This is a genomic window from Xenorhabdus beddingii (genome assembly GCF_002127545.1).
In the GTDB taxonomy this organism is placed as follows: Bacteria; Pseudomonadota; Gammaproteobacteria; order Enterobacterales; family Enterobacteriaceae; genus Xenorhabdus; species Xenorhabdus beddingii.
This window is the reverse complement of the sequence record NZ_MUBK01000022.1, coordinates 1-57,671: the sequence shown is the minus strand read 5'-3', so window position 1 is coordinate 57,671 and position 57,671 is coordinate 1. Positions and strand designations below refer to the sequence as shown.

The window sequence follows — 57,671 nt, the reverse complement described above, 5'->3', positions numbered from 1 at the left end:
ACGGATAGCAATTAACCGGGCGGTCAGTCCGGCAATCAGCGTAATCAGGATCACGCCATTCGGATGCAGTGGAGTATGCAATAAACCGATATAAAGCCAGGCGGCAGCAAAGGAGACACCGGCATAAATCTCTTTTTGAAAGACTAACGGAATGGTATTGCAAAACATATCGCGCAGTACACCGCCAAAAACACCGGTAATGACAGCGGCAATGGCGGCGATGATTGGGCTGTAGTGCATCTCCAACGCGATTTGCGCACCAATGATGGAGAAGACGATTAAACCAATCGCATCGAGAATAAGAAATAAACGGCGCAGGTGTTTCATCATGGGAGCAACCCAGATAGTCACCACAGCAGCACAAGCAACGGTTACGATATATTCTGGATTTTTTACCCAGCCGAGGGGGTAATGACCCAGAATGATATCACGGACGGTACCACCACCAATGGCCGTCACGGAAGCAATAATAATAACGCCGAACACATCCATTTTTCGACGACCTGCGGCTAATGCGCCTGTCATGGCTTCAGCCGTAATACCAATGATATAAAGGACACTGAGTAGCATAAATTTAATCAAATGGAATAACGTAGAAGTAAAGAGTACTGTTGAAATAATAACGACTCGACTGAAATTTTTTACTCAACGGTGAATAAAATTAGTTTTTATTATCCGAAACCTCGCAAAATAAGGTAGGGAAATGGTCTTTAAGCAACGTCAAATTACATTCGACAGCCGTAGCCATCAGATAACTAATATAAATATCTGGACTCCTGACAGCCAGTGGCTGGTATACGATGTTCGTCCCGGTGGTGCCTCTTTTACAGGCTTAACGATAGAAAAAATTCATGTTGATCACGGACAAACTGAAATTATCTATCAGGCACAGGAGGGTGCCCATGTCGGTGTAGTGACGGTCAGTCCTCAGGAACCGACTCGTTATGCTTTCATTCATGGCCCGGAAAAACCGGATGCACAATGGCAGTATGACTTTCACCATCGCCGTGGCGTGATTGTCTCTGATACCTTGCCCAACGTGGCAGTTAACATTGATGCGCTGGACATTACCCCTCCTTATACTGCGGGTGCTTTGCGTGGTGGGACTCATGTTCACGTTTTCAGTCCTGACGGCAGTCGTTTAAGTTTCACTTATAACGATCATGTGATGAATGAGTTAGACCCTGCTCTTGATTTACGTAATGTTGCGGTGGCCGTTCCGTTAAGAGCCACTATGTCAGCGAAAAAACATCCGAGAGAATATGACGGCAACTATTTTTCCGTTGTTGTCAGCCAGACTACCGTGCATCCACGTCCCGGAAGTGATGATATCGACCGGGCTTATGAAGAGGGTTGGATTGGGCGGCAGGGGTATCTTAAAGATAATGGTCTGTATCAGCGCTGGGCACTGGCTTTTATTGGCGATACTCGTGCTGAGAATGGTGAAAAAATAGCGGAAATCTATCTTGTTGATTTACCTGAAAACGACGGTGATTACGCGATTGCGGGTAATCAACCTCTGGCGGGAACAGAAACAACATTGCCCGCACCACCTGCGGGAGTGAAGCAGCGGCGTTTGACCTTTACCCATGATAAACGCTGGCCGGGCGTAGTGAATATGCCCCGCCATTGGTTGAGGTCATCACCGGATGGCAGCAAAATCTGTTTTCTGATGAAAGATGAAACAGGAATTATCCAGCTCTGGCATATCTCACCCAATGGGGGGGAACCAAGGCAGATAACCCACAGCAATAGCAGCATACAATCTGCATTTAGCTGGGATAGCCGTGGCCGGTTTATTGCCTGTGTTTGTGACAATAGTGTCATGCTTTGCGATAGCCAGAATGGAGAAATGCAGCGTTTGACGGAACGTACCGATGACGCGCCTTGCGCAGATGCGATAGTGATATCACCGGATGATCGCCATATTGCTTTTATGCGTGATATCAATGGCTATCGGCAAATATTTGTGGTTGAAACTGGGATTAATAGAACCTAACCGTCAGTCGCTATTTCTCACAATTTTTGGTTCTGATTCTGGTTCTGATTCTGGTTCTGGCCGTGTGGAGGCAGGGCTTTGCTCCAGTTGTTCAATACGGTGCTTAGGCGATTGCTCCGCTTTATTTTGACCGGAACGGGCATAATCATAGGGAATTAGAAATGTATCCAGAAAAGCAGAAAATGGAAGATCAATGGCAAGCAGGGGTTTCATGAGCCATCCGGTTTCGTCATCCTTTAACATGTCAATATTGGCCTTTGCTCCAGAATAATAACCTTGGTTGGGGCCGCTATGTGTCATAATGCTTGAGCAGCCTGTGATAAGTAACAATCCCAAGGTAGTGCATAATAGTGGAAGCATCTTACGGTTTTTCATCGTTTCCATGATCTCAATGAGTTAATTTGCCAATGTTCAGATATTATTTGCTCTTTAACGCCACTCTTTCCAAAGCATGAAGATAAACCTTGAATACTGTTTACCTCCTAATACTATTTACTATAGTCAGGTAATATCCAGTTTGCTATAGCATTCATCGTTAAATTAAATAATAAAAAGAGCATTCAACCTAATGTTTATTAAATCGTGAAGTGTAAATTTTCCATTGGAAAATAAAAAATTGCCCTGAATAAAATGCGACCCATAAAAATGGGAAAAGCGCGCAATATGTGGTTTAAGACACATATCTTATTGCTAATTCATGCCAACATTTCATGGGGGATGTTGGTATTTATGAAGCATATAGGGGGAAAAAAGACAATCTCCCAACTTGTTAACTTTATTAAAGGAAGCGGGTCATGAGTGATATTGCACTGACAATGAGCTTGTTGGCACTGGCTGCCACATTGGGGTTGTGGATAGGTAACTGGCGAATATATGGTATTGGTCTTGGGATTGGGGGTGTTTTGTTTGGCGGCATTATTGTCGGCCATTTCGCCCAGACCTATTCGCTGTCTCTCAGTAATGACATGCTGCATTTTATTCAGGAATTTGGCTTAATTCTATTTGTTTATACTATTGGCATCCAAGTCGGGCCTGGGTTCTTTTCTTCCCTACGGGTTTCTGGCCTTAAATTAAATGGTTTTGCGGTACTGATTATCATTATTGGCGGCTTGGTCGCGGCGATTATTCATAAATTGTTTGATGTTCCCTTACCGATTATTTTGGGCATATTTTCCGGCGCAGTGACAAATACGCCATCGCTGGGCGCGGGTCAGCAAATTCTGATGGATCTGGGTTCGGAATCTGCACTTGTCAGTCAAATGGGCATGGGATACGCCATGGCTTACCCCATGGGGATTTGCGGTATTTTGTTGGTCATGTGGCTGGTGCGCCTTCTTTTCAGAGTGAGTGTTGAACGGGAAGCCAAGGCATTTGATAGCCAAAACCATCATCATCGGGAAATGCTCCAGACAATGAATATTGCGGTGCGTAATCCGAATTTGCATGGGTTAATGATGCAGGATATTCCCTTGCTAAACGGTGATGAAGTTGTGTGCTCCCGTTTGAAACGAGCTGAATTATTGATGGTGCCCCAGCCAACTACCGTGATCCAGAATGGAGATTTGCTTTATCTGGTGGGGCAACGGGAAGCATTGAACCAAGTCCGGTTGGTGATTGGGGAGGAAGTTGATGTCTCGTTGTCCACTTCAAACAGTATTCTTCAATCGGTCAGAGTGGTGGTGACCAATGATGAGGTACTGAGCCAGCGAATTGGGTCGCTCAACCTAAAACAGAAATACGATGTTGTCGTTACGCGGCTCAATCGTGCCGGAATTGAACTGGTTGCCAGTAATAATGCCGGCTTACAGTTTGGTGATATCCTGAATATTGTTGGGCGTCCTGAATCCGTAGAAGCTGTCACAAAGCTGTTGGGTAACTCACAGCAAAAACTCCAGCAAGTTCAGATGCTCCCCGTCTTTATTGGCATCGGGTTGGGGATTTTGCTGGGTTCCATTCCGCTGTTTATCCCTGGTTTTCCTGCGGCCTTACGCCTTGGGCTGGCGGGTGGCCCTTTGGTGATTGCGCTGATTTTGGGTCGCATTGGCACGATAGGTAAACTTTATTGGTTTATGCCACCCAGTGCGAATCTGGCACTGCGTGAATTGGGGATTGTCATGTTTCTTGCGGTTGTCGGGCTGAAATCGGGTGGCAATTTCATTAATACACTGGTGCATGGAGAAGGGTTGGCGTGGATAGGCTATGGCGCATTGATCACGATAGTTCCCCTGTTGATGGTGAGTTTGCTGGCTCGCTTTGTTGCCAAAATGAATTATCTTAGCCTGTGTGGGATGTTGGCGGGTGCGATGACGGATCCTCCGGCTCTGGCCTTTGCTAACGCCATTCATAGTACCAGCGGGGCAGCGGCACTGTCGTATGCGACGGTTTATCCACTGGCGATGTTTTTGAGGATTATGTCTCCCCAGATTTTGGCCGTTATTTTCTGGGCGCTATGATTCAGATCAATACCAACGGATTAAGTCGGCTTATTTAATTCATTAAATGTGCTTTAGATCACATAATATAGCCCAATCATCCAAATTTGACCTTAATTTGAGATAGTAGAGGCAAGTTAAAGTAAAAAATTCCTGCTTATTCAAGCTATTATATAAGTATTTTTCTGGTTAAATAGACTCAGTTAAGGGAAGGAGTATAAACAGGGATTGTTTTCCTTTCCTATCGTGTGTGTGAAGAATTCTTTTTGGATTCTAATAACTACTGTCCTGTTCGCAGGTAAAAGTCCTCGTTATCATCTTGCTCCCTCCCCCCTAAATGAGGGAGCTTTTTTTTATTGTGATGATGGCTGCTTGCCGCACCACTCAGCGCCCAGCTTCTCTATGTGCTATCTCAATCTCTTCGGACAGAATACGAATGCCTTCTTCGATCTTTTCAATGTCAGGGACATAGTTCATGCGCATACATTGATGGGCATGAGGCCAATGCTGTTCCAGCCCCGGAAAGAAGAAATGACCCGGCACCATCAGCACTTTCCGTTTTTTCAGCCGCTGATAAAGCACTTCCGTCGTAATTGGCAGGTTCTTGAACCAGAGCCAAAGGAATATTGCTCCTTCCGGTTTATGGATCAGGCAGCGATCTTCCGATATATGGCGACGAATGATCTTAATCACGTTGTCTACCCGTTGCTTATAAAACGGCTGAATAACATTTTGCGAGAGTCGGAACAGATCATTACGCCTAATCATTTCCAGTGCGATAGCCGGCCCGACACCTCCCGGAGCCAGACTGATGATGCCATTCATGTTGCTGATTGCACTTATTATTTTTTCATTGGCGATGATAATCCCGCAACGGGAACCCGGCAGGCCAAGTTTAGACAGGCTCATGCACAGAATGATATTCGGGTTCCACAGTGGGGTGGCTTCACTGAAAATAATGCCGGGGAATGGCACTCCGTAGGCATTGTCGATCAGCAAAGGGATCTGATGCTGTTGAGCCAGACCATCCAAACGCAGTAATTCTTCGTCGGTGATCACATTGCCTGTTGGGTTCGTCGGGCGGGAGACACAAATCAGGTTGATATCTTCAGAAATATTGAGGTGGTCAAAATCAACGTGATATTTGAATTGCCCATTGGGTAGCAATTCTATATTCGGTTTATTGGCGACAAATAACCCTTCATCCAAACCCGAATCAGAATAGCCGATATACTCTGGCGCAAGAGGAAACAAAACACGCTTCATTGAGCCGTCTTCAGAGCGACCAGCCAATAAGTTGAACAGATAGAAAAAGGCACTTTGGCTGCCGTTAGTCAGGGCAATATTTTGTGGATGGATCTCCCAGCCGAGCTTTTCCTGTAACTCCAGTGCCAGAGCGGTTATCAGGGTATTTTTCCCTTGTGGCCCGTCATAGTTGCATAGCGTCTCGCTCAATTGACCGCTTGACGCCATTTCAGTCAATATTTGTTGGAAATACTCATCCATTTCAGGAATATGGGCTGGATTACCCCCACCTAGCATAATCGCACCAGGTGTTCTCAGACCTTGGTTCAGATCATTCATCAGACGGGTAATTCCTGAATCTTGCGTAAATTTGTTTCCGAATTGCGAAAATTTCATAACGATGTTTGCGTCTGTTTTTGTATGAGAGGAATACACCATACCCCGCACCCCTACTGGGGCGCAATGGGAATAATGGGGATTCACTGAGTTGCAAAATAAAAACTGATTTCTGAGATAAAAACTTTATTTCCGGCACAGGCAACTGACAAGGTGATCGTTTACCAGACCTGCTGCCTGCATAAAAGCATAGCAGGTCGTGCTACCGATAAATTTAAATCCTCGTTTCTTCAGCGCTTTTGAAAGTGCATCAGACGTTGATGTTGTAACAGGAACTTCTGACGAGTCTTGCCAGTCATTAATCTGTGGAGAGTGATCCACGAAATGCCAGATAAAAGCGCTGAAATCTTCACCTTGTCCGGCCATTTGCAGATAAGCACGGGCATTATGGATAATCGCATTGATTTTGGCCCGATTGCGCACGATGGCCGGTTCTTTCATCAGCCGCTCAACATCGGTATCATCCATTTTGGCTATTTTAACCGGGTCAAACTGATGGAAATATTTTCTATAACCTTCCCGCTTTTTCAGGATAGTGAACCAAGATAAACCCGCCTGTTGTCCTTCCAGACAAATCAGTTCAAAAAGTTTTCGGCTATCTTTCAGTGGAGTGCCCCATTCATTGTCGTGATAAGCCAGATAATCAGGATCGGGGGTCACCCAACCACAGCGAGCCATTTCCTTGTTCATGAATCGAACTTCCCTCAGGTGGTGATTAATAATTACACCAATATTAGCTGTATAAACATACAAGTAAAGAGGCTTGAATAAGATTTTTTGATACTGCGGCAAAATTGAGAGGAGATCAGTGCTGTATATCTTACGGTCAAAGGGTATACTGCCCTCTTTCGTTTAAATTCACATCTATCGCGTGCGGATTCAACATGCAAAAGTTTGATACCAAAACCTTTCAGGGGATCATCCTGACACTACAGGATTATTGGGCGCGTCAAGGCTGCACCATTGTCCAACCACTGGATATGGAAGTCGGCGCAGGAACTTCTCATCCTATGACCTGTCTGCGTGCTTTGGGGCCAGAGCCTATTGCAGCAGCGTATGTGCAACCTTCCCGTCGTCCGACTGACGGCCGTTATGGCGAAAACCCTAACCGGCTCCAGCACTACTATCAATTTCAGGTCATCATTAAGCCATCTCCGGAAAATATACAGGAACTCTATCTGGGTTCTTTGAAAGAGTTGGGGCTTGATCCTACCGTTCACGATATCCGTTTTGTTGAGGATAACTGGGAAAACCCAACCTTGGGTGCCTGGGGTCTGGGCTGGGAAGTCTGGCTGAACGGCATGGAAGTGACACAGTTTACTTACTTCCAGCAGGTGGGGGGGCTTGAGTGTAAACCCGTGACGGGCGAGATTACTTACGGTCTGGAACGTCTGGCGATGTACATTCAGGGCGTAGACAGCGTTTACGATCTGGTATGGAGCGATGGCCCGCTGGGTAAAACCACTTATGGCGACATTTACCATCAAAACGAGGTTGAGCAGTCAACTTACAACTTCGAACACGCTGATGTCGATTTCCTGTTTACCTGCTTTGAACAATACGAAAAAGAAGCACAGGAATTACTGGCGCTGGAAACCCCGCTGCCACTGCCAGCGTATGAGCGCATTCTGAAAGCGGGTCATACCTTCAACTTGCTGGATGCCCGCAAAGCCATTTCCGTGACTGAACGTCAGCGCTATATCCTGCGTATCCGTACCCTGACCAAAGCAGTTGCTGAGGCTTATTATGCCTCCCGCGAGGCACTTGGCTTCCCTATGTGTAACAAGACTTGTAATAAGAACTGAGAGGCCGTCATGACTCAACAGACTTTCCTTGTGGAAATCGGCACAGAAGAGCTGCCACCAAAGGCGCTGCGTTCACTGGCTGAATCTTTTGCGGCCAATTTTGACACAGAACTGAAAAACGCCAATCTGGGTCATGGTGAAGTTAGCTGGTTTGCTGCTCCTCGTCGTTTGGCGTTGAAAGTGGAAAATCTCGCTGCGGCACAGGCTGATCGCGAAGTTGAAAAACGTGGCCCAGCCATTGCTCAGGCATTCGATGCACAAGGCAAACCCACCAAAGCGGCGGAAGGTTGGGCGCGTGGTTGTGGTATCACCGTTGATCAGGCTGAACGCATGGTCACGGACAAAGGGGAATGGCTGCTCTATCGTGCTCAGGTTAAAGGCCGTGAAGCAAAAGAATTGCTGGCGGAGATGGTGAGCGGTTCTCTGGGTAAACTGCCGATCCCTAAATTAATGCGTTGGGGTGATAAAGAAACCCAATTTGTGCGTCCGGTACATACGGTCACTCTACTGCTGGGCAGTGAAGTGATTGAAGGTGAAGTTCTGGGGATCAAATCGGATCGCATTATTCGTGGTCACCGTTTTATGGGTGAAGCGGAATTTACCATTGAGAATGCAGAACAGTATCCTGCCATTTTGCAGGAGCGGGGTCGTGTTATCGCAGATTACGCAACCCGTAAGGCGATGATCAAGCGTGATGCAGAACAGGCTGCAATGCAGCTTGGTGGTATAGCCGATCTGAGCGACAGTTTGCTGGAAGAAGTGACTTCTCTGGTGGAGTGGCCGGTGGTACTGACCGCGAAATTCGAAGAAAAATTCCTCGAAGTTCCCGCTGAGGCACTGGTTTACACCATGAAAGGCGACCAGAAATATTTCCCGGTTTACGACCAGGCTGGCAAATTGATGGCAAACTTTATTTTTGTCACCAATATTGAATCTTCTGATCCTCAGCAAATTATTTCAGGCAACGAAAAAGTGGTTCGCCCACGTCTGGCAGACGCGGAATTCTTCTTCAAGACTGACCGTAAACAACGTCTGGAAGATAACTTGCCTCGTTTGGAAACCGTCCTGTTCCAGAAACAACTGGGTACGCTGCGTGACAAAACGGATCGCATTCAGGCTCTGGCGGGTTGGATTGCAGAAAAAATCGGTGCCGATGTCAATCATGCGACTCGTGCGGGCTTATTGTCTAAATGTGACCTGATGACCAACATGGTGTTCGAATTCACCGATACGCAGGGCGTGATGGGAATGCACTATGCCCGCCATGATGGTGAAGCTGAAGATGTGGCACTGGCGCTGAACGAACAGTACCAGCCTCGTTTCTCTGGTGATGAATTGCCATCCAGCGGTGTTTCTTGTGCTGTCGCGATTGCCGATAAGATGGATACGTTGGCCGGGATTTTCGGCATTGGCCAGCATCCGAAAGGGGATAAAGACCCGTTTGCGCTGCGTCGTGCGGCACTGGGTGCTCTGCGCATTATCGTTGAGAAAAAACTGCCCCTTGACCTCCAGACTCTGGCAGAAGAAGCCGTCCGTCTGTACGGTGACAAGCTGACCAACGAAAAAGTTGTGGATGATGTGGTTGAGTTTATGCTCGGTCGTTTCCGCACTTGGTATCAAGAGCAGGGTTACAGCGTTGATACCATTCAGGCGGTACTGGCGCGTCGTCCGACCCAGCCGGCAGATTTTGACGCCCGCATGAAAGCCGTAACGCATTTCCGCACCTTGGATGAAGCGGTTTCCCTTGCGGCAGCCAACAAACGTGTTTCCAACATTCTGGCAAAATCAGAAGAGAAGCTGAATGACGCAGTTCTGGCTTCCGTATTGAAAGCGGCAGAAGAGATCCAACTGGCGACACATCTTGTGGTGTTGAAAGAAAAACTGGCTCCTTTGTTTGCCGAAGGCAACTATCAGGATGCGCTGGTGGAATTGGCTTCCCTGCGTGAAGTGGTGGATGCGTTCTTCGACAACGTAATGGTGATGGATGAAGACAGCCAGGTCAGAATCAATCGCCTGACGCTGTTAAGCGAACTGCGTGAACTATTCTTGCGCGTCGCGGATATCTCACTGCTGCAGTAATATTTAAATGAACTAAACCCAAAGCCTCGCTAACCCAAGCGGGGCTTTTTAATCTCTGCAATATGTGACAAAGAGGTAGCAATGCGCGTATTTTGGCTGAATTATCAGCAAATAACCACGTATTTTTAAAAAGGTATTGACGGTTTGCAGCGCTGGCAGTAAGATGCGCTTCGTTTTCGGCGAGTAGCGCAGCTTGGTAGCGCAACTGGTTTGGGACCAGTGGGTCGGAGGTTCGAATCCTCTCTCGCCGACCAGCATTCTGAAACCCCGTTCTTATGAACGGGGTTTTTTCTTTTGTTTAAAATAAATTTTTTCCATCTTTTCTGATTCACTCACTGTCGGGCATTAATGCATCGAATGCCCTGTTCCGAAAAGACACAGTCGGCGGAAGTCCGTATGAATTGCACTATAACGGATGGAAATCAGCGTCTTGAAGCCTCCACACGCAAACCTGCTGCCCGCCATCCTGAGAATCCATCCTCAAGGCGCTGGGCTTTGAATCCTTTGGATCGCAGTAATGAAACTGCCTGAATAGAAAGCACGCAATATCGCCCACCACAATAGGCTAGGATATCTTGATTGCGAGGCAGTTCCTTAAGGTAGTGCGCCTGCGGGTCAGGAAGACCTTGCGTCGACGTCGATCACGACCGTTCAGCTATATGCAACAGCTATTGGTTCCGCACTTGCTGGTATTGTGGCGAATCTTGCCGGATTCTCTGACTCAGGCGGTCTAGCGGGTGTCCAGAGTGCCGCTATGTGGCTGTTCTTAGTTTTTGCCATTGCTCCAGTGCTCGCCACGCTTGTTGTGCGTCGTGTCCGTATCACATGAGCACACCATTGTGAACTCGACACAAATCGTCGACATCACAGAAAGGTTCAACTAATTTTTTCAGGCCTGTTTCTTAGTTAGATCGATTTTTGGGGTCGAAAGATCATTATCTTGGAACAGGCCTTTAATTCAATTTTTTATCCAAAATTTAAGTTGATACAAATCTTTTCCGAAAGAAACAGGACATAAGTAATGATGATATTTCTCTATGTATGCTGAGTTAGTGAATCAAATTGTTAGTGAATCAAATTAATCGTAAAACCCCCAATTTAACAAATAACGTAATGAGTTTTACGTTAACTGAATGTATTTTGATCATTTCCCTTGAGTAGATTATCTTTGTATCTTATGTGTTCCCGCCTGACTCCAGCCTCTTGATTGCTCATTATTTAAGTAATTGGTCACAATTCCAAAATTATCATCACCAGAGATTAATTCTTTTCACCAACGGGATTTTTAGTCGATTTGTCTACTTCATGTGCACGATGTCATATTTTTTAACCATTTTTGTTAAAAAATCTCTTCTTTTATGTTCTTCTAATGTTTCTGGTGTTATGTGTGATGATGTTGACGTCAGGCATAACAATTGCTTAATTGATAAACGAAAAACAATAAAACAGGCTGGGACAGTGGCATTTAGGAAGAAAACTCTGGGCTGGCTAAGACATGATAAACATCACAAACGGAGTTCAAGTAATGACCATCTCCAAAAAAAAACCGTCCAGTTTATTAACGCTGGGAATTGGCCTTGTCGCGCTGGCTGTCTCCGCCAGTATTCAGGCAAAAACGCTGGTTTACTGTTCCGAAGGCTCCCCCGAAGGGTTTAACCCGCAGTTGTTCACATCAGGCACCACTTATGATGCCAGCTCAGTCCCCATTTATAACCGTTTAGTGGATTTCAAATTAGGCACGACCCAAATTATTCCAAGTTTGGCCGAAAGTTGGGATGTGAGTGAGGATGGCAAAACCTATACTTTCCATTTGCGTAAGGGTGTGAAGTGGCACAGTAATAAAGAGTTTAAACCAACCCGCGATTTCAACGCAGATGATGTGACGTTTACCTTCATGCGTCAGAAAGATAAAAACCATCCGTACCATAAAGTGTCAGGGGGCAGTTACGAATACTTTACTGGCATGGATCTGGGTAACATCATCAGTAAAGTAGAAAAAGTGGATGATCACACCGTTCGCTTTGTGTTATCCCGCCCTGAAGCGCCTTTCCTGGCTGATATCGGGATGGATTTTGCCTCGGTTCTGTCCAAAGAGTATGCCGATGTCATGATGAAAGCAGGGACACCGGAGAAAGTTGACCTTAATCCGATCGGTACAGGCCCCTTCCAACTCATGCAATACCAAAAAGATTCCCGCATTCTCTATCAGGCATTTAAAGATTATTGGGAAGGCCCGGCGAAAATTGACCGCTTAGTCTTTTCCATTACCCCTGATGCGTCTGTGCGTTATGCCAAATTGCAGAAAAATGAATGTCAGGTGATGCCCTATCCAAACCCCGCTGATATCGCCCGCATGAAACAGGATAAAAACATTGTCCTGAAAGAACAGGCAGGGCTGAATGTCGGCTATCTCTCTTTTAATGTCACCAAGCCTCCGCTGGATAACCTGAAAGTCCGTCAGGCGATGACAATGGCGGTCAATAAAGATGCCATCATTGACGCGGTTTATCAGGGCGCGGGGCAGAAAGCGAAAAACCTGATCCCGCCGACGATTTGGGGCTATAACGATGACATCAAGGATTATGCCTATGATCCTGCCAAGGCGAAGGCATTGCTGAAAGAAGCGGGTTTCGCGAACGGCTTTGAGACGGATTTATGGGCCATGCCGGTACAGCGTCCCTATAACCCGAATGCCCGTCGTATGGCGGAAATGATCCAGGCTGACTGGGCAAAAATTGGGATTAAAGCCAAGATTGTCAGTTATGAGTGGGGTGAATACCTGAAACGGGCCAAAGACGGTGAACACATGACGGTTCTCTTTGGATGGAGCGGTGATAATGGTGATCCGGATAACTTCTTCGGCACGTTGTTTAGCTGTGCAGCCAAAGAAAGGGGGTCCAACTATTCCAAGTGGTGTTACAAGCCCTTTGAGGATGTTATTCAACCCGCGCGTGAAACCGCTGATATCAATAAGCGCACCGAGCTTTACAAACAGGCACAGGTTGTCATGCATGAGCAGGTCCCTGCATTGATCATTGCCCACTCCACGGTGTACGAACCTATCCGTAAAGAAGTGAAGGGTTATGTGGTCGATCCTTTTAGTAAACACCATTTTTACAACGTTGATCTCGAATAATTCTTGCTGTTGAGCCGTTGTGATTAACCATCCCCGCAGATTTTTCTGCGGGGATGGTTTCGCTTCTCTGATGGGCAAGTCGTCCTTGCATGACACCAAACGGCCTCAAGAGCCGTAACTGGTATTTAAAAAGAGAACTCAGGATATGCTGCAATTTATCCTCCGACGTCTGGGATTGGTGATCCCGACGTTTATTGGTATTACGCTGCTGACTTTCGCTTTTGTACATATGATCCCCGGCGATCCGGTGCTGATTATGGCGGGAGAACGCGGTATTACTGCTGAGCGTCATGCCGAATTGATGGCAGCAATGGGGTTGGATAAGCCCCTGTGGGAGCAATATCTTCATTATATTAATGGCATATTGCATGGTGATCTGGGGATCTCGCTGAAAAGCCGCGTTCCGGTGTGGGACGAATTTGTGCCGCGCTTTAAGGCGACTTTTGAACTGGGATTCTGCGCCATGTTATTTGCCATATCCGTGGGGATTCCGGTTGGTGTACTGGCTGCGGTCAAACGCGGTTCCGTCTTTGACCACACCGCGATTGGCTTGTCATTGACCGGTTATTCCATGCCGATTTTCTGGTGGGGGATCATGCTGATCATGCTGGTTTCCGTCCAATGGAATCTCACCCCGGTTTCCGGCCGAATAAGTGATAGCGTGTTTCTTGATGACAGCTATCCCCTGACGGGATTGATGCTGGTTGATACGCTGATTTGGGGAGAACAAGGTGACTTTATTGATGCGGTGATGCACATGGTTTTGCCCGCCATTGTGCTGGGAACGATCCCGTTGGCGGTGATTGTGCGCATGACCCGTTCTTCCATGCTGGAAGTGTTGGGGGAAGATTATATCCGCACTGCCCGCGCCAAGGGGCTGAGTCGCATTCGTGTCATTATCGTCCATGCACTGCGTAACGCTTTGCTGCCTGTGGTTACGGTCATTGGTCTGCAAGTGGGCATCATGCTGGCAGGCGCCATTCTGACAGAAACGATTTTCTCGTGGCCCGGATTGGGGCGTTGGCTGATTGACGCCCTGCAACGTCGTGATTATCCGGTCGTGCAGGGTGGAGTATTGCTGGTGGCGACCATGATCATCCTGGTCAATCTGGTGGTTGATTTGCTGTACGGCATTGTCAATCCGCGTATTCGTCATAAGAAATAGGGAGCACATGATGACTCAAACAACTGAGCCAGCGGTATCGGGTGCGCCGAAATTGATGACGCCGATGCAGGAGTTCTGGCATTACTTTAAACGTAATAAAGGCGCAGTGGTCGGTTTTGTCTATATCGTCCTGATGCTGTTGATTGCGTTATTGGCGGGAATATTGGCACCACACGGCCCGGCAGAGCAGTTTCGTGAGGCTTTGCTGACCCCTCCGGTATGGCAGGAAGGGGGAAGCTGGCAATTTATCCTCGGTACTGATGATGTCGGGCGCGACATTCTCTCCCGCCTGATGTATGGCGCACGGCTCTCATTGCTGGTTGGCTGCCTGGTCGTGATGATGTCATTGCTGATGGGGATAACGCTGGGTGTGCTGGCGGGGTATTTCGGCGGTATGGTAGATACCATTATCATGCGTATCGTCGATATTATGCTGGCTTTGCCAAGCCTGTTGCTGGCATTGGTATTGGTCGCGATCTTTGGGCCATCCATTATCAATGCGTCACTGGCACTGACGTTCGTCGCCTTGCCTCACTATATCCGTCTGACGAGGGCGGCCGTGTTGGTTGAAGTTAACCGTGATTATGTCACGGCTTCCCAAGTGGCGGGGGCGGGGGCCATGCGTCAGATGTTCATCAATATCCTGCCAAACTGCCTTGCACCGTTGATTGTGCAGGCATCATTGGGGTTTTCGAACGCGATTCTCGATATGGCAGCCTTGGGGTTTCTGGGAATGGGGGCGCAACCGCCGACGCCAGAATGGGGAACCATGCTGGCAGATGTTTTGCAGTTTGCCCAGAGTGCGTGGTGGGTCGTGACCTTTCCGGGGCTGGCTATTCTGTTGACGGTATTGGCGTTTAACCTGATGGGCGATGGGTTGCGTGATGCTCTCGATCCTAAGCTCAAGCAGTAGGGGTATTGTGAAATGGCATTGTTGAATGTAGATCAATTATCGGTGCACTTCGGGGATGAAGAGGCACCATTCCGCGCCGTTGACCGTATCAGCTACCGGGTTGAGCAGGGAGAGGTCGTCGGCATTGTTGGGGAATCTGGATCAGGTAAGTCAGTCAGTTCACTGGCGATCATGGGGTTGATTGATTATCCGGGCAGGGTCATGGCTGAAAAGCTGGAATTCGCTGGCCGTGACCTGAACAAGATTTCAGAAAAAGAGCGCCGTCAGTTGGTGGGTGCGGAAGTGGCGATGATTTTCCAAGATCCCATGACCAGCCTTAATCCCTGTTACACCGTCGGTTATCAGATCATGGAAGCCCTGAAAGTTCATCAGGGCGGCAATCGAAAAACCCGGCACCAACGGGCAATCGACTTATTGACGCAAGTCGGTATCCCCGATCCGGCTTCTCGTCTGGATGTTTATCCGCACCAATTGTCAGGTGGAATGAGTCAGCGCGTGATGATTGCGATGGCTATCGCCTGTCGTCCGAAACTCCTGATTGCCGATGAACCGACAACCGCACTGGATGTCACGATTCAGGCGCAAATCATCGAATTGCTGTTGGAATTGCAGCAGCGGGAAAACATGGCATTACTCTTGATCACCCATGATTTGGCGCTGGTGGCAGAAGCCGCCCACCATATTATTGTGATGTATGCCGGGCAGGTAGTGGAGATTGGCAAAGCAACGGAAATTTTCCGTGCGCCGCGCCACCCTTATACACAAGCATTATTGCGGGCATTGCCAGAATTTGCGGCGGATAAATCCCGTCTGGCATCGTTGTCCGGCGTTGTACCTGGGAGGTATGACCGCCCAACGGGGTGTCTGCTCAATCCCCGTTGTCCTTATGCCAATGAGCATTGCCGTAAGGAGGAGCCTCGATTGAAATTAGTGGGAAGCCGTCAGGTTAAATGTCACATGCCGTTAGATGATGAGGGGAGGCCGACAATATGAGTGTCCAACAAAATCCCGTACAGGAAAACGTGACAATTCCTTTACTCAAAGCGACTGAATTGAAGAAATATTATCCGGTGAAGACGGGATTATTCTCGCCTGAGCGCACGGTTAAGGCATTGGATGGTGTTTCATTTGAGTTGGAAAAAGGTAAAACGCTGGCGGTGGTCGGGGAGTCAGGTTGTGGAAAATCTACGCTGGGTCGCCTGTTGACCATGATAGAAAAGCCGACTGAGGGAGAGCTTTATTATCTGGGACAGGATCTCTTGGTGCCCAATAAGGAAGCGGAGAAACTGCGTCGCCAAAAAATCCAAATCGTATTCCAAAACCCTTATGCCTCCTTGAATCCCCGTAAAAAAGTGGGGCAAATTCTGGAAGAACCGTTGTTGATTAACACTTCGCTTACGGCATCTGAGCGCAAGGAAAAAGTCTTGCAGATGATGGATAAAGTGGGATTGAAGCACGAACATTATTCACGTTATCCGCACATGTTTTCTGGCGGTCAGCGCCAACGTATTGCGATTGCCCGTGGATTGATGTTAAACCCTGATGTTGTGATTGCGGATGAACCGGTTTCTGCGCTGGATGTTTCGGTGCGGGCACAGGTTCTGAACCTGATGATGGACTTGCAGCAGGATTTGGGATTGTCTTACGTCTTTATATCCCACGATCTTTCCGTCGTTGAGCATATCGCTGATGAGGTGATGGTAATGTATTTGGGGCGCTGCGTTGAAAAAGGCCGTAAGGAGCTGATTTTCAATAATCCTCGCCATCCTTATACACAGGCATTGTTGTCTGCCACTCCCCGGCTGAACCCTGAATTGCGCCGTGAACGTATTAAGCTGACGGGGGAATTACCCAGCCCGATGAACCCGCCCCCGGGATGCGCTTTTGCCGCCCGTTGCCGTCGAGCATTGAGTTCATGCAGCCAGTTTCAACCTAAGTTAAAGCAATATGGTGAACAACTGATCGCGTGCTTCGCGGTCGAACAGGATGAAAATCCATCTCTTTAGCCCTTCTGATCGTGGTATAACGCATAAAAGTAGTCGTAAAAACGTTATGTAAGCACATTACCAAGTGCAACCGTTATATCGCGGTCATTTTTCCACTTTGAGTTCACCAAAATGAATTCACCAAAATAAGACGACCGCCAGTAAAATCAAGTATACTCAGTCGCATTGTTAAGGTGTATTAGCCAGTCTTTTCACAATTACCGGTTTGGATAAGATGAAGTTGCGTGTCAAACGTTCGTTAACGATTAAACAAATGGCCGCAGTGACAGGAGTCGCTTTGGTAGCTATTGCCATTTTTATCTTCATCCAGTTATCGCATCTATTGCAGCAACGGAAAGATGATTACATCAGCCAACTCAATAATGCCGCCGTACAGATCCAAACCCCGTTGGCGGAAGCGTTGCTGAGTTCAGATCTCAATAAAGCAAAAACACTGTTGATTGGGCTAAAGACCTCCGGCATTCTGGGGCGGGCGGATGTGATATTGCCTGATAACGTTCGGGTGATGAGTCTGGATTTTGCGACTCATCGTCCCATACCTGAGCTGGCAAAACAGGTTTTTGGCATTCCCGTTGAGGTCAATATTCCGCTCTACGTGTATGGTATTTCGCCAAAAACCGCAGAATCACAGGGTCACCTCATCTTGCAGGTTGATTCCAACCGAGTATACCGTTTTGCCCTGAATACACTTGCATTAATGTTGACAACTTACTTATTACTCGCACTTATTCTTACGGTGTCGATAAGCTGGTGCGTAAATCGCATTATCATCCATCCATTACGCGATATTGCGCGGAAACTGAATGAAGAACAGCCTCCGGAGTCTATATCTTGTCCTAAAAACCATCAGGATGATGAGTTGGGGTTACTGGTAAAAGGCTATAATCGTCAGGTTAATAAGCAGAAAACACCATCAAAATGAAACCTGACACACTGAATAAGGGTCTAATCCTTGATGATAATATTTAGATGTTTCTGATGGATAAAACTAAACAGGTAGGGGTAAATGATAATGCAGGGCAACAAAATCGGATATCTTATGGGTGGTGCGATTCTGGCAGCAACGTGCATGGCTCAGGCAGAAACCTTGCAGCCTGATCCGGCTTGGCAACAAGGCAAACTTGAAAATGGATTCAGTTGGCAAATCCTGCAAACACCGCAACGGCCCAATGACAGAATACAGTTGCGGTTATTGGTAAAAACAGGCTCCTTGGTCGAGAAAAACCATCAAAAGGGCTATACTTACCTGATCCCGAAGGTCGTTTTATCCAGCAGTAAAGATTTATCATCGCAAGACCTTGAAAACCTCTGGCATAACGCGATCGACACCCAAAACCCCTTTCCGCCCGCCATTGTTTCATACGATTTCACCCTTTATAGCCTGAGCCTACCGAACAACCGCCCGGATTTACTGCAAAATGCGTTGATATGGCTTTCTGATGTAGCCGGTGGTGCGGTATTTATACCAAAGACACTGGAACAAGCCATGAAAGAGGGGGGATCTCCCGTGACAACGTTTCCGGCGGATATCCAAGATCCGGTATGGCGTATGCGGCTGCAAGGCTCGACGCTTATCGATCACGATCCGGGAATGCCGGTATCCGAGCCTGTGGATGTCAAGAAAATCGAAAACTTCTATCATCAATGGTACACGCCGGATGCGATGACCCTGTACATTGCGGGCAATGTTGACAGGCGATCACTGTCAGAACGGATTAACCAGACATTTTCGTCATTGGAAGGAAAACGCCAGACACCGGTTCCTGTGCCGACATTACTGCCGCTGAAAGCCGCAACGATTGGGGTAGAGAGTGATAAAGTCAAACAAGACCGCCTGTCTTTAAGCTGGAACCTGAACTGGCTGCGGATTAACGATTCACAGACACTGGCTCAGTACTGGCTAAATGACATGGCGCGTGAAGCACTTTACCGTTATCTGCAATTGGGGCTGACAGAAAAGCAGGATGACATGAAGTTAGGTCTGGATTGTCGGGTGCTTTACCAACGTGCGAATTGCTCATTAAATCTGGATGCTGCTACCGACAAGCTGATGGGATCCACACTTTATCTGGCTTCCCAATTATCATCATTGCGGGAAAATGGTTTGCCACAGGCGCAATTTGATGAACTTTATGCTCAGAAAAAAGCTCAACTCCAGCAATTATTTGCCATGTATGCCCGTACAGATACCGATATCCTGATCAATCAACGTCTATTGTCACAACAAAATGAGGTGATAGATATCGCTCCTGAACAATTTCAGCGGTTGAGGCAGGCGTTTTTATCCTCCCTGACCCCCCAACTTTTGAATAAGAAACTGAAAGAGATGCTGTCTCAGGAAATCTCTTTGATTCTGGTGCAACCAAAAGGTGAAGCGACGGTGGATGTGAATCAAATCAAAAATAGCTTTAACCAGATAATGAGACCGGGCCCCTTGCCGGAGAAGCCTTAGGGGTTGCCAACGCCTTAAAGAAATCCGGGTTGTCCTGAATGGTAGCCAGAACCTTTGCTGCCAGTCCGGTCGGGTTCCTATGCTTCTGCTCCCAGCTCTTGATCGTGTCGAGACTCGTACCCAGCACAGTCGCCATTTCTGCCTGTGAAATGTTGAGTTGTGTACGAATAGCTTTCACGTCAGCAACTTCGTAGTGAGTAACATGCTCGGGTGATTTTGTACCATTTTTTATGTCTACAGCTTCTTCGAGAGAAGCGCTCAGTTCATCAAAAAAGCTCATGTTAAACCTCACCCTTCAGTATCTTGGTCAGTTTTTTCAGTTCTACTTTCTCAGCATTCGTTAAACTGTCTTTAGTGTTTTTCGGATAGGCCATAACCAAATATATAATCTCTTCGGTCGCGATCTGTTTTATCATTAGTTTAACGAACTTTCTTGTTTATTATTTAACCTTGTGGTTTTGAATTCATCTATATATAATGAATGCATTGAATTCAAGGTTGAGTATTGAAAGGAGTATTGAAAATGCCAATGATGACTGTCAGAAATATTCCAGATGAAGTGCACCGTGCCTTGCGAGTACGTGCGGCTTTACATGGACGCAGTACCGAAGCGGAGGTTCGGGCCATTCTTGCAGAATCGGTGAAGATGGATGGCCGGATCAAACTGGGTTCAATGCTGGCTGATATTGGCCGTCAGGCCCAGTTAACAGATGAAGATATTGCTATCATCGATCAAGTACGTGACAACACACCGGCTAATCCAGTGAGTTTTGAATGATTATACTGGATACTAATGTCATTTCAGAACCTATGCGTCAGGTTTCTGAGCCTCAAGTCATCAAATGGATAGATGCACAGTTGATTGAAACGCTGTATTTATCGGCAATAACGGTGGCGGAGTTGCGCTTTGGGATCTCTTCTCTCCCTGCCGGAAAGCGACGTGAAAAATTGCAGCAGAGTCTGGAAAAGCAAATTTTGCCTTTGTTCGCTGGGCGTATATTACCGTTTGATCTATTAGCATCACAATCTTATGGTGAGGTGATGGTTAAAGCCCGATCTACCGGTTTGGCAATTAATGTAGCGGATGGATATATCGCAGCAATCGCCATTGCAAATAACATGATGGTTGCTACGCGGGATGTTAGTCCATTTAAGGCTGCTGGCGTGAATGTAATAAATCCTTGGGAAGAGTAGATAAAAATAGAGCGTTATTCAATGCGGTCTTTGATGAATTTGTAGAAGAATTGGGCAAATGAAAAGAATACCGTTTTTTAGGCTATTGATACGATTCACAATGCATTTATTCCAAAGTTTGCTCATAACCCTTAGCGCTGGCTCATTGATAGTACTGGTTTATTTTGGCTTGCTAACCAATTTTGAAGATAAATATAGTTATCTGTTTTTCTCAATCGGCGGATTAGGTATTGCGGGCTTATTGTATTATCTGACTTCGTTGGGACAATTAAAAAATCAGCCAGTCAAATGACTCGCTGATTTTTGCACGGGCAACCTCTGCTTACTTCTTCGCTGCGGCTCTCAACTCAGTGACGTTCTTACCCCCAATTCCCCAGTTATCGGTTTCGACTTCATCAATGATGACAACCGTTGTTGCAGGGTTTTTCCCAAGGACATCCACCAGCAACTGAGTTGCACCTTCAATCAGTTGTTTTTTCTGTTCAGCAGTTGCGCCTTCACGGGTAATTTTGATGTTCACAAATGGCATAAAATGACTCCTTTTTGGGTTTGTTATAAGTAACAAGTAGGTACAGCAAAAAAACAGTCTGGCTTATTGGTATGTGGATGTCTACTGAGCTTTCTTCTCTTCCGCCGTGGCAATCCATGCGGCGCAAAACAACGTCAGTCGGGCAAAGAAATAGAAAAATGCCATTAAGCCAATCACGGAGCCAAAAGCGGCGCCGGAAGGTGAACTGGCAAGGCGTGGCAGCATCATGGTCATAATCGATTTGATGACTTCAAACCCCATCGCGGCCATTAAGGTGCCTTTGAACAGCGCGGTTCTTTCAGGGCGATGACGCGGCAAGATCCACAATATCCACAGGAATAACAAATAATTGGCAGAAATGGAAATCATCAAGCCAATGGATGTCCATGCGGGGCGGAGCCATTCTATGCCTTCCAATCCGAGGGCATGGACGATGGTGGCTTGGGCAGAACCGGCAATGGAGGTCAGCGAAAGGGTCATCACCAAGGCAAACAGGAGTCCGAAGAGGGAAAAAACATCACGGATATACTGAAAGTAGATTTTTTCCTTATCTTCATGATTGCGTTCCCAAACGTCACGGGATTGGGCGAGGATCGCTTCGCGTAAATTTCCCACCCAGTTCACGCCCGAATAGAGGGCGATGGCCAGACCGGTCAATCCGACGGTTGTTCTCTGGTTAACCGCAGTGTCTACGCTGTTTTTCAGTGTATTGGCAAGGGTGGGGTCACTGATGCTATTGGCGATGCCGCTGATCAAACGGGCCAGCAAGTCAGGATTGGAAGCCAGCACAAAACCCGCGATGGCAAAAGAGAGCATCAGGATTGGGATTAAGGATAGAAATGAAAAATAGGTGATCGCGGCACCAAACTGGCTGCCCATCCGATCGTTGAAGCGTTGTGCTGCCCGAATCAAATGGGCGATAAAAGGAATACGGCGGATGGCGTTGCCAATGCGGATCGTCAGGGAAAGCGCTTTTTTACTGCCATGAAGCCCTTTCTCCAGCGGTGTGCGGTGGTTTTCCGGATTGAATTGTTCCCTGTTTTTATGGTCACTTGGCATTGCATCCCCTTAAGTCTGGTCGTGCCTGATATTACTCGTTACCTATGGGAAAAAAGAGTAACAGGCAAAATGGAAAAGGCAACCTGTGAGAGAATTCGAAGAAATACGGTAGCCTGATATTGGCTACCGTACCGAAGATCAATTGTTGATTATGCTAATCAATCGAATTGACGACCTTTAACTTCACTGTGGACAGCGGAAAGCTCAGTATCGTGACCTTCATTTTTTACAAAAGGGACTTTACCGGAGAAAACATCTTTTTGTGCAGAGACGGCCAGACTGGCGATGGAATCGGGTAGGTTAACACCCAAGTTTTTGCTCTTGTCGTATCCCGCGACAGATTGTTGATGAATGTGCGAGGTATTCAGCGCGACAGAACCTTGTGCACTGTCAATCTTGCTGCCGACTAAATGCGTGGTTCCAGAGACATCCAGATTCACCCCTTGAGTTCCCGTCAGCGCGGTTTGTTGACCCACAGCTTCCCGATCGAGGGTATCGTAATGGCCGTTGAGTTTGCCATTGTAACCCTTGAAAGCGGCTGTCAGTTGATCTTTCAAACTGGGTGCCTTACCTTCGGGAGTCGTATTGGCGGCAGGAACAGTCGGTTTAGCAGGATTATCTCCTTTGACGGTTTTGCTATAACCCAAACCCGCATCCAGACCTACATTCAGGCTATGGGTGCTGTCTTTGAGGCTTTCGGCCTTGAAATTGCCACCGACTTTACCCGTGACCTGATCCGCAGTCACATTCGCGCCTTTGAGTGAAGTGTCTCCTGCACTGGTCAGCACGACATTGCCGCCAGAAACCTGAGCGTTATGGTGAGTGGTTTGAGCCAGATGGTTGACGCCGAATTTCACTTCACCCCCCATGTTATATTTTCTGTCGGTGATGTTGTTAGCGGAATCGTCCGTTGTGGCGTTCTCGCCTGCCGCGCCATGACCCCCTTCATTTTTGCGGACGGTGGAAGACATGCCACCTTTCGCTTTAGCGCCGAAGTTCCAGCCATTGGCGTTGGCTGTGTCTTGGGCCGAAGTCAGTTCGATTTTTCCACGCTGTGCCGTTAAATCTACCTGTTTGCCAGAAACGTTGGCACCTTGTAATGCCAGATTATTGCCCGCATTCAGATTGACACCTTGCCCGCCCGTGATATTGCTGGTCTGCGCAGTCGTGTCATTTTTATTGTCGGTGTGATAACCGCCACCGAGGCTGCCACTGAAATTTTTGCCATCAGGGTTGGTGCCTACGGTCAGGGAAATTTCACCATTGTAACCATGGCTTTGTTGCTTATTCCTATGGGTGGCTTGATTGAACTGAATATTGCCACCGGCATTAACGTTGGTGGAACCTTTGCCCGCATCCATTGATGTGCCTTGGTAGCGTGCATCGCGGGTCACCTGAACATGAATGCCGTTTTGGGCGTTGATGCTGCCGGTGACGGCGTGGGTATTGTTGTTGGATGTTTCCTGATGGCTGCCGCTGCCTTTGCCGTTGACGGAAATATCTGCCCCCGTGGTGGTGTAGACCCGCAAACTGGCATCGCCTTTGGTGTCAGAGGTATGCGTGTTTTGGCGGTTGAATGCCGCGTCACTGGTATGGCTACCGGCAGTCAGCGAGACACCGCCTTTATTGGCTTGATATTGTGTACCTTGATCATGGACGTCACCGTTGGTTGTGACTTTGATATCGTCGGCATTAATGCGAGTCACCACCGCTTTGGACTGATGGTTGTGGGTATCATGGCTGTTGCCATTCATCGCCAGTTCAAGACCGGCATTAGGCAGACCCGTTTTCGTGATAGCCGTATCCAGTTTTTTCTCTGCGGCGGCCTTGGCGGTTTTTTCCACCGGGCGGGTTGTTGCACTGTAATCGGCCGTTCCGCTGATCTCTCCACCGACGTCTAATTGATGGGTTGAGCTGGATTCTGTATTTTCCGTTGCAACATTCTTAATGCTGCCGGCGTTGGCCTGATAGGCGCCTTGTACTTGATGATCCGTCCCCTGCTGCTTCAACTCACCCATTGCATTAAGCTCAAGGTTGCCGGTGACCTGAGTTTTCGCCACTTCTGCCGTAGTCTGACCTTGGGATTTCCCGTTGCTGTTGTAGTTTCCTTCAACGCCGCTACCGAGTTTATCCATGCCGCCAGTGACAAACACACTGCTACGAAGTTTTTCTTGAGATGTTGCGGTTGATGTGCTGTTTTTTCCAGCCAGCAACGCAATGTTATCCCCGGTGATTTTCGCGCCGCCCTGTGTCGTGACCAGTTTGGAGCCCGTCATGGTGACATCTTTGCCAGCATTGATGGTGAGGTTACTCCCACTCAGTTCTGACGGGCGTTGTGTGATGATTTCATCTGTCTGTTTATCAATGATGTGTTCAAAACCCACGCCAGCACGATATTGTTTATCTTTCATATCCTTGGCGTAGTACTGCCAGTCAAGGTTAGTTTTTTCCTGTTGGGAGCGATTTTTCTCAGCATAATTCAGAACATTGATGTTGCCCGACGTGTTTAATTGCAGTTCGCCGGCACTTTTTGCCAGGCTGTCAATAATGTTGATATCTTTATTGCTGAGTAATTTCAGATCGGTATCAGAAATCAAATGACTGCCGGAAGATTTCTGCTGTGTGTTGTGCTCTTGATTTGTATTTTTAGTGATGTTAAAGAGGGTTCCCTTTCTCTCATCCACCTCTTTATACGTGTGGCTGACCGCGTTATCGATAGTTAATTGCCCGTCATTGGCCTCAACATAGGCGCCTTTTTGCGCTTTGACTTTACTGCCCGTAATGGTGACCCCATTTCTGCCCGTCAGCAGCAAATGTCCGCCCGCCGTCACGTCGGAAATATGATGAGTTTCTGCTTTGTCGCGATTATCTTTCTTGCTGCCACCCGCAATACCGCCCCAGTAAGTTTTATCCTTATCAAGAATTTGATCATCAACGAGGGATTGAACCGTAATATTGACCTGCTGACCGGCAGAAACAATCAGGTTTTTGCCTGAGTTAATGTGAGTTCCGGTAATGTCGGCATTGCCTTTCGCTTCGATGCCTAAATCCCCGCCAGAACTCAACGCATTGCCGGTACTTCTTTGCGTGGTATTGACCTTGTTCCAGTGACCCGTTTGCAATGAAGCCCGATGGTTCTTTTTATATCCCTTCTCTGAGGTCGTTTCTGTTTCCACCAGTCCTGCCAGTTTCACATCTTGCTGGGCAGAGATCGACAACTTATTACCCGCTTTGATCTTGCTGCCAAGGACTTCTGCATTGCCTTCACTGGCGGTCAGATGAACATTGTCACGCGCGTTGAGGGTATTGCCTTCGTACTGATATTTTTCATTCTTATGGGTGACATCGTACTGCCAGAACACTTCCCATTGATTGTTGGTGCTACGGTCAAGTTGATGAAGCCGTTGCCCATCCAGTTTCAGGTTGGCGCCGGTCAGTTTGATATTATCCCCGTCAATATCCGTTGCCATGACGTGATTGTTTTGTTTGGCAACCAGTGTGATGTTTTTGCCGACCAGTTGGGTACGGGCAACAGATTCACTGATTTGCTCTTTTTCGGTATAAACACCACTGAATCTGTTTTGCTTATCACTGCCTGTTTTTTCTGGTGAAGATGGGTGCAGGTCTCCTTGAGACAGCACATTCTTGCCTTTCAAGGTGATATCCCCGCCTTTTAGCGCCGCCGATTTCAACGCCACATCGCCGTAGGATTCAATATCAATGCCATCATCGGCGGTCATTTTGCCCTGTAAATTGACCCCGCTTCCTTCCGCTGTGTTCAGCAGACGAATGCGGCCGGCCTGCATACTGCCAAAATAATAGCTGTCGAGTGCGCCAGGAGCCGCTTGCTGAGAAGCCAAAATGCGGCCATCGGCGGCAATCTGATTATTACCCGTTGTGATATTGAGCGCTTTTGAGACAACGACTTCACCATGACTGTTAATTTTGGGCGCAATCAAATTCAGGACATCATGATGGGATAAGCCCTTGTTTCTGATCGCCAGCGCATTTTGATTGTCAAATGTGCTGAAGCCTTGCAGGCTGCCATTTTCTACCAGCGGATTACCGACCACCAAAGATGCCTGATTGGTATTGATAAAACCACAGCCGTTACAGGTGATGCCATTCGGGTTTGCCAGTACATAATCGGCGGCAATGCCAAACACTTCCTGTTCACCGAGCAAGAATGAAGGGTTACGGCTAATCACCTCATTTAAGATCACACTGGCCGCCTGCCCATTGAGGCTGCTGTTGGCAGATAATTCTCCTGCCAGTTGTGACACGCCATTCTCCAGCGAGTTATTGAACACCGCCCCCATTTGATTGACGTTGAAATCCTGATATTGGTTATGTGATAACCCTGAGTCGGAAGGGGCAACGATATTGATCACCGTTGCCCCGGTGTCAGCCTGGATCACTTCCGGGCTGTGTGCAGCATCGCCGCCGGGGGTAATCCCATCGGCAAAACTGACTGAACAGGTGACCAGGATAATGGCCATGGAAGCCGCGAGTTTTCCTGTGGGAGATAACTTAAATCTTTTACTTTTCATATTATTACCTTTATCTACTTTCTTTATTGCCATGTACAGTGTTCTAGGGATCATCCGCATCCCCACAATTCACTGCGGTTAAAAAACATCAAATGGTGCAAAAAACTAAAAAGTGTAAGAAAAGCGGGTTAACAGTTGCATAGGCTCATCCGTGTTCCTATTTTGGTGTGAAAGGAATTTACCTTGGCTCAGTTCAACATCCGCAAGCAGGCGCTGATAGCGCAGTGTCAGGCCGGCACTCAATCCGGCACTGCTTTTCCAGCCATCCTGACTGCGATAGCCTTTAATCTGCCCGATATCGACACCGGTACGCAGCGAAAGCGAGCCTTTAGAAATAGGGATTGAGTGGGAAATCGTATTCCTCAGATACCAGCCGTTATCAGCCGATGCCCCTTTTTTGCTGAATCCTCGCACGGCATTGCGATCGGTCATATTAATCCACTCAACACCCGGCAGCCCGTCTGGGCTGTATTGGGCATAAAATTGGCTGTTAAATTGGTAAGGCATATCAAAGAGCGTGAAACGCTGCTGTAAATTGGCGGAAAATTTCCCTTTGGTAAATTGTTTATTCAGATGAGCGGTTGCAGTCTGGGCACCAAACCACGGCATTCCCCGCTCAATGCCCATATTGAGGGAGATCAATCCTGACGGGATGAGTTGTAAATGGTTAATACTCAGTTCGAGAACACTCAATGTCTGGCTACTGACGCCGATTTTGCCGTCTTGGAAATAGTTATTGGCGTCCTTGTAAACCAGTTGGGTGTTTAATGTACTGATTTGCGACTGATTACGATGAAAAACCCAATCAGTACGAATGCCTGTTTGCTGCGAATTCCCGTGCAATTTGGCGGAATACATCCGTAAACGTGGATGGCTGGTGTATTGGGAATAGCTGTTGAATCCGCTGACAGTGACTGCCCCATAAGGGATCGAATAGAGCAGGGTATAGGCGCGATTGTATCGGGTATTGTCTCGGGTATTGGGTTTATCCATCGTACTGACCCCGCTGAGGCTCACAAAGTCAGATAATCCCAGTGGGCTATCCATGCTGGCATTGAGTCGCGCGATCCACTTACCGGTGCTTTTTTGTCCATAATTATCGGTTGTGGTGGTTATTCTCCATGGTGAAGAATGCCGATTGTGCAGCTTGACGATAGAACCACCATTGACGGTGCCGGGCAGAATATCGAGCGTCGTTTTGTTTGATTGCAGGCGATTTGCCTGATCCAGTCCTTGATCAAGCTGATTCAGGTTGAGTGGCTTATGGGTCAAATGCGGGAATAGTGTTTGGCGATTGACCCAGCGGCTACTGCCTTCTATCGCTTCGACAAAACCTTCAACAACATTGACGCCCAGTTCGCCATTCGCATTGGGGGGAATAAATTGCACCCGCGCCGTAATATAGCCTTTGGCGATATAAAGGTTAGTGATTTCCGCTGACAGCCGGTTGATGTCATTGCTGGTGATACAGCCATCGGGTAGGGCACTGAGGGTATTCAGCTCCTTTAGGGAGAGCAGGGTAATGCCCTGAAGATAAACCCCATTGATAGCCAGACAGGGTGGCGCTTCCACCAGCACAGGAGAGACCGTTTGTGGTGAAACGCTATCTGTGCGGTTAATTAACCCCTGATGGCGGCGCTCTTCAATTAATTGATCTATTTCCCTTGAACTGTCCTGTAAGGTTCTTCTTGCTTCATCTGCCGTAAACGTTTCATCGGTAGGGAAATTTATCGGGGAAATAGCATTGGGAACCTCAGGCGCTGCGTTTACCTGAAGAGTGGTTCCTAATAGAATGAAAACTGTCGTCCTTTTAATCATGGGAGTACCCAAATGACAATATACCCAAATGACAATATACCCAAACGACAATAGTTGATGGAAAAGGTATCGTGTTGGGTTTGTTTTAAACTTCCTGGTTTATTAATTCAGCATTAGAGCATAGAAAATATTTTATTTTGCTCTGATTAACGATTGATTTTTGTTCTGAACTATTATTTGCGGTTATAAATTTCTTTTAGTGATTTATAATACCACATATTGGTTATTACCAATATGACTGTTAAGGATATAAATCAAATTTAATTTCGCTTTAATGAATATCTTCATTTTGCTTTGTCTCTTTTATTGAAAAGTTTTACTTATGTCATATTGGTGGGGTCTTAAAAGACGGGAAGATAAAACACGAGATAAGGTCTATTTTTTGGCTAGATGATTTATTATCCATTAATCACGGGCGTAATTATGTATTCATCCCTCTTTATTCAGCATAAAAATAATGACGCTATAAAAATTTGACAGCGGGAAAAAAGCAGAAAAACAAATAGAGAAGAGAAAAAGGAGAATTAAATCAAATTGGCAGGAAATTTTAAGAAATATCTGATTGAATCAGCCAATGAATAATATTCATTGGCTGAGAAGTTATGACTTAATATTTAATGAGCAAGATATTAAGCAACAACAGGCGCACGCCAGTCGTCAGAACCAGAAGTCCCGGCGGTAGTGTGTTCCCATTCGATCTTACGGTAAGAAAGAGAAACACGAACCAACTGAGTGAATTCAGATTTTGCTGGATCTTGGCAGTGTGGCATTTTGCAGTCGATGTCAACGATAGTCGCATCTACCAGTTTAGTAGAGAAGAAATGCTCTTGTTTACCTTCGATGGAAGTACGGTACCATTTCAATTCTACAGTCGTCAGCATTTCGCCAGAAGCTAATGCGTTATAAAGCAGGGGAACGGCTTTATTTAATGCAACGGTAAAGCGGAATGGCTTATGCGCACGCTGACCAGAAGGTTGTCCGGACTGTGGATCAGTTGGAACAGTGACGATGTGGTCAAATTCTTGAACCAGCATTTCGTCTTCGTGGCCTTGAACAAAGATATTACCTACGGATTCAGCAGTGAATGCGCTAGCGGTAATGTTGCCCTGAGTTTTACCATTGATGGAAATATAACATGGAGTTGGCATATAAATATCCTATAAAATTTTACCAATATTAGTGTAAGTGTTCGTTCCTTGCGTGATTATCTCATTTTGAATCAAATAAAATTATCGCTTGCCAAACACTCGGAGCGAATAATAAGACTGAAATTGTTTAATGCAAAGTCATTTGAAAAATGCAATACGTACTCAAATTCAATGACAAATAAAAATTTTATAATCATTGCCGTTGTGAAATTTATGGCTGAGTTTTTATAAAAAATAAGCTGGTTAAACTGGTTTAAAATTGTACTGCAACTTTACTGCATTTTTAACTGATTGATATATTGGTGCTTTTTATTTTTTGCCGAAATGTTTTCTATGATCATGCAGAAAGTGTTAACTGGATCAAAAAAATGAAAATAATTCAAAATATAGCGATATATAATCAATCAATATGAAATAAAAAATGGTATTGACGGTAATTATAAAATACACCCCAGCGGTGGTATTTTATTCAGATGAAAATGAAAAATATTCCTTTTTATACAATTGACAGGTAATAGGTCTACATACTCTTACAGAGAGTAAAACCAAACTTTTCTCTATATTAGGAGAAAAAAATGTTTATAACTTGCTATGTGTTTATATAAATAGATTAATAGCTTGAATAGGGGGCTTTATCAATTTGTGTTTTGGCTTTACATCAAAAAAATAAAATGTCAAACTCGAACTTGACGGTTTTTCATATCGATGTTATTTCCACGACCGGATAGGATATATCTGATTATTTAACTCTATGTTTATATAGAACTTGTTGATATAGAACTATTCGTACTTACAAATATAGTCGTCTTCTTTACCTTATTTTTTCAGGGAGATCGTCTGTATTTGTTATATGGGTAAGCATTGGAATCATTCTCTCACCAATAATGGGTTGTTAGACAGTTCATGGTTGTATTAGCCAAAGGATTCAAATATGAGTAAGAATAGTCCAGGTAGCGTAGCTCCGAAAGAAAGAATCAATATTAAGTATGTTCCTAATACGGGTGACCAGACCGCAGAGGTTGAATTACCACTAAACCTTCTGGTTGTCGGGGATTTGAAAGGAAAGAGTGAAGATACGCCAATTGAAGAGCGGCAAACAGTTTCTATCAATAAGAACAACTTTAATGCCGTCATGAATGAAGCGAACATTAATCTGACTTTTAACGTTCCTAACCGTCTTGATGAAAAAAGCGAAGAAGACCTGCCCGTTAATTTGGAAATAAAATCTCTGAGCGATTTTTCACCAGATAATATCGCGAAGAAAGTACCTGAATTAAATAAACTTCTCGAACTTCGTGAAGCATTGGTTGCATTAAAAGGTCCATTGGGAAATATCCCAGCATTTCGTGCTCGCTTGCAGTCACTGTTGGATGATGAATCCGTTCGTGAGCAACTCCTGAAAGAACTTGAAATCGTCAATAAAAAATAACTGGTTAAAGGAATTTTTAAATGGCTCAGCACCAAGAAAACAGCACAGCTATTGCTTCTGGCGCAACGACCTCCTTGCTTGATGAGATTATGTCCCAAGCGAGAATGACACCGGAAAATGACGGCTACTACATCGCGAAGCAAGGTGTTGCCGCGTTTATCGGCAGCATTTTGGACACCGGCTCTAATGAAGAACCTATCAACAAACTGCTTGTTGATAAAATGATCGTTGAGTTGGATAAAAAACTGAGCGAGCAGATGGATGAAGTTCTGCACGCCAAGCCATTTCAGGAACTGGAATCTTCCTGGCGTTCACTGAAAATTCTCGTGGATCGCACGGATTTCCGCGAGAACATCAAAATCAACATCATTCATGCCACTAAAGATGAGTTGCTGGAAGATTTTGAATTCTCTCCTGAAATTATTCAGTCTGGTTTCTATAAGCACGTTTACTCCACAGGCTACGGTCAGTTCGGTGGTGAACCGATTGCCTCCGTCATCGGTAACTATGCGTTTGGCAACACGACGCCTGACATTAAACTGATGCAGTACGTCAGCGCCGTCGGTGCGATGGCTCATGCGCCATTCCTGTCTTCTGTTTCACCTGAATTCTTCGGTGTTAACAGCTTTACCGACCTGCCTGCCATCAAAGATCTGAAATCGGTGTTCGAAGGTCCTTCACATACTAAATGGCGTGCACTGCGTGAATCCGAAGATTCCCGTTACTTAGGCCTGACCGCACCGCGTTTCTTGCTGCGTCTGCCTTATTCCAATGTTGAAAATCCCATCAAGAACTTCAACTATCAGGAAAATGTCAGCCGTGACCATGAGCACTTCCTGTGGGGCAACACGGCGTACCTGCTGGCAAGTTGTCTGACCGACAGCTTCGCGAAATATCGCTGGTGCCCGAACATCATCGGTCCACAGAGCGGTGGTGCGGTGAGCGACCTGCCGGTTCACCTGTACGAAGCCATGGGTCAGGTTCAGGCGAAGATCCCGACTGAAGTTCTGATCACTGACCGTCGTGAATTTGAACTGGCTGAGGAAGGCTTTATCACCCTGACCATGCGCAAGGGCAGCGATAACGCGGCATTCTTCTCGGCAAACTCCGTTCAGAAGCCAAAAGTTTTCCCGAATACCCGTGAAGGGAAAATTGCGGAAACCAACTACAAGTTGGGTACACAGCTTCCGTACATGTTCATCATCAACCGTCTGGCTCACTACATCAAAGTGTTGCAACGTGAACAGATCGGCTCTTGGAAAGAGCGTCAGGATCTGGAGCGCGAACTGAACATGTGGCTGAAACAGTACATTGCTGATCAGGAAAACCCACCGACTGACGTTCGTAGCCGCCGTCCTCTGCGTGCAGCGGAAATCAAGGTACTGGATGTTGAAGGTGATCCAGGTTGGTATCAGGTTGCGATGCAGGTTCGTCCGCACTTCAAATACATGGGTGCCAGTTTCGAACTGTCGCTGGTTGGCCGTTTGGATAAGGAATAATTATGGCTGCGCTGTACAGTTGGAACAGAGGCAGCTCTGCCAGTCTGTTTGAGCGCATTCAAGGGAAGGGCTACGGCTCTTCCCGTCAATCAAGGATGCGTGCACTGCTTGACTCTATCAAGAAGCATTTGAATAAGGTTCTGAATTCCCGCCCCGGTGCGTGCCAAAGTGCCATTGAATTGGGTGTCATTGATCTCAATGACGCGACCGCAACGTCGGTGGATTTCAAACAAAGCATCGAAGAGGCGATTGAAGAGTGCATCAGAAATTATGAACCCAGAATAGCAGCGGTTTCTGTCAGTGCCATCCATGATGATTCAGATCCATTGCTGCTGAGTTTCCATATCAGCGCTGAAATTTCTCTGGATGATATCAACGATCTGGTGGAATTCAGCATCCAGTTGGATAACAACCGACGCTATTGCCTGGAGCGAACCCAATAAATGTCATTTGAAAAATATTTCAGAGATGAGTTGAATTATTTGCGACAACTGGGAAAAGAAGCCGCAGTTGAGCGTCCTCATCTTGCCTCATTTCTTTCAGAACAAGGTTCTGATCCCGACGTTGAGCGTTTGCTTGAAGGGTTTGCGTTCCTGACAGGCAACCTGCGGGCAAAGATTGATGATCAGTTCCCTGAATTGACCCATGGCCTGCTGAATATGCTGTGGCCGAACTATCTGCGCCCCACCCCCAGCATGACCATCATTGAGTATACCCCCGATGAGAGCGTGGTGACGAAAGCAACGCAGGTTAAGCGTGGCACACAGATTATGAGCCACTCGCTGTCAACTCAGGATGATATTTATTCGGACGAAAAATCGGGTGGCAAGAAAGACGATCATGGCCGATGCACCTTCACGCTTTGCCGCGATGTGTGGCTGTTTCCGTTTTCCATTCGTGACATCGCGGTCAATAACAGTAATGAGAATGGGATCATCAGCCTGAATTTTACGTCAAAAACGGATCTGAACCTGCATGAATTGGAACTGGGCAAACTGCGCTTTTATCTGAGTGGTGATGACTATACCACTTCCCAGCTCTATTTCTGGATCTGCTATTACTTCAAAAAAGCCGAACTGGTGGTGGGAGATACCGTGATCCGCCTGCCGAAGTTTGATTTTAGGCCGGTGGGATTTGAGCGGGAAGATGCGCTGTTGCCTTACCCGAAAAATGCTTATATGGGGTATCGCATTTTGCAGGAGTATTTCTGTTTTGCAGAAAGTTTCCTGTTCTTTGATGTGACCGGCTTCCCAACACTGCCTGAAGATCTCAAGACCAAAGATTTCAAACTGAATTTACATTTTTCTCAGGCCCTGCCACCGGAAGCCAAAATCCGTCAGGATACTTTCCGTCTGCACTGTACGCCGGCAATCAACCTGTTCCCGATGGACAGTGAAGCGATTGAACTTAATGGCAGCCAGACTGAATATCCCTTAAAGGCCAGCTACAGTTTCCCGGATAACTACGACATTTTCTCTGTTGACGGTGCGGAAAGCTGGCTGACCGGCGAAAAGGGTGAACGTAGCCGTGCCCGTCCTGGCTCGCGCGTCTATACCGCGTTTGAGAGCTTCAATCACCAGATTGATGATGAAGACGAACGCTCAATGCGTTATTACCGCCTTCGGGTGAAAGAATCGCCTTTCCGCAAGGGATTGGAACATTTCATCTCATTTGTGCGGGGAGATGAATCCGAGCTGCTCAGACTTGGGCTGGAAGAGAGCGTTTCTGTCAGCCTGACCTGTACCAACCGTGAAATGCCGCTGGAACTGCGTGTGGGCGACATTAATTATCCTTCAAACGGCAGCCCGACCTTTGCGACATTCCGCAATATCACCCGGCCGTCAGTGCCGCTCTATCCTCTGATGGATGGCGGTTTGCACTGGTCACTGCTGTCAAATATGTCGCTGAACTATATGTCACTGCTGGATAAGGATGCCCTGAAACAGGTGTTGCGTACTTACGATTTCCCCAGCATTCACAATCGACAGTCCAAACGTTCATCACAGAAACGGCTTGATGCCATTGAAAAGATTGAAACAGAGCCGACAGATCGTCTGTTCCGTGGTCAGCCGGTGCGTGGATTGCGCTCAACGCTGTATATCCGGCAACAGGCATTCAGCTCAGAAGGTGAGCTTTATCTGTTCTGTACGATCCTATCGCGGTTTTTCTCACTGTATGCCAGCGTCAATGCCTTTCATATGTTGAAGGTCATCAATTTAGATAATCAGGAGTGTTATGAATGGCCGGTACAGATAGGTCAACACTCGTTGATGTAATCACTGAGCAAGATCCTGCCACCCCGCTGGTATTGGATATCTCACGCTACAACTTTTACCAGTTGGTCGAGTTACTTAACCAATTGGCCGTCGCGTGGGAGAAAACCGGAGAAACAGATCGCGCCGATCGGGAGTCTGTCCGTTTCCGCTCCAGTGCCAGTCTGGCATTTCCGACGCGTGACGTCATCTCGCTCGCACAGTCCAAGAAGGGATACTTCGATCTGGAAGTCTCCTTTTTGGGATTGCACGGCAGCCAGTCCCCGATGCCAGGTTTTTATCTGGATTCACTGGCATGGGAAGATGCTCAGGGGGAAAACCGGCTGACGGATTTTCTCAACGTTTTCAACCATCGCTTAATTACGATCTTACATCAGGTCTGGCGGAAATATCGCTATTACATCTGCTTCAAAAAGGGCGGGGAAGATGGCTTTTCCCAACGCATGTTCTCTCTCGTGGGGTTGGGCAGTGATGTCAACCGCCGGATGCTGAACATCAATCACAGCAAAATGCTGGCGTATGCCGGCTTGCTGGCAAGCCCCGGACGCTCACCAGAAGTGATATGCAGCCTGGTTTCCCACTGTTTTGATTTGCAGGACGTCACGCTGGACGGTTGGCAATTCAGGCGAGTCACCATCTCGAAAGCACAGCAGAATCGTCTGGGGGGGATGACTACAGGTCAGGGCACCAGCGATAAAGAGCTGTCTGTCATGGGGGAAAACTTCACCATCGGTTCTTGGGTTGGGGATTACAGCGGTAAATTTCTGCTCAGTATCAACAACCTGCCACGTGAGCGGTTTCTCTCATTCCTGCCCGATGGCAAAAACTATTTCCCGTTGGTGATGTTCATTTCTTTTGTCATGCGCAGCCAGCTCGCCTGGGAATTGCGCCTGGGTCTGGCTGAAAACCAGGCCGGCGGCATGGTATTGGGGGCGAAGCAGAATAACCATCTGGGGTGGACCAGTTTTCTCGGCGAACCGGAACAGAAACCCTCTGTCACAATTTCAGTTATGGAATAACGACCATGGAAAAACATCAACCCATCCTTTCATTGCGGGTGCTTAACAGTGAACAGCTTGAAAGTGGTAAAGCCGCCAATTGCCAGTTCTCGACACAGGGCGGTACGGTCGGCAGCAGTGAAAGCCACCTTTGGTCTGTGCAGGATCAGCAGGGCAATATCCACCCATCACAATTCGCCATTAAGTGGCAGGATGGCGCATTTTGCCTGCAAGTGCTGGCTGAACCGGTGCAAATCAACAATGCCACTCTGACCTCTGAGTCGGGTTTGATCCTGTTACAACAAGGCGATCAAATCAAAGTGGGGCATTTGTCGATCAAGATCCACATCAGTTTGTCTGAAATCGATCGCATTGACCCTTCAACGGTATCCCCGGAATCACTGGTTTCCAGTTACAGCAATCCGCTGGATGCCATGATGGAAGGGACAACGGCACAGAAATCGGTGTTTGCCCACGATGAAAGCATTGCCCCGACAGTGATGCACCGTTTCAGTGATGATCCCCTCCGGGTACTTGATAGCGAGAGCCTGACCACATTGAAACCTCAGGTTGAGGCTGATGATACGGAACAACTTTTGCCGCCGGATCATTATCAATCACCCCCATTTGCTAACCCTATTTCTGATAACCGAGGCAGTGTTATGGATCAGGAGTTCCTTGATTTACCGGATATCGCTTCCGCTCGGCAATACGAAGATCGGGATGTTGATCATGTTGCCATTACCCCTCTCATGCGTGGGCTGGAAGCGCGCCTGCCTTTGCACGACAGCCAGCAGGCGAATGATTTTCTGCAAGAGATGGGCAAAACCATGAAAGCCGCCATTGAAGGGCTATTGGCGCTTCAGCGCGAACAACATGGGTTGCGTGATAAACAGCTTCGTCCTATCGAAGATAACCCGTTGCGCCTGAACATGGATTATGACACGACCATGCAGGTGATGTTCTCGGATCAGAAAAGCCCCGTTCACTTGTCCGCGCCGGCGGCGGTCGCAGAAAGCCTGCAAAACCTGCAACTGCACTATCAGGCCAACCGGACGGCCATTTCTGCCGCGCTGGACACCATGCTGGAAGCCTTTTCTCCCGACCAATTGCTCCGTCGTTTCTCACATTACCGTCGTAGCAACGAAGTCAGGGATAAAGACGCTTCCTGGGCATGGGAAATGTACACCAACTATTACCGGGAATTAGCGTCCAGCCGCCAGCAAGGGTTCGAAAAATTATTCCGCGAGGTGTATGAGCAGGCTTATGACCGCGCATTGCGTCAGGGCTTGGAGGAATCCGGCAATGATACATTCCGCTAGTCGCCGTCTATGGGCTGTAGGGATTTTATTGCTGTCAGTGATGTTGCTAAACGGCTGTAGCAGTGCATGGAACGCAACAAAGAAAGTCGGTCAGGTTATCTGGGACCCTTCCACACCGGTAGGTAAACCCGATGAGCAGGCTTCTGTTGCCAACATCATCTTGCTGGCCGAATCCGACATTAACCCCAATGAGAGTGGTGAAGCGGCACCGGTTGAGATGAATCTGGTTTACCTCAGTGAAGATTCCCGTTTTCTGGCGGCGGATTACGACCAGCTTGAAAGCGACAAACTCGAAAAGGCACTGGGGAAAAACTATATCGATCATCAGGATTACACCCTGCTGCCAGGGCAATACAAGCCTCTGGAAGCCATTACACTGGAAAAGAAAAACCGTTACATCGGTGTCATCGTTCACTATGCAGATGCAAACCAATCTGAATGGAAAAAGATCATCCGAGTAAAAGACATTGGCCGCCATTATCACATCTTGGTGCATGTCAGAAATAACGACGTCGAACTTAGAAAAGAGGAGGAGTAATCATGCCAGGTAAAAATCGGGTGATTTGGCACGAAGGGTTATTCATCAAGCCACAACATTTTCAACAACAACAAAAACACATTGATTATTTGGCCCATAGCCTGGTTTCAATATTGACACCTTATGCTCATGGTTTCAGCTCCCTGAGCATCAATGATGATCTGCTTAAACTGGGACGCATAGGGATTACCGAAGCCAGCGGCATCATGCCTGATGGCACCCTGTTTTCCGCGCCCAGCCAGGATTTGCTGCCAAAACCGCTGGATATCGAAAACTTCAATGACCTGAAAAGCAAAGATATCTATCTGGCGTTACCCATGACCAGCGATACCATCCGGGAAATTGCTGATCAGGATATCGACATCAAGAATGCAGAAGTGAAGAGTGCGGTGCGTTATCGGGAACTGCCGACGGATATCCGTGACCTGCATACCAAGGGCGGTGATGCCTCCGTGCTGACTCTGGCTCAATTGACGCCGGTCCTGATGCAAGGCTCCGAGGATATGAGTGCCTACACCGCGATCCCCGTGTGCCGCATCAAAGAAAAGCAAAAAAATGGCAATATCGTGCTGGATAACGACTATATCCCGACCTGTTTGTCGATTTTTGTCGCCGACAAACTTAAGCGTTTCATGGTGGAAATCGATGGCCTGTTGACCGAACGCTCAAGATCACTGGCCAAACGCATCGGCTCACCGGGTCAGCAAGGGGTTGCGGATGTGGCAGAGTTTATGATGCTGCAATTGCTGAACCGCGTTCAGCCGTTGTTCAACCATTATGCAAAACAGACCGTCCTGCACCCACTGCATTTATATACCGAGCTGCTCCAGACCTGTGGTGAACTGAGAACCTTCACGGATGCCAGCCGTTTGCCGGGAAATCTACTGGCCTATGATCACAACAACCTGACCGATACCTTTCAGGATGCGATGCACGCCATCCGTGATGCCTTGAACGTGGTTCTGACACCGCGCGCAACATCGATTGCACTGAAACAGAACGAAGGTGGCATTCGTGTGGCAACCCTCCACGACAACGATCTGTTGCGTAAAGCCGAATTTGTGCTGGCAATCAGCGCCAGCACGCCGCAGGAACAATTGCGTCGTCAATTCGTCCAGCAAACCAAAGTCACTTCGATGGAAAGAATTCGCGATCTGGTCAGCGTCCAGTTGCCGGGTGTGCCACTGATTGCCCTGTCCGCCGCGCCTCGCCAGTTGCCGTATCACTCCGGATATACCTACTTCCGTCTGGATCAGAAAAGTCCGGCATGGAAAGAGATCCAGCAGGGAAATTCCATCGCGTTCCACGTATCAGGGGATTTCCCGGACTTAGATATGCAGCTCTGGGCTATCAGGGGCGGTAAGGAATAATCATGAGTGATATCAATGTTGACAGTTTGTCGCTGGAAAAGCCTGAAACGCTGAAAACGTTTCAGCGCCAGTACCAGCTACCGTTGCGTGGTGAAAGCCTCAATCCCATGATCGATGCTGCCACCCCTTTGTTGGGAATGGTTCTGCGTTTGCAGGACATGAATGATCAGGCACTGCCGGACAAACTTTACCAACAGGTTGTGACTGACATTCGGGCTATTGAGCAGTTTCTGCAAACCAAGGGTTATGAACCCGGCGCGATTGTTTCATTCCGTTACGTACTGTGCACCTTCATTGATGAAACGGCGTTGGGGCACGGTTGGAACAGTCAGAATGGTTGGTTGAAGCAATCACTGCTGGTGCACTTCCACAATGAAACGTGGGGAGGTGAAAAAGTCTTCGTATTGCTTGAGCGCTTGATGGGAGAGGCCCAGCGCTACCAGCACCTGCTGGAGTTCATTTACCTCTGCCTGTGTCTGGGATATCGCGGCCGTTACAAAGTCAGCACCCAGAAAAGCGATGACTTTGAACGCCTGTTCCGCCGCTTGCAGCAACAGCTCCACTCACTGCGCGGAGAGGCTCCGCCCACCACGCTGTATGTCAATATCAACGAGAGTGATGCGCGTTATCGCCTGAGCAGACGGTGGACCATCAAGCACCTGTTTTTTATCAGCGCAGGTTTGCTGGTGGCCATTTACAGCTTCTATGCCATTCGCCTCGGTGATCAGACACAAGACATATTAAAGCAGCTAAGTAACTTATTGAGATAGGAAGTCGCCATGATTCAGATTGATCTGCCCACTCTTGTAAATCGTTTAAACCCGATGGTCCGCCATGCACTGGAAGCGGCGGCGGCCTCTTGCGTCAGCCAGCAGCAACCTGAAATCACGGTTGCCCAACTGCTGCTGCAAATGATTGATACCCCGCTCAGTGACGTGCGACTGATCCTAAATAAAGTCGATATTGATAAAGATCTGTTGAAAGAACAACTCGATCAAGTGATGACCCATCATCAGTCGATTGTGCAGTCTTACCCCAATTTTTCCCCGATGTTGGTGGAATGGTTGCAGGATAGTTGGTTACTGGCTTCCACCGAAATGCAGCACGCCGAACTGCGCAGTGGCGTTATGCTGATTGCGTTGCTGTTCAGCCCATTGCGTTATCTGGCGCCACAAACGGCGCGTTTGCTGGCCGGTATCAACCGCGAATTATTGCGCCAGGATTTTGCACAATGGACGAATGGCTCTGCCGAACAGCCTTTTGCTGCCAGCGATAACGAGGGGCAGGGCGTACATCCGGCAAACAACGACAGCTTGCTGGCCCGCTTTACCCAGAACATGACTGAGCAGGCGCGTCAGGGCAAACTGGACCCGGTTTTATGCCGTGATAATGAAATCGATCTGATGATCGACATTCTCTGCCGTCGTCGCAAAAACAACCCCATCGTCGTCGGTGAAGCCGGTGTGGGCAAGAGTGCCCTGATTGAAGGTCTGGCACTGCGCATCATGAATGATCGCGTCCCGGATAAACTGCGCAACAGCGAATTGATGACCCTGGATCTGGGAGCATTGCAGGCCGGTGCCGCCGTAAAAGGTGAATTTGAAAAACGTTTCAAAGGGATCATGGCGGAAATTAGCCAGTCGGCTAAACCCATCATCCTGTTTATCGATGAAGCCCACACGTTGATTGGTGCAGGCAACCAAGCGGGGGGACTGGATATTTCCAACCTGCTGAAACCTGCGCTGGCGCGCGGCGAGCTGAAAACCATCGCGGCGACGACCTGGAGCGAATACAAAAAGTATTTCGAAAAAGACGCCGCACTGTCCCGTCGTTTCCAACTGGTGAAAGTGGCTGAACCCACGGCGGAGGAAGCCACCATCATCATGCGCGGCCTGCGTGCCATTTATGAGCAGGCGCATGGCGTCCTGATCGATGATGAAGCGCTGAAAGCCTCTGCGGTATTGAGTGACCGTTATCTTTCTGGCCGCCAACTGCCGGACAAAGCGATTGACGTACTGGATACCGCCTGCGCCCGTGTTGCCATCAACCTGACTTCACCGCCGCGTCAGATCTCCTCGCTGACGACCGGACTGCACCAGATGCAAATGGAAATCGACGTGCTGGAAAGAGAGCAACGTATGGGGCTGAACCTCCACGTTGAACGGTTGGAAGAGCTGCAAAACCAGCAAAAAGAGATTCAGGAGCAACTCGTCGGGCTGGAAATGAGCTGGCAACAGCAGCAGGAATTGGTGAAACAGATCATCGAACTGCGTAGCCAATTGCTGGCTGATGATGCGGTTGAAGCAGAAAAGACGGAAGAAACCGCCGACGAGCCATCCCTGATCGAAAGACTGGCGGGGCTGAATGCCCAACTGGCCGGGTTACAGCAGAAACAAACGCTGGTGTCTCCCCATGTGGACAAAACCCAGATCGCGGCGGTGATCGCAGAGTGGACGGGGGTGCCATTGAACCGCCTGTCACAGAGCGAGCTGTCCATCGTCACCGAACTGCCTGTTCATTTGGGACAAAGCATCAAAGGGCAGGAAACGGCCATCCAATGCCTGCATAAACACTTGCTGACGGCCCGCGCAGACCTGCGCCGTCCCGGTCGTCCTCTGGGCGCATTCCTGCTGGTGGGATCCAGTGGTGTCGGTAAAACCGAAACCGTCCTGCAAATTGCGGAGCTGATGTTTGGGGGTCGCCAATACCTCACCACCATCAACATGTCTGAGTTTCAGGAAAAACACACGGTTTCCCGCCTGATTGGTTCCCCGCCGGGCTACGTCGGTTACGGGGAAGGCGGTGTGCTGACCGAAGCCATCCGTCAAAAACCGTACTCGGTTGTCTTGCTGGATGAAGTGGAAAAAGCGCATCCGGATGTCCTGAACCTGTTCTATCAGGCGTTTGACAAAGGTGAGCTGGCCGATGGGGAAGGGCGCATCATCGACTGTAAAAACGTGGTGTTCTTCCTGACCTCTAACCTGGGTTATCAAACCATCGTAGACAACGCCGAACAGCCTGATCAGATCAACGACCTGCTGTACCCGGAACTGGCGGCCTTCTTCAAACCGGCCCTGTTGGCGCGGATGGAAGTGATCCCTTATCTGCCGCTGGGTTATGACACCCTGAAAACCATTATTCAGGGCAAGCTGGCCCGACTGGATACACTGTTGACTCAACGTTTCAACGCCGAAGTCTCCATCAGTGAGGCGGTATCCGACGAGATCTTACAGCGAGCCACCCGGGCGGAAAATGGCGCCCGTATGCTGGAGTCCATCATTGATGGCGCCCTGTTACCCCCCGTTTCATTACTGTTGTTGCAGAAAATGGCGGCGGGTAAGCCGATTAGCGCGATCCGTTTAACCGTCGCAGAACATGCGTTTCAGGCAGAGGTTGAGGAGGCAGAATAATGAAACAGCGGCTGAAAAGCGCGTTAGCGTTATTGGACGATGACACGATAGAACAACTGGTTGACCATTTTTTGCAGGTCAGCCAGAGCGCGCGTTTTGATGCCCTGTTGGTTTTCCTGCTCAACATCACGGAGAACCGGCTGGAAAGCTACAACCTGCCGGCACCTCAGCAAACCAATACACGTCGGTTGCATGTGGACATCGGTGACGTCAATAACCCCTTGATACAGGTCTTGCGCAAGGGAACCCCGATCGTCTGGGATTCCCTCAATCACGGGGCGCGCATTGATGATCCCTACTTCCGCACGTTTATTGCCGAGCTGCCGCATAACTGCGGGTTGTACGGCATTCCCCTGTTTGACTGCAACGGGCAGGCGTGCGGCGTGATCGCTGTCTTTGCCGACCAAGTCACCCCGTTTACCCACAGTGACAACATGTTCGGCATCTATTGCCATGTCATGCAGCACCGCCTGAAAAAATTGCAGGAACTTGATCAACTGCGCGGACAGTTACGGCAAATCCGTCAGTTATTTCAGGTGCAACGCCAGAAAGAAAAACAACTGGATGAGTTGCTGGCTACCCTGAGTGAAGCGAAAAACCCGGCGGCCGTCAGCAGTATCTCCGTGGATTACAGTCACATCGATAATCTGCCAAAGGCCATAGAAGAATTTGAAAGCGCCGTGTTGGTGCAACGTCAGCGTCAGTTGGGAAACGACACCCGATTGATTGCCCAAAGCCTGGGGATCCCCCAGCGGACGTTGGTTTACAAACTGGCTAAATACGGGTGTAGATTATGAATATTGTTTTAATTATCAGTTCATTGCTCGCGTCATTGGCCGGAGACCCCCGACTTGCGGAGAGGATGGAACCCCGGGAAGCTGTCGCGGAGGTCAAGGAAGCGCAAAATTTAGATGAACTGCACGCCTGCCGCTTTGAGCCGTCTCCGTTGATCCGGCTGGCGTGCTATGACCGCGCATTGAATCACCTCCGGTTCAAAAACGTCCACATCCCGATCGAGAACATGGGGCCGTTATGGCGGCAGGCGATGGAGCAGGAGATGAAACGCACTGATTACTCGACCGGCTTCATGGTGACGCAGGGCGAGAAAGGCGCCGGCCCGGTTATCCTGACCACCCCGGCGGTTGGGGTGCCGCCCCCCCGTCCGGTCCTGATGCTGAGTTGCATTGACAGCATCACCCGTTTGCAGGTGGCCTTGCCCAAGGCGGTGGACTCAGGCGCCGTCACGGTGTCCACCGACCGGACCCAATACCGCACCGAATGGTTTGTTCGGGAACAAGGGTACTTATGGGAATCCAGCCGGGGCTTACCGGGCATTGAGGAAATCAAGCGCCTGATGGACAGCGAGCGGGTGACCATTACCGGCAGCCATGGCCGCCCGGTCACCTTTAACATTTCTCAGTTGGAGCAGGCCGCGAAGCCGTTGCGCGCGGCCTGCCGTTGGTAATCGACATGGACATCAGAACACAATTTGACTGGTTCGGCGCCTTGCTGGCCCCCCTGTCCGACGAACAGATTGGCCGGGCGCTGGGCGACGGTGAACCCGAATGGGACTATATCGACGGCGAGATGATCAAATTCGGCTCGCTGTCACATGGCGCGCTGGACGTTGAAGAGATCCAGCGTCAAGCCTTGCGGCTGCTGGGCGAAAAGAGCAAAGATTTCCGGTTGATGGGGCACCTGTTGCGCACGTTGCAACATGCCGGCAACGCGGCTGAATTGATCCTCGCCATGGAACTGCTGGCCGAGTATGTCAAACATTACTGGGAAAAAGCCTGGCCGACCAAGCCTCTGGTAAAACGCCGGCTGGCCCAGCAGGTGCTTAAGCGTTTTGATGCCGCGCAGGGCAGTTTCACGGAAAAGGCGAGTCAGGGCGAACGGGATGAGGCACAAGGCGCGTTGGCCCACCTTGCCCAGTGCTGGCATGCCAGTGAACCGGATCTTGCTAAAGACGTTGATCAACTGCGTGTGCGTTACAACCGTCAGCCCGAGGTTCCGGCGGCACCCACCCCGGCACCTGTCGCGCCGGCGGGATCGCCGGAGGCCCTGTCCCGATCCGTTGAAGCGGCACCGATGCCCGACGTGGAAGTCAACAGTTCCAGCGACAAAGCGTGGAAGCAGACCCTGATGACCGTCGCCGACCTGCTGTGTGAACGGCATCCGGGATCGCCGATTGGCTATGCCCTGCGCCGTCACGCGGTCTGGTACACCCTCACCACCGCCCCGATGGCGAATGCCGACGGCAAAACCCCGCTGGCTCCGGCTTCCGCCGATCGCACCGCCGATTATCTGGCGCGCTTGCCGATGGCGGATCATCAACTGCTGCAACAAATTGAACAGAGCCTGACCCTGGCCCCTTACTGGCTGGACGGGCATGTCATTGCGGCGCAGGCCGCCGTACAACTGGGCTATGCGGACGTGGCAGCCGCCATCCGTGACGCACTGAATGCGTTTCTGGCGCGGTTACCGGCGCTGAAAACCTTAAGTTTTGCCGACATGAGCCCGTTTATCTCGCCCGACAGCCTCGATTGGCTGGCTCCGGCACCGGCGGCCACAGGGCACGGGACCGTTTCCGCCGATCAGGACGCCATCTGGCAGTGTTTCCAGCAACAGGGACTGGAAGCGGCCCTGAACATGCTGGAAATCCACCAGCAAGCGCTGACCGAGCCACGGGATCAATTCTACGGCCAATGGCTCAATGCCCAATTGCTGGACGCCGCCGGCATGACCGCGCTGGCCCAGCAGCACTACCGGAACTTGTTACACACGGGACAACATATGCAACTGACTCAATGGGAACCCAGCCTGCTGGCTTTACTGGCCGAAAAAGTGGCTGAAAAACTGCCGGCTCCTCTCAAGGAAACGGCTTCAAACAGGAGCGTTAACCCATGAAATGGCCCTCTTTGTCCGCGCTGGCACCCCTGAAATCGGCCTTGCCGGCACTGGGGAAGGTGAAATCCCTGCCCCGTCTTAAGGCCGCGATGGCCCTGATGCTGGCCCTGATCCCCTGCCTGCTGCTGATCGCGGTCTGGTGGTGGGGGCCGGAATGGAAAATCCGCAACGACTATCCGCTGGACAGTCTGGCGGCCCGCTGGCTGGCTACCGCCCTCATCATCATGCTGGTGCTGTGCTGGATCGGCATGAAAGCGTGGCGCCGCCTGCGGACGCTGGAAAAACTGAATCTGGACGTGGAACTGAAAGGGGTGGATCCGGTGCGGGAGGATATCGAACATCAGGATCGCTACCTCGACCACTGGAAATCCCAGTTGCAACGCCATCTGGATTCGCACAATTACCTGTACGAACGGCCGTGGTACATGGTGATGGGTAGCCAGAAGAGCGGTAAAACCGCCCTGATTAAGGAGGGCTATAAGCTGTCCGAAATCGCGGCCCCGGAATATCTGCGGCAGGATGGCGACGTGCCCCTGCTGCTGCGCTGCTGGCTGGGGGAAAAAGCGGTCATCCTTGATCCGAAGGGACAGTTGATTGACCAGCCCGTCCCGCTCAACAGCGACAAGCCGCAAATCCACCCGCGCCTGTGGGAAGCGCTGCTGAACTGGCTGACTGAAAACCGCCAGCGCCAGCCGCTGAACGGGATTATCCTGACCGTGGATACCCTGCGCCTGATGACCGACAGCCGCGAACAGCGCGAACGCTATGTGCGGGAAATTCACCAGCGTTTGCAGGACATCCGCCTGACCTTCCACAGCCAGTTGCCGCTCTATCTGGTGATGACCAAAATCGACCTGCTGCACGGCTTTGAGGCGATGTACCAGTCGCTGGATCGCCAACTGCGCGACCAAATCCTCGGGGTGACGTTCAGCCTCAACAACCGCGATGAAAAGGCGTGGCGCAGTGAGCTGGAACAGTTCTGGCAGCAGTGGATGGCCAACCTGAACGGGGCGATGCCGGACATGATGCTGAACAATGTGGACGCCAACCAACGCAGCGCCCTGTTCAGTTTCACCCGCCAGATCCAGGGCCTGTACAGCTACATCGTCCAGATGCTGGAGGATATCCTGTATAACGACGAGCACCACCGCCCGACCCTGCGCGGGGTGTACCTGACATCGGCGCATCAGGTGGGGCAGATGGACGACCTGTTCACCCAGTCGGCCTCGGCCCAGTACCATCTGGGTACCCAGGCGTTCCCCACCTGGCCGGCGGGCGACACGCTGCCGTACTTTACCCATTCACTGTTTGAATCGGTCCTGCTGGCCGAGCCGAACCTGGCGGCGGAAAACCGCATCTGGCTGAGCCGCAACCGCCGCCAGCTCTACACCTTCTCCACGGTCAGTGCGCTGGCGATTGCCGCGCTGTGGGGCGGCTGGCATTACTTCTACCAGAAAAACTACCGGGCCGGGGAAGAGGTGCTGGCGCAGGCGAAAAACTTCCTGTCCGTGCCGCCGCCGAAAGGGGAGGACCACGACGGCCATCTCCAGCTGCCGTTGATGAACCCGATCCGGGACGCCACCCTGGCGTACGGCAACTATCACCAGAACACCTCATTCCTGACCGACATGGCGCTGTATCAGGGCGGCAGCGTCGGGCCGTATGTGGAAAACACCTACCTGAAACTGCTGGAGCAGCGTTTCCTGCCGGCCCTGATGGCGGGGCTGCTGGATGACCTGAACCGGGCCCCGGCCGGCAGTGAGGAAAAACTGGAGATCCTGCGGGTGATGCGCATGCTGGAAGATGCCGGCAAGCGTAACAACGCCCTGGTGGCCCAGTCGCTGCGTGAACGCTGGAGCCGGGTCTTCCACGGCCAGCGTGACGTGCAGGAAGCGCTGCTGACCCACCTGGATTACGCGCTGGATCGCACCGACTGGAAAGCCAAACGGGATCAGGGGGAACAGGGGGCGATTGATCGCTTCGCGCCGTTTGTGCAGCCGATCCGCCAGGCCCAGCAGGAGCTGAAGGCCCTGTCCGTCAAGCAGCGGGTGTACCAGAACCTGCGCATCAAGGCGCAGGATGCGCTGGCCGCGCCGGTCAACCTGCGTGACCAGATTGGCCCGAGCTTTGACAGCGTGTTTGTGGCCAGCAACGAAAAACGGCTGGTGATCCCGCAGTTCCTGACCCGGCACGGCCTGATGGACTATTACGTCCAGCAGGGCGGGCAACTGGCGGAGCTGACCGCGATGGACAGTTGGGTGCTGAACATCGGGCAGCACAAGGAGAAAGCGCCCGAGGCCGGCACCCCGGCGGGCCACGACCAGTACAGTGACACCGACCAGAAGCAGATCCAGCGTGAAATCGACGAACTGTATGTCTCCGAGTACACCGCCACCTGGCGGGCGGCGATGAACAACCTGGAAGTGCGTGACTTTGAGGACCTGCCGCAGGCCATCAGCGCCATCGAGCAGGTGATCAGCGGGGAGCAGCCGGTCAAGCGGGCGCTGCAAATCCTGAGCGAGAACACCCATCCGCCGGTGATCAGCAGCACGCTGGGCGACAAGGAAAAAGCGGGCCTGCTGGCGCGCGACGACTACAAATTGCTCAACACCCTCAGCCACGGCTTTGCCGCCGAAACCGGGGTGCTGACGGAGCACGGTGACAAGGGCAGCACGCTGCAAAGCGTCTACCAGAAACTGATGGCGCTGCACCGTTACCTGCTGGCGATCCAGAACTCGCCGGTGCCGGGCAAGGCGGCGCTGCAGGCGGTGCAGATGCGGCTGGACAAGAACAACAGTGACGCCATTTTTGAAGTGCAGCAGATGGCGAAAAACCTGCCGGAGCCGCTGAACCGCTGGATCGGTGACCTGGCGGAGCAGGCGTGGCGGGTGGTGATGATGGAGGCGGTGCGGTCGCTGGAAGTGGAATGGAACCACACGGTGGTCAAACAGTACCGGACCTACCTGGCGGGCCGTTACCCGTTCAACCCGCGGGCCACTGAAGAAGTGCCGCTGAGTGAGTTTGACCGCTTCTTCCGGCCGGGCGGGACGCTGGATGCGTTCTACCAGCAGAGCCTGAAACCGTTTGTGGAATACAACCTGACCACCGGCACCGACGGCAAGATGCTGATCCGCCCGGATGTGATGAAGCAACTGGCGGTGGCGGACCGCATCCGCACCACCTTCTTTACCCCGCAGAACGGCCTCGGGGCCCAGTTTGCCATTGAGCCGCTGAGCCTGACCGGCAACAAGCGCCGGGCGCTGCTGAACCTCGACGGCCAGTTGGTGGATTACTCGCACGGGCGCAGCCCGGTGGCGCGGCTGATCTGGCCGAACTCGATGCGGGCGGGCACCGAAAGCCAGTTGACCCTGATGCCGGATCGCAGCAACCAGGCCCCGCGCGCCATCAAATTCACCGGGCCGTGGGCCCAGTTGCGGCTGATTAACAGCGGCCAGCTGACCAATGTCCAGCCGGGCTTCTTTGATGTGCGCTTTGGGGTGGATGGCGGCGAGATGACCTACCGCATCTACGTGGATGAATCCGACAACCCGTTTGCCGGCGGGCTGTTCAGCCAGTTCACCCTGCCGGACACCCTGTATTGAGGACACGTTCCCCGATTGAAGTCAAAAACCGGCCCCGTCTTGAAAACACACCCTCCCGCCTGTGGGCGGGGGGTTCTTTAAGGAGCACAGTCAGCCTATGAGCGGGCACCCTGAAAATCTCATCATCCGGGCGGGCGGCAGTCCGCTGAACCTGCCGGAATTCGCGGTTATCCGCGATGAAATCAACAAAACCAGCCACCCGGCGCAGCCGGAAGTGAACTGGCTGCTGGTGGAATCGCTGTCGCTGACGGTGTTCAGAACGAACGGCGTCGATTTGCAGACGGCCATTTACTACACGCTGGCGCGGATGCAGCTGAACGGGCTGGCGGGGTTCACCGAGGGGGGTGAACTGCTGGCCGGGCTGATGGTCAGCGACTGGGACCGGCTGTGGCCACCCCAGCCGCAGGTGCGCACCGACCTGCTGGAGTGGTTTCACACCCGCACCGGCAGCGTGTTGCGCCAGCTGGAGTTTACCGCCGGTGACCTGCGGCTGATTTACCGGGCGGAGCGGGCGCTCCAGCTGATGATCGATAAGTTGCAGCAGTCCGACCTGAAACGGCTGCCGCGGATTGAGAACCTGCTGTGGTTCTTCCAGAACGCGGCGAAAAAGCTGGAGAAACCGCGTCCGGCGGCGAAACCGGTGTCGGTGCCGGTGCAGATGCCGCCGCTGGTCTACCTCTCCGCGTCAGACGCCGAAGCGGAAACGGCTCCCCCTTCAGCATCCGCCCCGCGTCATGACCCCGCGCCGGCGGCCGGGGATGCGCCGCGTGTCCGGGTGCAGTTTCCCCCGGCACCGCCCCCGCCGCCGGGCTTAACGGCGTGGCAGGGATTCGGCCTCGGGGCCTTGCTGGGGGGACTGGTGCTGGTCGGGGGCTGGGGGCTGGCCTACAAGCCGTTGCAGCAGCAGCTCACCGCCATGACCGCTGACCCCGCCGGGGATCGGCTGGCGTGGCTGCACCAGCCGGACATCGGCCGCTACCAGCAGCAACTGGACCGGCTGGCCGACACCTCGCCGCGGGTGACCTGGGAGACCGCCCGCCGGATGACGGACGCGGCCGAGCAGCACTGGCCGGGGTCGCCGGCGCAGCGGCTCATCACCCGCCAGTGGCAACAGGCGATGGCGGCGCGGATTGACAGCGTGCCGCTGAGCGGCAGTTGGCACACCACCCGCGACCAGATCCAGCAGCTGGCGGACAAAATCCTGTTACAGGAGCGGACGCGGGGCAGCTTCACGCTGTCCTACCTGAAAACCGCGCTGTATGACATCCAGCGCAGCCACGGCCGTGAAGAGCCGCTGGAAGAGCTGCTGCGCCAGTTGAGCGTGCAGGCGGCGAACGGCGGGCCGGCGTCACCGGTGTTGCTGAAACGCCTGGATGAGCGGTTCACCGCGCTGCTCGGGCGCTATGACCGGCTGCGGCAGGCGACGGAACAGCCCGGATCATCCGAACCGGCCGGCCACCCGGCCCCACACCATCCCCCGACTGTCCCTACGGACAGCGGACATTAAGCAGGGAGAGAGTTTATGTCATTGAAAAAGCAGGTTACAAAACTGAAGAAAGGCCGGGCACTGGCGCAGAAAGGGCAGTCGCTGGTGCAGCAGGGCCGGCAGGCCGCAGGGCTGGCTAAAAATATCATGGGTCCGTCGGGCGGTGCCGGGGCGGGACTGGTCAAGAATATCGTGAGTCCGTCGGGCAGCGCCGGGGCGGGACTGGCGAAAAATATCATGGGTCCGTCAGGCGGTGCCGGGGCGGGACTGGCGAAAAATATCATGGGTCCGTCAGGCGGTGGCGGGGCAGGACTGGCTGCCCGGGCGGCCGGCGGCGAGTCGGTGGCGGCAAAGGCGCTGCAAAAAACCGGCCAGTCGCTGCCGGGCGGCAGCGACCCCAGCGGTCTGCTCTTTACCCTGACGGCGGGCAGACTGCCACCACAAACCTTTGTCGTCACTGATTTCGAACTGACGGAAGGCTTCTCCCAACCCTTCACCCTGACCGTGGGGCTGGCGAGTGCCGACCCGGCGATTGACTTTCCGGCGGTGCTGGACCGCAGCGCCACCCTGACCATTCTGCAGGACGGGGTGGAGCAGCGCAGCCTCACCGGTCTGGTGGCGCACTTCGGGCAGGGCAACACCGGGCTGCACCAGACCACCTACCGGATGACCATCCGGCCGGACCTGTGGCGCACCACGCTGCGCCGGAACTCGCGCATCTTCCAGCAGCAGGACATTGCCACCATCGTCACCACGATTTTAAAAGAGCACGGTATCCGCGACGTGGTGTTCAGCCTGCGCCATCCGCACCCGGAGCGGGAATTCTGCGTGCAGTATCAGGAGAGTGACTTCAATTTCCTGCAACGGCTGACGGCGGAAGAGGGCATCTTCTACTTCTTCGAATGCGGCAGCGGGCGCAACACGCTGGTGTTTGCCGATGACTGCGGCTCCGTGCCGCCGGGGCCCGTCCTGCCGTATCAGCCGGGGGAGGGCAGCACGCTGGGGGAACCGTCAGTGGGCAGCCTGACGTGCAGCGCGCAGGTGCGCCCGGCGCAGGTGGCGCTGAAGGATTACACCTTCAAGAACCCGGCCTGGGCCGCGGAGTTCCGGGCGCAGATGAAGGAGGACACCCTGCAGGAGCGCTACTACGAGCACTACGACTACCCGGGGCGCTTCAAGGACGAGGCCCACGGCAAGGCATTCACCCGCTACCGGCTGGAGGCGCTGCGCAGCGACGCGGTGACCGGGCAGGGCAGCGGGCACGCCATTGCGGTTCAGCCGGGCAAACTGTTCACCCTGACGAACCACCCGCGCCCGGACCTGAACCAGCCGTGGCAGGTGGTGAGCGCCAGCCACAGCGGCAGCCAGCCGCAGGCGCTGGAAACCGCCACCGCCGGCGCCGGCACCACGCTGCACAGCGACTTCAGCTTCATCCGCCACACCCAGAACTGGCGCCCGGCACCGGTGGCCAAACCGGTGGTGGACGGCCCGCAGATTGCCAAAGTGGTCGGCCCGGCCGGCGAAGAAATCTTCTGTGACCAATACGGGCGCGTGCGTCTGCAGTTCCCGTGGGACCGCTACGGCAACAGCGACGACCACAGCTCCTGCTGGATACGGGTCAGCCAGCCGTGGGCGGGTCAGGGCTGGGGCATGCTCGCCATCCCGCGCGTCGGCCAGGAAGTGGTGGTGGACTTCCTGCACGGTGACCCGGACCAGCCGATTGTGACCGGGCGGACGTACCACGCCAGCAACATCCCGCCGGGCAGCCTGCCGGGCAGCAAGACCCAGATGGCGTTCCGCTCCAAAACCCACAAGGGGGAGGGGTACAACGAGCTGCTGTTTGAGGATGCAAAGGGCAGTGAACGGCTGGCGCTGCATGCGCAGAAGGACATGCAGACCACGGTGAAAAACGACCAGAGTCTGGTGGTGGAGGCCGGCAACCGGACATTGACCCTGCAGAAAGGGGATGAAATCAAAACCCTCGAAACGGGCAGTCTGACGGAAAACATCTGTCAGGCCCGCAGCACGTCGGCCAATGCCGTCCAGGTGACGACCACGGCCAGTGACGCGGGGCCGGGCACGCAGCTGTATCAGGCGGAGGATGAACTCACCCTGACCGTGGGCAACGGCACCATCCAGATGACGAAGACGGGGATTTTGATCGCCTTTGGTGACGCCAGCATCCTGCTGAATGGCAGCGGGGTCTTTGTGAACGGCGGCCAGATCACGCTGAACTAAATCAAAGCCCAAAAAAACAGCCGGTGAGGGCAACAATGCCGGTAACCGAAAGCCTCAGCCCGGTAACCGCCCGTGAGCGCGGGCTGAACAGACTAATCCAGTGAACATTTTGACGCATGAAAAAGGAAAGCACATGAGCGCACACCCTTACCAGATGAACGAAGGCACCCTGACCATTCCGGCCAACTGGCGTGATGAATCGATGCAGGTCTTTGTGCTGCCGGATGACAGCGGGGTCAATCTGGTGATTAACCGCACCCCGGTTCCGATGGGTACCGATCCCGCAGCCTACTATGAACGGACGCTGACCCAATTTGCGACCCACCTGCCGGGGTATCAGGAGCACCAGCGGCTGCAGATTGAACTCAGTGGTGAACCCGCCTGGCGGCTGGATTACCAGTGGCTGAGCCCGGAAGGGGAAATGCACCAGAGTGTGGTCCTGCAGATCCGGGGCAGCCAGTTGCTGGCTTTTAACCTGACGTCCCCGCAGCCGTTTAATGCGGGGCAACGCGACGCCTTGCTGGCGGTGGTGACCAGTTTCCAGGCTGCCTGACAGGAGATCCGTGATGGGATTAATGGATGACATTATTACGCGCACGGCGCGGGTGGGCGCGACCCACGCGAGCAAGCGTATGCCGGGGCCGAAAGGCCCCGCCGCAGCGCGTAAAGACGATCCGATCCAGCACAGCAGTTTTTTGGCGGCGCTGGCGGGGGCGGTCACCGGGGCGCTGATATCGGCGGCGATTTTTGGGGCGGCGGCACTGTTCGTCGCGGGCACCGGGGGACTGGGGGCGACCTTATTGGTGGCGGCGGTCGGGACCGCAGGCACCTTTGCGCTGGGGGAGATGATCGGTAAGGCCAGCTCGGCGGTGACCAACATGGTGAACAGCTTCTGTTCCCCGGATGGCCTGTTGGACAGTGGTTCATCCAATGTGAAGATTGAGGGCAAACCGGCGGCCCGGGCCACGGTGGACGTGGCAAAATGCAGTAAACATCCGACCCCGCCGTTGATCGCGCAGGGCAGTGAAACCGTGTTTATCAACGGCCAGCCGGCCGCCCGGGTGGACGACAAACTGGTGTGCGGTGCCGTGATTAAGGGCGGGGCCAGCACGGTGTTTATCGGCTCCGGCCAGGGCTCTTACCTTAAGGTGGAGGAAGAGTTTTCACTGCTGGAGCGGGCGCTGTTGGTGGCGGTGGAATATCTGGTGCCGCCGACCCGGGGCGGATTGAAAGCGGCCGGTAAACTGTTCAGCCAGAAAGGCCGGCAAGTGCTGACCCGCGCGGCCCTGAAAGACGCCCGGGCCCTGGCCCGGGAGGCCAAAACCGTGGTGGCGGGGGCGAAGCTGGGGGCCAAAAGTGCCAAACAGTGGGCGAAAAGCGTGATGAAAAACCCCAAAGCGGCGGCCGGGAAAGCGCTGAGCGGGGCCAAAAACGGGGCGAAAAAAGCCGCCGGCAATGTTAAGGCGGGCACCCATAAAGCGCTGAAAGGGGCCAAAACCGGTGCATCCAAGGCGGGGAGTAAGATCAAAAGAGACTATAACCAACGGGTTGAGTGCGCCAAACAGGCCTTTCGTGAGACGAAAGGGGCCAAGCGTTACTGGGAAGCGGGTAAGCGTTTCTTTACGAAAGATCCGATCGATGTCGCGACGGGCGCGTTGTTTGATCAACGTATTGATCTTGCATTGGGACAGACCCTTCCCCTGACTTTTCTGCGCAGTTGGGTGCCGGGCGCGCGGGGCTTATTGGGGGAAAACTGGGCTGACAGTTTCTCCGGCAGGGCGGTGGTGATCGGGGACCGGGTGGAAATCCAGACTACCGAAGGGGCGTCGCTTTACTTTATCCTGACGCCGGCCGACCGCAGCAGCATGAACCCGGAGCACCCGCAGTTTACCCTGTGCCGTGCAGACAGCGGGTATGTGCTGCATGAGCGCAATAATCCGGTCAGCCAGCATTTCAGCGTGCGGGTGCCGGCCGATGAGGACAGCCCGCAATGGCAATTGGGAGCCTTGTCTGACCCTTTCGGTAATACGATAGCGTTTCATTACAGTGAACAGCATCAGCTGGTTAAGGTGACGCACAGTGACGGCCCGGCGCTGGTATTGCTGTACCGGAACGACGGATTGCTGGCAGAAATTCGCCGTACCGACAACGGCCTGAATGCCGTGATGGCGCGTTATGGTTATCACGAAAATGGCTGGCTGGCCGACGCAGACAGTACTCAGCACTTTCACCTGTTCTATGACTATAACGCCCAGGGGCTGATTAGCCGCTGGCATGACGGTGACCAGACGGCGGTGGATTACCGCTATGATGCGCAGGGGCGCTGTATTTATACCGTGGGCAGCGGGGGCTATTATCCGGGGGTATTGGAATACGAACCGGGTCTGACCCGGGTGATTAACCCCGACGGGCATATCACCACGTGGCGCCATAATGACCAGCAACTGGTGACGCAGGAAGAAACCCCGTGCGGTCATGTGACCCGCTTTGAGTACGATGACTGGGGCAACCTGCGCAGAAAAATCCTGCCGGAAGGGCAAATCCTGACCCTGGACTATCTGGCGGATACCGGACTGGTGACGGCCTTTACGGAGGCGACGGGGGCCACCTGGTGTTACCAGTATGATGAGGCGGACCGTCTCATCAGCATGACCGATCCGCTCGGCCGGGTTTGGCAGCAGCACTATGACGACCGGGGCAATGCGGAATGCTTTATTGCCCCGGATGGCAGCAAAACGACCCTGACCCGCAATGAATTCGGGCTGGTGATTGCCGCCGAAGATGATGAGGGGCGCAAACGGACCTGGGAGTATGACGGCCATCAGCGGCTGACAAAATTGTTTGATGAAGAGCACCGCAGCCTGCGGCTGGGCTACGACAGCCATGACCGGTTGCAGCGGTTCACCTCGGGTGGCGGCGCGCTGTGGCTGTGGGAATACGATCGCCATCATCGCGTCTCGTTAAGCGATCGCCCCAACAACAGTCTGGAACGTTTTGGCCATGACCGCCACGGCAACCTGACCGAATGGACGGATGCGCGCGGCGTGAACTGGCATATCGAATACGGGCCGTTTGACTTACCGGTTGCGCGCGTGGATGGTGAGGGGAACCGCTGGCAGTACCGCTATGACCTCAACAGCCTGCAACTGCTGGAAGTGGTTAACCCGCAGGGGGAAAGCTACCGCTATACCCTGGATGCGGACGGCCGGGTCGTGACCGAAACCGACTATGCGGGCACCCGGTGGCACTATGCCTATGACGGCAACGGCCATTGCATTGAAAAACGCGATGCGCTGGATCAGGTGACCCGCTATGAATACGATGCGGCGGGCCGGATGATCGCGATGCACACCCCGGAAGGCACCACCACCTACCGTTACGATATCCTCGGCCGTTTGCGGGAAGTGGCCGGACCCGACGGGGCCCCGCTGACGTTTGACTATGACGATCAGGATCGCCAGATCAAAGAAGTGCAGCCCCACGGGGACATCACCCGTGATTATCCGGACAGTGCCACGGCAGAAAGCACCTTCCGCGCCCCGGATGGCCGGTGCTGGCAGGCGAAGACACAGGCCAACAAGGTGGGGGAACTCAGACTGCTCAGTATAAGCGGCGGGCATACCCTCCGGCTTGAACGGGACGAAGACGGGCAGGAGTGGCACCGCCAGTCCGATAAAGGCTTTATCCTGCGGCAGGCCCATTCCCTGATGGGGCAACTGACCGCCCAGCGCGCCGGACGCAACACGGAGTTTTTTGCGGCGCACGAAGTGGCCGACATCCCGCAGCCAACGCTGGCCGGGCTGGATCGGGAATATCGCTACGATGCGGCGCTCAATCTGGTGGCGGCCAATGACGAACGGCAGTGGCTGGGTTATGTGGTCAACGGCAACGGGCAGGTGACCTCCGTCAGTGACGGTGACCGCCTGCGCGAGCATTATCAGTATGACGGTTCCGGCTACCCGTCGCGTCGCTTCGACGGCCTGAATGAGATTGACGGGGAACGGATTTACCAGAAAGGCCACCGGCTCAGACGCCTCGGCCAGCACCTGTTTGAGTATGATGATGCGGGTCGCATGACGGCGATGCAGCTGTGGCAGGAAGGGCACCGGCCGCAACTGACCAAGTTGCGCTGGAACAGCCAGAACCAGCTTACCGGGGTGCTGACGCCGGGCGGGCAGCGGTGGGAGTATCGCTACGATGCCTTTGGGCGGCGCACGGAAAAAGTGTGCGAACAGGCGGGCAGCCGCACCACTTATCTGTGGGACGGCGATGTGCCGGCCGAAATCCGCGAATACCGGCACAACCGCCTGTACAGCATCCGCCATCTGGTGTTTGACGGCTGGCAGTTGCTGGCGCAGCAGGTGCAGTTTTTCACCCCGAACCCGGAAAACCGCAGCGAACTGCTCGCGGGGGAGATTCAGACCCAGTATGCGGTGTGTGCCCCGACCGGCGAGCCGCTGGCGCTGTTTGATGAAGCCGGGCACCGGGTCTGGCGCCAGCCGCCGCATAGCCTGTACGGACTGCGTCTGGGGGTTCCGGGTGAAAATGCCGAACTGGATCCGGGAATGCAATTCGCGGGTCAGTGGCTGGATGAAGAGAGCGGGCTGGTCTACAATCGGTTCCGGTATTATTCGCCGGTGGCGAGTTGCTATCTGACGCCTGATCCCCTG

42 protein-coding genes, 1 tRNA gene and 1 pseudogene (1 of these 44 running past the window's edge) are annotated in these 57,671 nt (G+C 51.5%); 32 read left to right on the top strand and 12 right to left on the bottom strand.

Annotated features, from left to right (window positions below; all coding sequences use genetic code 11):
• Nucleotides 1-570, bottom strand: the 5' portion of a protein-coding gene (locus Xbed_RS13305; RefSeq protein WP_086113398.1) for a trimeric intracellular cation channel family protein. Its footprint begins 48 nt before the window's first position; the window shows 570 of its 618 coding nt (coding positions 1-570); it begins with the start codon at nt 568-570; the stop codon falls past the left edge of the window.
• A 133-nt stretch (nt 571-703) separates the two neighbouring features.
• Here Xbed_RS13305 and Xbed_RS13300 point away from each other — a divergent pair, with 133 nt between their 5' ends.
• A complete protein-coding gene (locus Xbed_RS13300; RefSeq protein WP_086113397.1) occupies nt 704-1,999 on the top strand; it encodes a YidR family protein in 1,296 nt (431 codons plus the stop codon).
• Between the two features lie 3 nt (nt 2,000-2,002).
• On the opposite strand, the gene Xbed_RS13295 is transcribed toward Xbed_RS13300, so the two are convergent.
• Nucleotides 2,003-2,374 (bottom strand): YceK/YidQ family lipoprotein, encoded by a 372-nt coding sequence (locus Xbed_RS13295; protein WP_167371909.1) that lies wholly within the window; start codon nt 2,372-2,374, stop codon nt 2,003-2,005.
• A gap of 419 nt (nt 2,375-2,793) precedes the next feature.
• Between Xbed_RS13295 and Xbed_RS13290 the strand changes: the two genes are divergently transcribed.
• On the top strand, nt 2,794-4,452 hold the full coding sequence (locus tag Xbed_RS13290) for a putative transporter (protein WP_086113395.1): 1,659 nt from the start codon (nt 2,794-2,796) through the stop codon (nt 4,450-4,452).
• A 363-nt stretch (nt 4,453-4,815) separates the two neighbouring features.
• On the opposite strand, the gene Xbed_RS13285 is transcribed toward Xbed_RS13290, so the two are convergent.
• Complete coding sequence (locus Xbed_RS13285) at nt 4,816-6,072, bottom strand: valine--pyruvate transaminase (protein ID WP_086113415.1); 1,257 nt, start codon at nt 6,070-6,072, stop codon at nt 4,816-4,818.
• 126 nt (nt 6,073-6,198) lie between these two features.
• The gene (locus Xbed_RS13280; RefSeq protein ID WP_208612245.1) at nt 6,199-6,750 is read right to left on the bottom strand and encodes a DNA-3-methyladenine glycosylase I; all 552 of its coding nucleotides are present in this window, start codon (nt 6,748-6,750) and stop codon (nt 6,199-6,201) included.
• Nucleotides 6,751-6,956: 206 nt separating this feature from the next.
• Between Xbed_RS13280 and glyQ the strand changes: the two genes are divergently transcribed.
• From glyQ to Xbed_RS13265, 3 genes are all read left to right on the top strand, one after another.
• On the top strand, nt 6,957-7,877 hold the full coding sequence (gene glyQ / locus Xbed_RS13275) for a glycine--tRNA ligase subunit alpha (protein WP_086113393.1): 921 nt from the start codon (nt 6,957-6,959) through the stop codon (nt 7,875-7,877).
• Between the two features lie 9 nt (nt 7,878-7,886).
• The gene (glyS, locus tag Xbed_RS13270; RefSeq protein WP_086113392.1) at nt 7,887-9,956 is read left to right on the top strand and encodes a glycine--tRNA ligase subunit beta; all 2,070 of its coding nucleotides are present in this window, start codon (nt 7,887-7,889) and stop codon (nt 9,954-9,956) included.
• 177 nt (nt 9,957-10,133) lie between these two features.
• Nucleotides 10,134-10,210, top strand: a tRNA-Pro gene (locus Xbed_RS13265).
• Nucleotides 10,211-10,378: 168 nt separating this feature from the next.
• Here Xbed_RS13265 and Xbed_RS20710 read toward each other — a convergent pair.
• The gene (locus Xbed_RS20710; protein ID WP_422641360.1) at nt 10,379-10,528 is read right to left on the bottom strand and encodes a rhodanese-like domain-containing protein; all 150 of its coding nucleotides are present in this window, start codon (nt 10,526-10,528) and stop codon (nt 10,379-10,381) included.
• A gap of 953 nt (nt 10,529-11,481) precedes the next feature.
• Between Xbed_RS20710 and dppA the strand changes: the two genes are divergently transcribed.
• The 7 genes from dppA to Xbed_RS13220 all read left to right on the top strand — a co-directional run bounded on the left by dppA (nt 11,482) and on the right by Xbed_RS13220 (nt 19,628).
• On the top strand, nt 11,482-13,092 hold the full coding sequence (gene dppA / locus Xbed_RS13250) for a dipeptide ABC transporter periplasmic-binding protein DppA (RefSeq protein WP_086113391.1): 1,611 nt from the start codon (nt 11,482-11,484) through the stop codon (nt 13,090-13,092).
• A 145-nt stretch (nt 13,093-13,237) separates the two neighbouring features.
• Entirely contained in the window at nt 13,238-14,257 is a 1,020-nt protein-coding gene (dppB, locus tag Xbed_RS13245; RefSeq protein WP_086113390.1) for a dipeptide ABC transporter permease DppB, read from the top strand.
• A 10-nt stretch (nt 14,258-14,267) separates the two neighbouring features.
• On the top strand, nt 14,268-15,170 hold the full coding sequence (gene dppC / locus Xbed_RS13240) for a dipeptide ABC transporter permease DppC (RefSeq protein ID WP_086113389.1): 903 nt from the start codon (nt 14,268-14,270) through the stop codon (nt 15,168-15,170).
• 12 nt (nt 15,171-15,182) lie between these two features.
• Entirely contained in the window at nt 15,183-16,163 is a 981-nt protein-coding gene (gene dppD, locus Xbed_RS13235; RefSeq protein ID WP_086113388.1) for a dipeptide ABC transporter ATP-binding protein, read from the top strand.
• A complete protein-coding gene (gene dppF / locus Xbed_RS13230; RefSeq protein WP_086113387.1) occupies nt 16,160-17,176 on the top strand; it encodes a dipeptide ABC transporter ATP-binding subunit DppF in 1,017 nt (338 codons plus the stop codon). Before dppD ends, dppF begins: the two co-directional genes overlap by 4 nt.
• 214 nt (nt 17,177-17,390) lie before the next feature.
• On the top strand, nt 17,391-18,098 hold the full coding sequence (locus Xbed_RS13225) for a HAMP domain-containing protein (protein WP_086113386.1): 708 nt from the start codon (nt 17,391-17,393) through the stop codon (nt 18,096-18,098).
• A 90-nt stretch (nt 18,099-18,188) separates the two neighbouring features.
• On the top strand, nt 18,189-19,628 hold the full coding sequence (locus Xbed_RS13220) for a M16 family metallopeptidase (RefSeq protein ID WP_086113385.1): 1,440 nt from the start codon (nt 18,189-18,191) through the stop codon (nt 19,626-19,628).
• Here the strand turns inward: Xbed_RS13220 and nadS are convergent.
• Nucleotides 19,585-19,908 carry a NadS family protein gene (gene nadS / locus Xbed_RS13215; RefSeq protein WP_086113384.1) on the bottom strand — a complete coding sequence of 108 codons (324 nt, stop codon included), beginning with the start codon at nt 19,906-19,908 and terminating at the stop codon, nt 19,585-19,587. The two genes, Xbed_RS13220 and nadS, sit on opposite strands and share 44 nt — an antisense overlap.
• A 1-nt stretch (nt 19,909) precedes the next feature.
• Nucleotides 19,910-20,032 (bottom strand): annotated as a pseudogene (locus tag Xbed_RS20230) (type II toxin-antitoxin system RelE/ParE family toxin); the annotation flags it as partial.
• A gap of 119 nt (nt 20,033-20,151) precedes the next feature.
• Here Xbed_RS20230 and Xbed_RS13205 point away from each other — a divergent pair.
• Entirely contained in the window at nt 20,152-20,406 is a 255-nt protein-coding gene (locus tag Xbed_RS13205; protein ID WP_086113383.1) for a FitA-like ribbon-helix-helix domain-containing protein, read from the top strand.
• On the top strand, nt 20,403-20,822 hold the full coding sequence (locus tag Xbed_RS13200; RefSeq protein WP_086113382.1) for a type II toxin-antitoxin system VapC family toxin: 420 nt from the start codon (nt 20,403-20,405) through the stop codon (nt 20,820-20,822). Before Xbed_RS13205 ends, Xbed_RS13200 begins: the two co-directional genes overlap by 4 nt.
• 322 nt (nt 20,823-21,144) lie before the next feature.
• Here Xbed_RS13200 and Xbed_RS13190 read toward each other — a convergent pair whose 3' ends face one another.
• The 5 genes from Xbed_RS13190 to Xbed_RS13170 all read right to left on the bottom strand — a co-directional run bounded on the left by Xbed_RS13190 (nt 21,145) and on the right by Xbed_RS13170 (nt 29,926).
• Nucleotides 21,145-21,351, bottom strand: a complete 207-nt coding sequence (locus Xbed_RS13190; protein WP_086113380.1) for a 2-hydroxymuconate tautomerase family protein — start codon at nt 21,349-21,351, stop codon at nt 21,145-21,147.
• Nucleotides 21,352-21,432: 81 nt separating this feature from the next.
• On the bottom strand, nt 21,433-22,410 hold the full coding sequence (gene yhjD / locus Xbed_RS13185; RefSeq protein WP_086113379.1) for an inner membrane protein YhjD: 978 nt from the start codon (nt 22,408-22,410) through the stop codon (nt 21,433-21,435).
• A gap of 158 nt (nt 22,411-22,568) precedes the next feature.
• A complete protein-coding gene (locus tag Xbed_RS13180; RefSeq protein ID WP_086113378.1) occupies nt 22,569-26,960 on the bottom strand; it encodes a hemagglutinin repeat-containing protein in 4,392 nt (1,463 codons plus the stop codon).
• 105 nt (nt 26,961-27,065) lie between these two features.
• Nucleotides 27,066-28,778, bottom strand: coding sequence for a ShlB/FhaC/HecB family hemolysin secretion/activation protein (locus Xbed_RS13175; protein WP_086113377.1), 1,713 nt, complete (start codon nt 28,776-28,778; stop codon nt 27,066-27,068).
• 629 nt (nt 28,779-29,407) lie between these two features.
• Nucleotides 29,408-29,926 carry an Hcp family type VI secretion system effector gene (locus Xbed_RS13170; protein WP_086113376.1) on the bottom strand — a complete coding sequence of 173 codons (519 nt, stop codon included), beginning with the start codon at nt 29,924-29,926 and terminating at the stop codon, nt 29,408-29,410.
• A gap of 931 nt (nt 29,927-30,857) precedes the next feature.
• Here Xbed_RS13170 and tssB point away from each other — a divergent pair.
• From tssB to Xbed_RS13080, 18 genes are all read left to right on the top strand, one after another.
• Nucleotides 30,858-31,355, top strand: coding sequence for a type VI secretion system contractile sheath small subunit (gene tssB / locus Xbed_RS13165; RefSeq protein WP_086113375.1), 498 nt, complete (start codon nt 30,858-30,860; stop codon nt 31,353-31,355).
• Nucleotides 31,356-31,375: 20 nt separating this feature from the next.
• On the top strand, nt 31,376-32,854 hold the full coding sequence (gene tssC, locus Xbed_RS13160; protein WP_086113374.1) for a type VI secretion system contractile sheath large subunit: 1,479 nt from the start codon (nt 31,376-31,378) through the stop codon (nt 32,852-32,854).
• 2 nt (nt 32,855-32,856) lie between these two features.
• A complete protein-coding gene (tssE, locus tag Xbed_RS13155) occupies nt 32,857-33,297 on the top strand; it encodes a type VI secretion system baseplate subunit TssE (protein WP_086113373.1) in 441 nt (146 codons plus the stop codon).
• Entirely contained in the window at nt 33,298-35,130 is a 1,833-nt protein-coding gene (gene tssF, locus Xbed_RS13150; protein ID WP_086113372.1) for a type VI secretion system baseplate subunit TssF, read from the top strand.
• Nucleotides 35,094-36,146 (top strand): type VI secretion system baseplate subunit TssG, encoded by a 1,053-nt coding sequence (gene tssG, locus Xbed_RS13145; protein ID WP_086113371.1) that lies wholly within the window; start codon nt 35,094-35,096, stop codon nt 36,144-36,146. Before tssF ends, tssG begins: the two co-directional genes overlap by 37 nt.
• A gap of 5 nt (nt 36,147-36,151) precedes the next feature.
• The gene (gene tagH, locus Xbed_RS13140) at nt 36,152-37,447 is read left to right on the top strand and encodes a type VI secretion system-associated FHA domain protein TagH (protein ID WP_086113370.1); all 1,296 of its coding nucleotides are present in this window, start codon (nt 36,152-36,154) and stop codon (nt 37,445-37,447) included.
• On the top strand, nt 37,431-37,985 hold the full coding sequence (tssJ, locus tag Xbed_RS13135) for a type VI secretion system lipoprotein TssJ (RefSeq protein ID WP_086113369.1): 555 nt from the start codon (nt 37,431-37,433) through the stop codon (nt 37,983-37,985). The genes tagH and tssJ overlap by 17 nt, the downstream gene beginning before the upstream one ends.
• A 2-nt stretch (nt 37,986-37,987) precedes the next feature.
• Nucleotides 37,988-39,355 carry a type VI secretion system baseplate subunit TssK gene (gene tssK / locus Xbed_RS13130; protein ID WP_086113368.1) on the top strand — a complete coding sequence of 456 codons (1,368 nt, stop codon included), beginning with the start codon at nt 37,988-37,990 and terminating at the stop codon, nt 39,353-39,355.
• Nucleotides 39,356-39,357: 2 nt separating this feature from the next.
• On the top strand, nt 39,358-40,125 hold the full coding sequence (icmH, locus tag Xbed_RS13125; RefSeq protein WP_086113367.1) for a type IVB secretion system protein IcmH/DotU: 768 nt from the start codon (nt 39,358-39,360) through the stop codon (nt 40,123-40,125).
• Nucleotides 40,126-40,134: 9 nt separating this feature from the next.
• Nucleotides 40,135-42,765 (top strand): type VI secretion system ATPase TssH, encoded by a 2,631-nt coding sequence (gene tssH / locus Xbed_RS13120; protein ID WP_086113366.1) that lies wholly within the window; start codon nt 40,135-40,137, stop codon nt 42,763-42,765.
• Nucleotides 42,765-43,562, top strand: coding sequence for a Fis family transcriptional regulator (locus Xbed_RS13115; RefSeq protein WP_086113365.1), 798 nt, complete (start codon nt 42,765-42,767; stop codon nt 43,560-43,562). Before tssH ends, Xbed_RS13115 begins: the two co-directional genes overlap by 1 nt.
• Nucleotides 43,559-44,230, top strand: a complete 672-nt coding sequence (gene vasI, locus Xbed_RS13110) for a type VI secretion system-associated protein VasI (RefSeq protein WP_086113364.1) — start codon at nt 43,559-43,561, stop codon at nt 44,228-44,230. Before Xbed_RS13115 ends, vasI begins: the two co-directional genes overlap by 4 nt.
• Before the next feature lie 5 nt (nt 44,231-44,235).
• The gene (tssA, locus tag Xbed_RS13105) at nt 44,236-45,675 is read left to right on the top strand and encodes a type VI secretion system protein TssA (protein ID WP_086113363.1); all 1,440 of its coding nucleotides are present in this window, start codon (nt 44,236-44,238) and stop codon (nt 45,673-45,675) included.
• Entirely contained in the window at nt 45,672-49,277 is a 3,606-nt protein-coding gene (gene tssM, locus Xbed_RS13100; RefSeq protein ID WP_086113362.1) for a type VI secretion system membrane subunit TssM, read from the top strand. The genes tssA and tssM overlap by 4 nt, the downstream gene beginning before the upstream one ends.
• Nucleotides 49,278-49,374: 97 nt before the next feature.
• Nucleotides 49,375-50,784, top strand: coding sequence for a VasL domain-containing protein (locus tag Xbed_RS13095; RefSeq protein WP_086113361.1), 1,410 nt, complete (start codon nt 49,375-49,377; stop codon nt 50,782-50,784).
• A 15-nt stretch (nt 50,785-50,799) separates the two neighbouring features.
• Nucleotides 50,800-53,001 (top strand): type VI secretion system Vgr family protein, encoded by a 2,202-nt coding sequence (locus tag Xbed_RS13090; protein ID WP_086113360.1) that lies wholly within the window; start codon nt 50,800-50,802, stop codon nt 52,999-53,001.
• A gap of 133 nt (nt 53,002-53,134) precedes the next feature.
• The gene (locus Xbed_RS13085) at nt 53,135-53,554 is read left to right on the top strand and encodes a DUF1795 domain-containing protein (RefSeq protein ID WP_086113359.1); all 420 of its coding nucleotides are present in this window, start codon (nt 53,135-53,137) and stop codon (nt 53,552-53,554) included.
• A gap of 13 nt (nt 53,555-53,567) precedes the next feature.
• A partial coding sequence (locus tag Xbed_RS13080; RefSeq protein WP_086113358.1) for a PAAR domain-containing protein occupies nt 53,568-57,671 on the top strand: 4,104 nt, incomplete at its 3' end.

What these genes read in the sequence shown, in the direction of transcription:
- Xbed_RS13180 (WP_086113378.1), bottom strand. Translation starts at nt 26,960, where the DNA reads ATGAAAAGTAAAAGATTTAAGTTATCTCCCACAGGAAAACTCGCGGCT.
- Xbed_RS13095 (WP_086113361.1), top strand. Translation starts at nt 49,375, where the DNA reads ATGAGCGGGCACCCTGAAAATCTCATCATCCGGGCGGGCGGCAGTCCG.
- tssJ (WP_086113369.1), top strand. Translation starts at nt 37,431, where the DNA reads ATGATACATTCCGCTAGTCGCCGTCTATGGGCTGTAGGGATTTTATTG.
- Xbed_RS13225 (WP_086113386.1), top strand. Translation starts at nt 17,391, where the DNA reads ATGAAGTTGCGTGTCAAACGTTCGTTAACGATTAAACAAATGGCCGCA.
- Xbed_RS13085 (WP_086113359.1), top strand. Translation starts at nt 53,135, where the DNA reads ATGAGCGCACACCCTTACCAGATGAACGAAGGCACCCTGACCATTCCG.
- glyS (WP_086113392.1), top strand. Translation starts at nt 7,887, where the DNA reads ATGACTCAACAGACTTTCCTTGTGGAAATCGGCACAGAAGAGCTGCCA.
- Xbed_RS13200 (WP_086113382.1), top strand. Translation starts at nt 20,403, where the DNA reads ATGATTATACTGGATACTAATGTCATTTCAGAACCTATGCGTCAGGTT.
- tssH (WP_086113366.1), top strand. Translation starts at nt 40,135, where the DNA reads ATGATTCAGATTGATCTGCCCACTCTTGTAAATCGTTTAAACCCGATG.
- tssA (WP_086113363.1), top strand. Translation starts at nt 44,236, where the DNA reads ATGGACATCAGAACACAATTTGACTGGTTCGGCGCCTTGCTGGCCCCC.
- Xbed_RS13295 (WP_167371909.1), bottom strand. Translation starts at nt 2,374, where the DNA reads ATGAAAAACCGTAAGATGCTTCCACTATTATGCACTACCTTGGGATTG.
- icmH (WP_086113367.1), top strand. Translation starts at nt 39,358, where the DNA reads ATGAGTGATATCAATGTTGACAGTTTGTCGCTGGAAAAGCCTGAAACG.
- Xbed_RS13170 (WP_086113376.1), bottom strand. Translation starts at nt 29,926, where the DNA reads ATGCCAACTCCATGTTATATTTCCATCAATGGTAAAACTCAGGGCAAC.
- dppF (WP_086113387.1), top strand. Translation starts at nt 16,160, where the DNA reads ATGAGTGTCCAACAAAATCCCGTACAGGAAAACGTGACAATTCCTTTA.
- dppC (WP_086113389.1), top strand. Translation starts at nt 14,268, where the DNA reads ATGACTCAAACAACTGAGCCAGCGGTATCGGGTGCGCCGAAATTGATG.
- Xbed_RS13280 (WP_208612245.1), bottom strand. Translation starts at nt 6,750, where the DNA reads ATGGCTCGCTGTGGTTGGGTGACCCCCGATCCTGATTATCTGGCTTAT.
- dppB (WP_086113390.1), top strand. Translation starts at nt 13,238, where the DNA reads ATGCTGCAATTTATCCTCCGACGTCTGGGATTGGTGATCCCGACGTTT.
- tssB (WP_086113375.1), top strand. Translation starts at nt 30,858, where the DNA reads ATGAGTAAGAATAGTCCAGGTAGCGTAGCTCCGAAAGAAAGAATCAAT.
- Xbed_RS13090 (WP_086113360.1), top strand. Translation starts at nt 50,800, where the DNA reads ATGTCATTGAAAAAGCAGGTTACAAAACTGAAGAAAGGCCGGGCACTG.
- Xbed_RS13285 (WP_086113415.1), bottom strand. Translation starts at nt 6,072, where the DNA reads ATGAAATTTTCGCAATTCGGAAACAAATTTACGCAAGATTCAGGAATT.
- vasI (WP_086113364.1), top strand. Translation starts at nt 43,559, where the DNA reads ATGAATATTGTTTTAATTATCAGTTCATTGCTCGCGTCATTGGCCGGA.
- Xbed_RS13115 (WP_086113365.1), top strand. Translation starts at nt 42,765, where the DNA reads ATGAAACAGCGGCTGAAAAGCGCGTTAGCGTTATTGGACGATGACACG.
- dppA (WP_086113391.1), top strand. Translation starts at nt 11,482, where the DNA reads ATGACCATCTCCAAAAAAAAACCGTCCAGTTTATTAACGCTGGGAATT.
- tssF (WP_086113372.1), top strand. Translation starts at nt 33,298, where the DNA reads ATGTCATTTGAAAAATATTTCAGAGATGAGTTGAATTATTTGCGACAA.
- dppD (WP_086113388.1), top strand. Translation starts at nt 15,183, where the DNA reads ATGGCATTGTTGAATGTAGATCAATTATCGGTGCACTTCGGGGATGAA.
- glyQ (WP_086113393.1), top strand. Translation starts at nt 6,957, where the DNA reads ATGCAAAAGTTTGATACCAAAACCTTTCAGGGGATCATCCTGACACTA.
- Xbed_RS13220 (WP_086113385.1), top strand. Translation starts at nt 18,189, where the DNA reads ATGCAGGGCAACAAAATCGGATATCTTATGGGTGGTGCGATTCTGGCA.
- tssK (WP_086113368.1), top strand. Translation starts at nt 37,988, where the DNA reads ATGCCAGGTAAAAATCGGGTGATTTGGCACGAAGGGTTATTCATCAAG.
- yhjD (WP_086113379.1), bottom strand. Translation starts at nt 22,410, where the DNA reads ATGCCAAGTGACCATAAAAACAGGGAACAATTCAATCCGGAAAACCAC.
- Xbed_RS13300 (WP_086113397.1), top strand. Translation starts at nt 704, where the DNA reads ATGGTCTTTAAGCAACGTCAAATTACATTCGACAGCCGTAGCCATCAG.
- tagH (WP_086113370.1), top strand. Translation starts at nt 36,152, where the DNA reads ATGGAAAAACATCAACCCATCCTTTCATTGCGGGTGCTTAACAGTGAA.
- tssG (WP_086113371.1), top strand. Translation starts at nt 35,094, where the DNA reads ATGGCCGGTACAGATAGGTCAACACTCGTTGATGTAATCACTGAGCAA.
- Xbed_RS13190 (WP_086113380.1), bottom strand. Translation starts at nt 21,351, where the DNA reads ATGCCATTTGTGAACATCAAAATTACCCGTGAAGGCGCAACTGCTGAA.
- Xbed_RS13205 (WP_086113383.1), top strand. Translation starts at nt 20,152, where the DNA reads ATGCCAATGATGACTGTCAGAAATATTCCAGATGAAGTGCACCGTGCC.
- tssE (WP_086113373.1), top strand. Translation starts at nt 32,857, where the DNA reads ATGGCTGCGCTGTACAGTTGGAACAGAGGCAGCTCTGCCAGTCTGTTT.
- tssC (WP_086113374.1), top strand. Translation starts at nt 31,376, where the DNA reads ATGGCTCAGCACCAAGAAAACAGCACAGCTATTGCTTCTGGCGCAACG.
- nadS (WP_086113384.1), bottom strand. Translation starts at nt 19,908, where the DNA reads ATGAGCTTTTTTGATGAACTGAGCGCTTCTCTCGAAGAAGCTGTAGAC.
- tssM (WP_086113362.1), top strand. Translation starts at nt 45,672, where the DNA reads ATGAAATGGCCCTCTTTGTCCGCGCTGGCACCCCTGAAATCGGCCTTG.
- Xbed_RS13290 (WP_086113395.1), top strand. Translation starts at nt 2,794, where the DNA reads ATGAGTGATATTGCACTGACAATGAGCTTGTTGGCACTGGCTGCCACA.
- Xbed_RS13175 (WP_086113377.1), bottom strand. Translation starts at nt 28,778, where the DNA reads ATGATTAAAAGGACGACAGTTTTCATTCTATTAGGAACCACTCTTCAG.